Genomic DNA, 56,260 nt, shown 5'->3' with positions numbered 1-56,260 from the left:
CCTGGCGGCTGCCCAGGGACGCGCCCATGGAGGCGCCCCGGGCGGAACAGGGGCGTCTGGGCGATCTCCTGAGTCCGCTCGATGACCAGAACTACCGCCGTTATCTCAGATACCGCAGTGACCCCGGCACGCTTCTGGAGGCGCTGCCGGGGGCTGCCTCAACCGGAGAGACCCGCTGACCATGCCGACACCGATAGCCAACGCAACGCAGATCCCACTGATGGAATCCGCAGTCCGTTTCTTCCAGCAAGGGGGGCTGTTCATGGTTCCCATTGCCCTGATCTTGCTCATTGGCCTCGCGATTGCGCTGGAACGGATGATCTACCTGCAGGTGGCACGACGCCGCAACCGCAGGGTCTTCGAGTCCGGCCTCTGGCCGCTGCTGCAGAAGGGGGAATTCCAGAAAGCCTCGAAAGCCGCGCGTGAGTCCGGTGTGGAAGTGGGTGAGATGGTGGCCGCCGGTCTGGCCCGGTTCCGCAACAGCCAGTCGCGCACGGATGTGGAATACGCCATGGAGGAAGGGCTGATGGAGGTGCTGCCACGCTTCGAGAAGCGTACCCCCTATCTCGCTACTCTGGCCAACGTGGCCACACTGCTGGGGTTGCTGGGCACCATCATGGGCCTGATCTCCGCGTTCACCGCCGTGGCGGATGCGGACCCGGCCAACAAGGCCAGCATGCTCTCGGACAGCATCTCCGTGGCCATGAACACCACCGCCTTCGGCCTGATGTCCGCGATTCCGCTGCTGCTGGCCCATGCCTATCTCCAGACCCGGACCAACGAAATGATCGACAGCCTGGAAATGGCCGGGGTCAAGCTCCTGAACCTGATCTCGGAAACCCAGGCGGGTAGTACCGCGCGCAGCGAAGGGTGAGGCCGGCCCATGAGACGACGCCGACATCGCCGGCAGACGGCGGAAGCGGACCTGAACATCACGCCCTTCCTGAACCTGATGATCGTGCTGGTGCCCGTGCTGCTGCTGAGCATGGTCTTCACCCAGACCCGCATCCTGGAGCTGAGTTTCCCGGAAGCCGGGGAGCGTCTGGACGAGATGGTGGACAACGGGGAGGACCTCGCGCTCTACGTAATCGTGCGTGACGGACGCCTGGAGGTGGGCGACCGCAACGGGGGCGTGCTTCGGCGGTTCGAGCCGGCCGAGGAAGGCGGCCCGGATTTTGCGGGGCTGCGCGAACTCCTCAAGGGCGTGAAGGAGCGTTTCCCGGACACTCGTGATATCCGGCTGCTCGCTGGGCCGGACACCGATTACCAGACGCTGGTGACCGCCATGGACACCGTCCGTGGCTACCCCGCGGTTGTGGCGGCGGATGCGGTCACCGCGGAACTCTTCCCGGACATTGCCCTGGGCGATGCGCCGGAACCGGCTGACACGGAGGCGGACTCATGAAGGAATCCCGCCGCGCCCGCCGTATCCAGCGCCACTACAGGCGCATGAACCGCCCGGGGGGGCTCAACCTGACCGCCCTGATGGATATCTTCACCATCCTGGTTTTCTTCCTGATGGTGAACTCCTCGGATGTGCGGGTCCTGCAGCAGGACAGCGATATCCAGCTGCCGAGTTCCGAGGCGGAGCAGGTCCCAGAGAGCATCCTGCGGGTGGTAGTGGCCGGTGACAGCATCCTGGTGGGTGGACGTGAGGTGGCGCGGCTCGACGGCGTGACCGAGGGTGATGGCGGCGAGGTCATCGCTGGGCTCGAGTCGCACCTGGCCGGGCGCCCGGAGGCCGGGAAGGATGCTGGCGCCATGATCGTGGCTGATCGCAGCCTGGATTACGCGCGCCTGCGCCCGGTCATGCGGAGTGCTGTGAACGCGGGCTATACCCGGCTTCATCTCGCCGTTGAAAGCACGCCGGAAAGTGAAGGAGGCACGCCTTGAGCCGCTCTCCGGCCCTGCCGTGGCGCAGTACCCGGGGCGAGGACCGCCTGCTCGGGGTGATACTGGCGGTGCTGCTGGTAGTGTTCCTGCCACTGGCCGTGTTGATCCCCGGTGTGGAGCTGCCGGAGCGGGCGCCGGATCCGAAGGAGGAGCCGGATCCCCAGGTGGCGCGCATGCTCGAGGATCCGGAGGAACCTGAGCCCGAGCCCGAGCCCGAGCCCGAGCTGGAACCCGAACCCGAGCCAGAGACCAGCGAACCGGAACCCGAAACGCAGCAGGCGCCCACGCCGGCCGAACCCGAGGAGACGGTGGAAGAGGCCCGGGAAGTGGCACGCGAATCCGGACTGGTGGGAATGCGGGACCAACTGGCGGAACTGAGGTCACTGGCCCCCGCTGCGGAAGCGGAACTCCGGGATCCTACGGGACGCAGTGAGGAGGGAAGCCGCGAGCTGCCGGAAGGCCCGGATGAAGAGCAGCTCATGGCGGATTCCGGAGGCCCTGGTGAGCCGGGCGGGGCGTCCGTGGAAGAGGGTGATATGGCCCGGCGGGACACCCGGGATATTGCTGGTTCCGGGGAAAGCGCCGACGCGCAGCCCTCGGAACCGGAGAAGCGCCCCATGGCCAACATCCGGGAGACCTTCGAGCGCAACAAGTCCGCGCTATTTTCCATCTACAACCGCGCCCGCCGTCAGAATCCGCTGCTTGAAGGCGAGGTGGTCCTGGCGTTGAAGATCGCGCCTGGTGGCAATGTGCTGGATGTGGAAGTGGCCGAGTCCACGCTGGGCAATGAGGAGGTGGCCCGGAAGATTGCCCAGCGGGTCGCGCTGTTCAATTTCGGCGCCATGGAGGTACCGGAGCGCTCGGTGCGGTTCCCGGTGGATTTCGCGCCACCGGGCTAGTAATCAGGCCGCCTGCCGGGGAGACTCTTCCCGGGGGCCAGGAGACTCGCCGTTGAGCTCCGTCAGGTTCTGGGTCATCAGGGAGCGGCGCCGTCGAGGCAGGTCAGCAGCATGGCCCAGAATTCGGAAAAGTCGTTCACGACCACATCCGGGCGGTAGGGGTGGTTGCTGTCGCCGGGGAACAGGCGGTTGAGTGCCGGCAGGTCCCACTGGGCGCTATTGAAGAAGACGGCGGTCTGGCCGGCACGCTGGGCCGCGGCCACGTCCGTGGTGCTGTCGCCCACGTACCAGATGTCCGGGTTTGGGGTTTCGCCCAGGCGTTCCGCCGCCAGAAGGAGCTGGTCCGGGTGAGGCTTGCGGTGGGGGACGTCGTCGCCGCAGATGTTGATGGTGAACAGTTCTGTCCAGCCACCGTCATCCACCAGTCGCAGCTCCTCCTCGAAGAATTCACGGTCGCGGTTGGTGATCACGCCGATGCGCAGGGGCAGTGTGTTCAGTGTCGAGAGCAGCTCCCGCACCCCCGGCTCCAGTGGCAGCACTGAGCCGTAGTGGCGGCGGTAATGATGCCGGAACACCTGATGGGCAAGGCTCTTGCTGGCGTCGTCCTCACCGAAGAGCACCTCGAAGATATCGGTCCTGGAGATCTTGCGGTCGGCGCGGACCTGGGGGTGCAGGCGGGAGTGGTCGCGTGCGTAGTCCACCAGGCGCTGTTCCTCGGGGGAGCGGGCATTGGAGGTGGTGGCGATGTTGTCCAGAAGACCCCGTTCACGGAGTTCCGGCAGCATGTCGTCGACCGCGTGGTACATGGCGTCCAGGGTATCCACGAGGGTGGCGTGCCAGTCGAACAGGATGACTCTGGGGCGTGCCAGGTTGACCACCGAGGGGTGCCAGTCCGGCTCAATCCGCGGTTCCGGTGGCCGGGGCGCCGGGTAGGGAGAGGGGCGCCCGGCGTCAAGCGTGGCCCGGGCACCGCCCTCCAGGTTTTCCGCGATGCGGTCGGTCAGTGCCTCGAAGGAGTGGGCGATGGCGGCCGGGTGGTGGTCGGGATCGCCGGCAAAACGGCGTTCGATGTATTCCGGTTCCCACTGGCCACCATTGAAGAACACCGGCGTGACGCTCGCATTGCCGGCGGTGATCATGTCCGTGGTGCTGTCGCCGACATACCATACCCGTCCGTCCGCGGGGCAGTTTGCGGCCTCCGCGGCTTTCAGGATGATCTCGGGGTCCGGCTTGTAGGCGGTGACATCCCCGGCACAGACGATAACGTCGATCAGGGGTGCCCAGCGTCCGCCATCCACCAGGGTGAGTTCATGCTCCAGGAATTCCCGGTTGCGGTTGGTGGCCACCCCCAGGCGGATGCCGGCGGCACGCCAGGCGCTGAGGTACTCGAAGATGCCTTCCTGAAAGGGCCTGACCTCGCCGTAGTGGCTGCGGTAACAGGCATTATAGGCCTCGTGGGCAATCTGCTTGGCCGTGGTGTTATCGCCAAATATGGCGTTGAAGATGTCGGTGCGGGAGACCCGGCGTTCCGAGAGGATGCGTGGGTGGAGCCGGCGGAAGAGTCGGATGTAGCGCACCAGCCGGGCGTCGTCAGCCGTCTTGCACTGGCCCTCCGGCAGCAGTTCCTCCACCAGACCCAGATCCTCAAGCTGGGGCAGCATCTCTTCCATGGCCGAGAACATCGCGTCGTGGGTGTCCACGAGGGTTCCGTGCCAGTCAAAGAGGATGAGTTCAGGTATCACTGAGGCGGGCCAGTTCACGGTGCAGCTCCGCTTCGTCGCCAAGGTTCAGTTCCACCAGGCGCCGGAGGTGGGTAGCGCTTTCCAGGTCCATGGACCGGCACTCGAACCCCAGGCAGTCATCTTCCTGGTGCCGCAGCGTGGCGCCCATGGTGATGTGGGTGGTGTTGTCCGAAAGCCAGATGGTGATGGTGTAGCCCTCACCGGGCTGGCCCGTGAAGTCCTCCGGCGCTTTCAGCAGGGCGCCGTGGAGCGAGATGTCCTGTACCTGGCTGGGCCATATGCGGTCTCCCAGGTGGATCTCACAGGCGGCATCGAAAAGGATGCGGCTGAAAAAGCGGCGTTCCCGGCTGGCCATGGGCAAACCTCATCAGGGTGTTTCCTTCACTACTATAGTGAAAGATGCCCTGATGGGGAAAACCAATCAGGCAAGTTTCTTGTGCTTGACCCGCTTGGGCACCCAGGCGTCCTCGCCCTTGCGGGCGCGCAGGTCGCGGTCGTAGTCCGAGAAGTTGCCCTCGTGGAAGACCACCTCGCCGTCGCTCTCGTAGGCCAGGATGTGGGTGGCGACCCGGTCCAGGAACCAGCGGTCGTGGGAGATGATCATGGCGCAGCCCGGGAAGACCAGCAGGGCTTCCTCCAGGGCGCGCAGCGTTTCCACGTCGAGGTCGTTGGTGGGCTCGTCCAGCAGCAGGACGTTGCCGCCTTCCTGCAGCAGCTTGGCCAGGTGCACCCGGTTGCGTTCACCGCCGGAGAGCTCCTTGATGCGCTTCTGCTGCTCGGCGCCCTTGAAGTTGAACCGGCCCACGTAGGCGCGGGACTGGGTCTGGTACTGGCCGACCTGGATGATGTCCTGGCCGTCGCTGATCTCCTCCCAGACGCTTTTCTCCTCGTTGAGTTCGCGCATCTGGTCCACGTAGGCCAGCTCCACGGTTTCGCCCAGCACGATTTGACCCTCGTCGGGCTCCTCGGTGCCGGCAATCATCCGGAACAGCGTGGACTTGCCGGCGCCGTTGCCGCCGATGATGCCAACGATGCTGGCCGGTGGAACGCTGAAGGTCAGATTCTCGAACAGGACCTCGTCGCCGTAGCGCTTGGTCACGCCCTCGACCTCGATCACCTTGTTACCCAGGCGCGGACCCGGTGGGATGTAGAGTTCGTTGGTCTCATTGCGCTTCTGGAATTCCTGGGAGTTGAGTTCCTCAAAGCGCTTGAGGCGGGCCTTGTTCTTGGACTGCTGGCCCTTGGCCTGGCTTTTCACCCATTCCAGCTCCTGCTGGACGGCCTTGCGCTGGGAGGCTTCCTGCTTGGCTTCCTGTTCCAGCCGCTTCTGCTTCTGTTCCAGCCACTGGCTGTAGTTGCCCTGGAAGGGGATGCCCTGTCCACGGTCCAGCTCCAGGATCCAGCCGGCGACGTTGTCCAGGAAGTAGCGGTCGTGGGTGATGGCCACGACGGTGCCGGGGAAGTCGTGCAGGAAGCGTTCGAGCCAGGCCACGCTCTCGGCGTCCAGATGGTTGGTGGGCTCGTCCAGCAGCAGCATGTCGGGGCTGGACAGCAGCAGCCGGCACAGGGCCACGCGGCGGCGCTCACCGCCGGACAGGTGATTGACGCTGGCCTCCCAGGGCGGCAGGCGCAGGGCGTCCGCCGCCACTTCCATGCGGCGCTCGATGTCATGGCCCTCGGAGGCCTGGATGAAGGCTTCCAGCTCGCCCTGTTCCTTGGCCAGGGCGTCGAAGTCGGCGTCCGGCTCGGCGTAGGCGGCGTAGATCTCATCCAGCCGTGCCAGCGCCTTGTGGACGCCCTCGACGGACTCCTCAATGATCTCCCGGACGGTCTTGTTCTCGTCCAGCTGCGGCTCCTGGGGCAGGTAGCCGATGTTCAGGCCCGGCAGCGGGCGCGCCTCGCCCACATAGTCCGTCTCAACGCCGGCCATGATCCTCAGCAGGGTCGACTTGCCCGCGCCGTTGAGGCCAAGAACGCCGATCTTGGCGCCGGGGAAGAAACTCAGGTTGATGTCCTTGAGGATCTCTTTCTTCGGGGGAACGACCTTGCCGAGGCCGCTCATGCTGAATACATACTGAGCCATGGGAATCGGTGTCCTGCTGGGAAGTCGGAAATTGGAAGCTTGAGTCTGGACGTACGTTAACCAATAGCGGCTTTCGAGGCAATAAAGACCGCCAGTGGCGGGCATTCTGGCGCGTCTTCGGGCAGCGGATGTTATTGCGTCCCCTTTTCGGTAGAATAGGCTCGCCTTCAGAGAGACCCCGAGAGTTCATCATCGACCATTTTCTGGCAAGCAAAGGCGTTCCTCGGGGCGCGTCAATTGCCAGCACATGAGAGGCTGACAATGTTTAAGCGAGATATGACCATTGCCGGTTACGACGAGGAAGTCTGGAATGCCATGGAGGCGGAAGTCCGCCGACAGGAAGAGCATATCGAACTGATCGCGTCCGAAAACTACACCAGTCCGCGCGTTATGGAAGCGCAGGGCTCGGCACTCACCAACAAGTACGCCGAGGGCTACCCCGGCAAGCGTTACTACGGTGGCTGCGAGCATGTGGACGTGGTTGAGGAGATCGCCATTGAGCGTGCCAAGAAGCTGTTCGGGGCGGATTACGCCAACGTCCAGCCGCACTCCGGCTCCTCCGCCAACAACGCGGTCTACCTGGCGCTGATGAAGCCGGGCGACACGGTGCTGGGCATGAGTCTGGACGCCGGTGGCCACCTGACCCACGGCGCCAGCGTGAACTTCTCCGGCAAGACCTACAATGCCGTACAGTATGGCCTGGACCTGGAAACCGGCATGATCGACTACGACGAAGTCGAGCGCCTGGCAGTCGAGCACCAGCCGCAAGTCGTGCTGGCCGGTTTCTCCGCCTATTCCCAGGAACTGGACTTCAAGCGCTTCCGCGAGATCGCGGACAAGGTCGGTGCTTACCTGTTCGTCGACATGGCGCACGTCGCCGGCCTGGTGGCCGCGGGTGTCTACCCGAACCCGGTGCCCTACGCGGACGTGGTGACCACCACCACCCACAAGACCCTGCGGGGCCCGCGCAGTGGCCTGATCCTGGCCAAGTCCAACCCGGACCTGGAGAAGAAGTTCAACTCCGCCGTATTCCCGGGCAGCCAGGGCGGCCCGCTGATGCACGCGATCGCCGGCAAGGCGGTGTGCTTCAAGGAGGCCATGCAGGATGATTTCAAGGAGTACCAGCAGCGCGTGGTGAAGAACGCCCAGGCCATGGCCGGGGTTTTCCAGGAGCGTGGTTTTGACGTTATTTCCGGCGGTACGAAGAATCACCTCTTCCTGCTCAGCCTGATCAAGCAGGACATCACCGGTAAGGACGCGGACGCCGCGCTCAGCAAGGCCAACATCACGGTCAATAAGAACGCTGTACCCAATGACCCGCGCTCGCCGTTCGTGACTTCCGGCCTGCGCATCGGCACGCCGGCGATGACCACGCGTGGCTTCGGCGAGACCGAGGCACGGGACCTGGCCGGCTGGATGTGTGATATCCTTGATGATCTGGAAAATGAAGAGACCATCGAGCGGGTCCGTAAGCAGGTTCTGGAGCTGTGCCGGCGTTTCCCGGTCTACGCTGACTGACCCCTGTCGACCCGCTTGCCGTCCGGGAGTGTAACGGATGCATTGCCCTTTCTGCGGCGAGGCGGATACCAAAGTGATCGACTCGCGCCTGGTTGCCGATGGCGACCAGGTGCGCCGCCGTCGTGAATGTCTGTCCTGTCGTGAACGCTTCACCACCTTCGAAGGGGCGGAGCTGATCATGCCCCGGGTGGTCAAACAGGACGGCTCGCGGGTTCCCTTCGATGAGGACAGGATGCGCGAGGGCCTGATGAAGGCCCTCGAAAAGCGCCCTGTGGATATCGAGGCCATCGAGGCCGCCATCAACCGGATCAAGTTCCGGCTGCGCTCCACCGGTGAACGGGAAGTGAAATCCCTGATGATCGGTGAGGAGGTTATGTACGAACTGCGCCAGCTCGACAAGGTGGCGTACGTCCGTTTCGCTTCCGTCTATCGCAGTTTCCAGGACATCAATGAATTCAAGGAAGAGATCGAGCGGCTGGGCCGTTCCGGTGACGTGGGTGATGAATCCCCCGTGACCGTGGCGGCACGGGCGTTGAAGGAATCCGTGGATAAATAGTCCGGAACCGGGTGCCCGCCTTGACCAACGCTTCCGATACCCGATACATGGCCCTGGCGCTGCAGCTTGCTGAACGCGGTCTGTACAGCGCACACCCCAACCCCCGTGTTGGTTGCGTGGTGGTCAGTGAGGGCGAAATCGTGGGCCGTGGCTGGCACCGCCGGGCCGGCGAGGCGCACGCGGAGGTGAATGCGCTCACCGAGGCGGGGGAGCGCGCGCGTGGGGCGAGCGTCTACGTGACCCTGGAGCCCTGCAGCCATCACGGGCGCACACCGCCCTGTGCCCAGGCGCTGGTGGATGCCGGTGTCGCGCGGGTGGTGGTGGCCACCGTTGATCCGAATCCAGCGGTGGCCGGCCGGGGGCTGGCCCTGCTGGAAGCGGCGGGCATCGAGACCCTCAGCGGGGTGCTTGAGGAGCCGGCACGGGCGCTGAATGCGGGTTTTCTGAGGCGCATGGCCGGTGGCGCACCCTGGGTGCGGCTGAAGGTGGCCGCCAGCCTCGATGGGCGTACCGCCATGGCCTCCGGTGAAAGCCAGTGGATCACCGGGCCGGATGCCCGGACGGACGTCCAGCGGCTGCGTGCCCGCTCCGGAGCCATCATTACCGGTTCCGGCACGGTAGTGGCCGATGATCCGTCGCTGACAGTGCGTGCCGGAGAGCTGGGCGATCCTGGCGGGAAAACGCTTCCGCCACGGCAACCCCTGCGGGTGGTGCTTGACCCCCGCCTGCGCACGGCGCCCGATGCCCGCGTGGTGACGGGGGAGGGCCAGTGCCTGGTGGTGACCACTGCGGCGGCGCTGGATGAAAACCGGGCCAGGCCGCTGCGTGACGGCGGTGCCGAGGTGGTGACCGTGGAACCCGATGGCAGTGGTCGTCCGGCGCTGCCGGCGGTTCTGGGGCTGCTGGCGGCGCGTGGCCTCAATGAGGTGCTCATTGAGGCAGGTGCGACACTGGCGGGTGCAGCCCTGGAGGCGGGTGTAATTGACGAGTTCTGGCTGTACCAGGCACCGACGATGCTGGGCAGTCGGGCGAAACCCATGGCGGAGCTGCCGCTGGATCGGATGGCGCAGCAGCACCGGATGGAGGTATGGGACCGGCGGGTGGTCGGCGCGGATCAGCGACTGATCCTGAAACCCGCAGCGTCCGGCCATTAAGTGACAGCGAACAGGGTGCAGAATGGCGCTGAACAGTATTGAGGAAATCCTCCAGGACATCCGCGAGGGCCGGATGGTTATCCTGATGGATGACGAGGACCGGGAGAATGAGGGCGATGTGATTATGGCCGCCGAGTGCGTCCAGCCCGAGCACGTCACCTTTATGGCCACGGAGGCGCGCGGACTGATCTGCATGCCCATGGCCCGCGAGCGCTGTGAGCGCCTTAACCTACCGCTGATGGTACAGCGCAACAGTTCCGGCTTTGGCACCAAGTTCACGGTCTCCGTTGAGGCAGCGAAGGGGGTGACCACCGGGATCTCCGCCGCCGATCGGGCGCGTACCGTGCAGGTAGCCGCCGCCCGGGGCGCCAGGGCAGAGGACATCGTGAGCCCCGGCCATATCTTCCCGCTGATGGCACAGCCCGGGGGTGTGCTGTCACGGGCCGGTCATACCGAGGCGGCCTGCGATCTGGCCAGTATGGCTGGGTTCGAGTCTGCCGGTGTGATCTGTGAGGTAATGAACGATGACGGCACCATGGCACGCCGCCCCCAGTTGGAGGAGTTCGCCGAACGTCACGGGCTGAAGATCGGTACCATCGCGGACCTGATCCACTACCGCACCATGAATGAGCGCACCGTGGAGTGCGTTGATCACTATGAAATGAAGACGGAATACGGGGTATTCCGACTGCACACCTACCGCGATTCCATTCAGGGTGAGACCCATCTGGCACTGACCATGGGCGAGGTGGACCCTGAGAAGCCGACCCTGGTCCGAGTGCATATCACGGACACCCTGCGGGATCTGCTGCACGCCAACTACCCGGGATCGCCGCGCTGGCCGCTCCACGAAGCCATGCGTAAGGTGGCGGCGGAAGGCTCCGGTGTGATCGTTCTGCTGAACAACGGCCAGGACAGCTACGCGCTGGAAGAGCGCATCCGCGGTTTCTTCGAGGCCCACGCCCAAGGGCTGAAGGCGCCGGATTCCACCGGCAGTTCCGGGGTCTACCTGACGGTGGGCACCGGGTCGCAGATCCTGCGTGATCTGGGCGTTGGCCGGATGCGGTTGATGAGCGCCCCCATCAAGTTCTCGGGGATTTCCGGCTTTGATCTGGAGGTTGTGGAATACCTCCCCTACGATGACGGGAACGACCAACAAGGTTAGGGCCCGCGACGGAGACAGTAATGACAGACATCAAGACCATTGAGGGCGATTTCACCGACTGCCGCGGCGATTACGCGCTGGTGGTGGGTCGCTTCAACGGGTTCGTGGTCGAGAGCCTGGTGGAGGCGGCCACGGATACGCTGGTCCGCCACGGCATCAGCCGGGACAGCATCACCATCTACCGTGTTCCGGGCGCCTACGAGATTCCGGTGGCGGCCCAGAAGGTGGCCCGGAGCGGGCGCCATGATGCGGTGATCGCGCTGGGCGCGGTGATCCGTGGCGGTACGCCCCATTTTGAATACGTGGCCGGCGAGAGTTCCTCCGGTGTGGGCAGTGTGAGTCTGGATACCGGCCTGCCGGTTATCTTCGGCGTGCTGACCCTGGACACCATCGAGCAGGCCATTGAGCGTGCCGGTACCAAGGCCGGCAACAAGGGTGCCGACGCCGCCATGACGGCGCTGGAAATGGTCAGCCTTTTCCGGAGGATTGACGCGCAATGAGTGAAGGCGGTCAGCCAGAGAACAACCAGGGTAAGTCACGCCCGGCGGATCGCCGCAAGGCGCGCTCGCTGGCGCTTCAGGCCCTGTACCAGCGCCACTTCTCCGACAGCCCGATCAGCCAGATCGAGGCGGAGTTCGTGACCGACAACGACATGGAGAAGATCGACGGCGCCTACTTCCGGGAGCTGCTGCAGGGTGTGGATCGTTCCCGTAGTGATCTGGACCGTCAGTTCGAGCCCCTTCTGGACCGTCCGGTCAGCGAGCTCGATCCCATTGAGCTGGCCATACTGCGCATTGGCACCTTCGAGCTGATCAACCGCATCGATGTGCCCTACCGTGTGGTGGTCAACGAAGGCATTGAGCTGGCCAAGCGCTTCGGTGGCACCGACGGCCATAAGTACATCAACGGCATACTGGATCGCCTCAGCCCGCGTTTGCGCCCGGCGGAAACACGCTCACGGCGGGCCTGAGCCCAGCCGGTTCCACCATGGACGAATTCAGCCTGATTGACCGGTTCTGGAAGCCCCTGGGCGACGCGGTCACCCGCAGCGAGGTGATTGAGGGCATCGGTAATGACGGCGCCGTTGTACGCTGCCCGCCGGGCCAGGATCAGGTGATGACCATGGATACCCTGGTTGAGGGCGTCCACTTTCCTCCCGGCATGCCGCCCCACGCCCTTGGCTGGCGTGCTCTGGCCGTCAACCTCAGCGATCTTGCCGCCATGGGCGCTGAACCTCTCTGCTTTACCCTCTCGGTAACACTGCCGGAAGCCAGTGAATCCTGGCTGGCCGCGTTCGCGGACGGCATGAAGGCACTGGCAGTGCGCGAGAACATCCAGCTGGTGGGTGGGGATACCACGCGTGGTCCACTGAGCATCACGGTCCAGGCCCAGGGGCTGCTGCCGGCCGGATCAGCTGTGCGCCGGGGGAATGCCCGGCCCGGGGACCGGATCTGTGTCAGTGGCAGCCTGGGGGAGGCCGGTGAGGCGCTCAACTGGCTGGAAGCCACGGATACGTCGGCGCCGGCCGTGAACACCATGCTTCAGCGGTACCGGTACCCCGAACCCCGGCTGGCACTGGGGCAGTGGCTGCGTGAGGCCGGTGCCGCCGCCGTGGACGTGAGTGATGGCCTGCTGGCGGATCTCGGGCATCTTCTGGTTGACCGGGGTGCCCGCCTGGACTGGCAGGCATTGCCGGTTTCAGATGATCTGGTTTCCCTGCGCGGTCTGGATGGAGCCCGGCGGCTGGCCGCCACGGCCGGGGATGACTATGAGCTGCTGTTCGTCTGGCCGGGCGATGCGCCGGCTCCCTCGGGGCCGCGGGACACCGTGCTGCCACTCACCGTGATCGGGACCGTGACGGAAGACGCCGGCGTGACGCTTTCCGGCCCTGATGGCAGTATCCAGCTGGAAGAGCAGGGCTATACCCATTTCGGAGGTCAGCACCATGACTGAGACGGCCATCAACCCACGTGCACTGCTGCGGGACCCCGGCCACTGTCTGGCGCTGGGACTGGGCTCTGGATGCATCCGAAAGGCGCCCGGAACCTGGGGAACGCTGGCAGGTCTGCTGCTCTATTCGCTGATTGCCTGGATGCCCTGGCCGGTCTACGTGGGGGTTCTGGTGCTGACCTTCGTGGCCGGGGTCTATCTATGCGAGCGCACGGCCCGAGCGCTGGGCGTGCATGACCATCCCGCCATCGTATGGGATGAATTCGTGGGGATCTGGCTGGCACTGGCGCTGCAGCCGACCGCGCTGGTCTGGCTGCTGTTCGCCTTCGTGACCTTCCGCTTCTTCGACATCATCAAGCCCTGGCCCATTGGCTGGCTGGACCGTCGTGCCCCGGGCGGGATGGGCATCATGGTCGACGACGTGGTGGCCGGTGCCTATGCCCTGGTGCTGATGGCGCTGCTCCAGTGGGGATTCTGACGCGCCGCTTCAGTGCCGGGTCTCTGCCTGCTGTTCCGGGAGCATCTGGACGACACTCAGGAACCGGCGCAGTCCCACCTCGGCACGCTCTCGGGTGGCGTAGGGGCCGCTGTCGAAGCCTTCCCGGGTGGTGAAGTACCAGCGGTTGCCGACGCAGAAAAAACGGCTGCTGCGGAACGGGATGGGGGTGCGCTCTTCACCCGCCCTTGGTTTCGGCTCCATGGTTGCCCCCTTCAGTACCATGTGGTTTTCGTTGTTTTCGGCCGCTTCTTTCCGGGTACTCACTGATCACCCCTTTCCGCCAGTATAGACAGATTTAAACCTGATTTGACAATCCGTCACGAATTGACACCCATAGTCCGGGTGCAGGTTGCATTCTGTAACCGGGTTGTGATTGGGAGGAGCGCCTTCAGTTTACCGCGGATTTGTCCGTTCCGGCCATAACATTGGCCTCAATTGCCTCAACGGCGGTTTCGATCAGTTCTGCGAGCTGTTCACCGTCCGATACCAGGTCCGGGCAGGTGGTGAGATTGACGTGGATGGCGCCCGCGTAGCTCTGTGCCAGAATAGCCAGGCCGGCACCGTGGAAAAGGGGCGCCGAGTTGACCTGGTGCACCAAACGCGCGCCCCTGAGGTAGAGGGGAACCTGGGGCCCGGGGACATTGGTGATGGGCAGGTTGAACACTGGTTGATAGTGCTGGGCCAGATGGAATTCGCTGTAGAGCCTTGTGGAGAGGGCCACCAGCGTGGAGGGCAGACGCTCGGTCAGCCGGTCTGCGGCAATGGCTTCCCGGTAGTTCTCGGAGGTGCGGGTGTTGTCGCGGATGAGCGCGACCCGGCGGGCAGGGTCCGGTTCCCCGGTGGCGAGATTCACCAGCATGGCTGACATCTGATTGCCGGTGGGCTGGCGCAGGCTGCGCGAGCGCACCGAAACCGGGGTCAGCGCTACGAGGCTCTCATCCGGTTCTATGCCGTGGCCTGCCATGTAGCGTTTCAGCGCCTCAGCGCAGATGCCGAGCACCAGGTCATTGAGACTGATATCCGGTCCGATGGCGGCCTTGAGCGTCTTCAGCCGTGCCAGATCAATGGAGGTGCTGTGCAGCCGTCGGCGTTGCGTGAGATTACGGTTGAAGGGGGTACGTGGAGCGCCCAGAAGCGCAGTCGTGTTACGCAGGCGGCCAATGGGACGCTCCATGAAATCCCGCAGCGCGGCCATGATGGTTGACTGGGTCAGGCTCATGAACTGGAAGGGCTTGCGCAGCAGGTTCAGAGACGCGCGGGTCAGCAGCTGTTCCGGGCGTGGCGCGGGCTCCGGCCGCCATTCCGGGGGGTGAGCCCGGGTCGCGGTGTCCGGCGTGTATTCCAGCAGCATGCCCATGACTTCCTCGCCACTGAAGGCATCGACGGCGGCGTGGTGGACACGGACAACCAGCGCGAAGCCGTCTGTCGGCAGCAGGGTATCCGGACCGAAGCCCTCCACCCAGGTTACATGCCAGAGCGGGCGTGTGCGCGGCAGCGGGGTTGCGAGCCGTTCCTCGGCCAGGGCCATGAGGGTGGTGTAATCGCCACCCGCCAGGTTCACCGACTCGAGGTGACGGTTGATGTCGAATTCAGGGTCATCGATCCAGTAGGGGCGGTCCAGGTTGAAGGGCAGGTGCATCAGCTTCTGCCGGAAGAACGCGGCCAGGTGCAGTCGCTGGCTCAGGTAGTCCCGGAAGTCGTCGAACGTCAGTGCCTTTTCACGCTCCGCGGCATCGAAAACGTAGAGGCCACCGATGTGCATGGGAGTGGTCTCGGACTCAAGGAAGAGAAAGGAGGCGTCCAGTTCGTTCAGCTGATGCATCAGGGAAGTCCGCTCTGCTCCGCGATGGGTGATGTCCGTTTCAGGCCGGGTCGAGCCAGGGACCGAAGTAGTCCGGCCGGGAGAGATGCTCCCAGAACCAGTTGATGGCCTTGCCCTGGTCGCCGCGCCGGCGGGCCATGCAAAGTATCACTGGCGGCCGCTTTGTGGCTACGTCCAGAGCCACCAGCTCTCCGGACGCCAGGGCCGCTTCCACCTGCGGGCGGGGCAGCCAGCCAACGCCCATGCCGGCCTTCTGGGCCTCGATCTTGTGGGCCATGCTGGAGACCGTCAGTGTGCGTTGCCGGGCAAATATGCCTGCGGACCCCGCCGGCAGCTGGCGCGAACTGTCCGCCGCGACGACCGCCGGCCATGCGCTCAGGGTCTCTTCGGAGAGTGGGCCTGTTTCAACCGCCAGGGGGTGATGGTGGGCGACGGCATAGACAAAGGGTACCTGGCCGATATCCCGGTGCTCGAAATTCCCTGGGGGCTGGATTTCGCTGGTCGCCCCGGCAATGAGATCCGCTCGGCCGGTGTGGAGGGCATCCCAGGGGCCGTTGAAGACTTCATCGAGCAGGTGAATTTCTACTGGAACCTCGAGGTCGTTGAATGCACTGATCGCCGGGAATAGAGCTGACACCGGAAGTAGTGCATTCACTGCAATCCTCACGCTCGCCTCCCAGCCCTCGGCCACGCGCCGGGTCGTGCGCGCCAGGGTGTTGGCGGCTTCCAGCAGCTGCCGGCCCTCCTCCAGCAGGTAGTGGCCGGCATTGGTCAGCGTTGCCCGGTGGCCTGAACGGTCAAACAGCAGCACATCCAGGTCTTCCTCCAGCTTGTGCACCGTATAGCTGATGGCGGAGGGCACCCGGTGCATCTCCTCGGCGGCAGCGGCGAAGCTGCCCTTGCGGGCGATGGCGTCGAGGACGCGCAGGGCGTCAATGGTGATCGGAAATGCCATGGTCAGAAAAACTGAAAGGGTTGGCCAGATTTCATCGGTTGTTGTGAACGCCAGTCTAACGCAATCTGCAGCTCAACGTAGTCATTCCGTGAAAGTTTCTGAGAGGAGTAAGTGCTATGGGGCTGCTGATCAACGGGGAGTGGCACGACCAGTGGTACGACACCGCCAAGAGTGGGGGTGCCTTTGTGCGAGAGAGCGCCCAGTTCCGTAACTGGGTAACAGCGGACGGCAGTGCCGGGCCCACAGGTGAGGCCGGCTTTGCCGCCGAGCCGGGGCGCTATCATCTCTATGTGGCGCTGGCCTGCCCATGGGCGCACCGCACGCTGGTTTTCCGTAAGCTGAAGGGGCTGGAGGACATGATTCCGGTGTCCATCGTGCATCCGGACATGCTGGAAAACGGCTGGGAGTTCGGGCCGGATGACCCGTTCCACCGCGATCATGAGAACGGCGCGCACTTCATGCACGAGATCTACACCCGGGATACGCCGGATTACACCGGCCGGGTCACGATTCCGTGCCTGTGGGACACGCACCGGAAGCGGATCGTGAGCAACGAATCCGCCGACCTGATCCGGATGTTCAACAGTGCCTTTGACGGCCAGGGCGCCCGGGCCTTGGATTTCCATCCGGAGTCGCTGCGGGGTGACATCGAGGCCGTGAACGAGCGGGTCTACAACAGCGTCAACAACGGCGTCTACCGGGCCGGCTTCGCCACCGCCCAGGACAAGTACGAGCAGGCGTTCACGGAGGTCTTTGATGCCCTTGACTGGCTCGACGGACTGCTGGCCGAGCAGCGCTACCTGGTGGGCAACCGCCTGACGGAGGCGGACTGGCGCCTGTTCACCACCCTGGTGCGTTTTGACGCGGTCTATTACAGCCACTTCAAGTGCAACCGCCAGCAGCTGCGCGACTTCCCGAACCTGCAGGGCTACCTGAAGGATCTGTACCAGATCCCGGGTGTCTCGGAGACGGTGAACATCGACCAGATCAAGCGTCATTACTACCGCAGCCAGAGGACCATCAACCCGACACAGATCGTGCCGGCAGGGCCGACGCTGGAGCTGGAAGGGCCGCACGGGCGGAGCCATCTCGGCCCTGATTTTCCGGAGGCTTGCGCTAAAGGCTCAGTCTGAGCGCTGAACCGACAGGTCGACCAGATAGTAGAGCGCTTGGCGGTGCGGGGAATCGGGTAGGGCCGTCAGGCATTGCCGGGCTTGTTCCACTTCCTCGGCGGCGCGCCGGCGGCAGTACCCGATGGCGCCGCTGTTGTGGACGGCTTCCAGCACCGGACCCAGCTGGTCCGGCCCGCCATTGCGGATCGCCTGGCGTACCGTGGCGGCATCATCGGCACCGCCCTGGGCCATGGCATGGATGAGCGGCAGGGTGGTCTTGCCTTCGGCCAGGTCGTCGCCCACGTTCTTGCCCATGGTCTCGGCGTTGCCCTCGTAATCCAGCACATCATCGACGATCTGGAACGCCATGCCCAGGTGCTGGCCGAAATCGCGCAGGGCGGTTTCCGTGGTCGCATCGGTTTCCGCCAGGACAGCGGCGGAATGGGAGGCGGCCTGGAATAGCATGGCGGTCTTGCTGTGGATGACGTTGCGGTAGTCCGCCTCGGAAAGATCCGGGTTGCGGACATTGGTCAGCTGCAGCACCTCGCCCTCGGCGATCACACCAGTGGCCTCTGATAGCAGGTCCATCACCCGCATGTTGCCGAGGCTCACCATCATCTGGAAGGCGCGGGCGTAGAGGAAGTCACCCACCAGCACGCTGGGGGCATTGCCCCATCGGGCATTGGCGGTTTCCCGGCCGCGGCGCAGTTCGGAGGTGTCCACCACGTCATCGTGCAGCAGGGTGGCGGTGTGAAGGAACTCGATCACCGCCGCCAGGGTGGCCTGTCGCTGCCCGCCGTTACCCAGCGCGCCGGCGCTGAGCAGTACCAGCAGGGGGCGCAGGCGCTTGCCGCCGCTGTCCACAATGTAGTGGCCGATGTGCTCGACCAGCGGCACGCGGGAGTTCAGCTGTTCGTGGATCTGCGCGTTGACGCGTTCGAAGTCGTCCCGGACCGGGGCGTAGATAGCATCCAGACTCATAAGGCATTCGGCAGTTGGTCGGGCAGCGCCCCAGCGGCTGCCGGGACATGCAGGAGCCGTAGATTATGGGGCGTGCCGGGGGCTGTCAACTTGAACGGTCAGCTTCCCGCCCCGGTTACCAGCGCCAGCAGGGTGTAGCCGACCACGGCAATGCCGCCGGCCACGAAGGTCAGCGGGATCTGGGTGCGCACGTGGTCCATCAGGTCCGCGCCCGTGGCCAGTGAGGACAGTACCGTGGTATCCGATATGGGTGAGCACTGGTCGCCGAAGACGGCACCTCCGATCACGGCGCTGAAGCAGAGCGTTACAAAGAATGGCTCGGGCGCGATATGCCAGGCCAGGGGCATGGCAATGGGGATCATGACCGCGTAGGTGCCCCAGGACGTACCGGTTGCAAAGGCGATGACCAGGCATAGGCCGAACAGCAGTGCCGGCATCAGTGCAGCGGGTATGCTGTCGCCGACGGCGGAAACCAGGAAGTCGGCGGTGCCCACAGCGTCGGTCACGTCCTTGAGCGATACGGCCAGCCCCAGGATGATGGCGCCGATGGTGACGCCCTTGCAGCCATCCACAAAGCCGCTCATGACTTCGTCAAAGGGCATGCCCTTGATCAGCGCGATCACAATGGCGGTTACCACGGCAAGAATGAAGGCCTCGGCCACCAGCAGAAGCGGATCCTGGTTGCCGCCCGTCCAGCCGAGCAGGAAGTAGGTTACGAAGTAGGGAATAATGGCCACGCCCAGCAGGACCCCGATGGGCGCCAGAAAGTCGATCAGCCCGGTGCGGTAGCCTTCCGGAACACGGTTATCGGTCAGCTCCCGGGAGGTCAGCGGGCTGGCGCCGTCGCGGTCGAGCTTGCCGGTTTCCCGCGCCCGGCTCATGGCTTCGCGCATCCGTCTTCCGGGCGGGAACGGCAGCCGGTCCAGTGCGAAGAGCAGCGTGATCAGTAGGGCGGCAATGGCGTAGAAATTGTAGGGCAGGGCCTGGAAGAAGAACTGGATGCCGTCCTCGCTGCTTTCGAACAGAGGAATGGTGCCGGCCAGAAGGCCGCCCACATAGATGGGCCAGACGTTGAATGGGATCAGGGTGGCCGCGGGCGAGGCCGTTGAGTCCGTAATGTAGGACAGTTCTTCATGGGAAACGCGGTGTTTGTCCGCCAGTGGCCGCGCCGTGGTGCCGGTCAGCACGGTGGAAATGGTGCCGCCCTGGTGGAAGACGAGCCCCATGACCCAGGTGAACAGGCGGGCGCTGACCGGGCCACGGACCATCCGCTCCCCGGCCCATCCGGCGAAACGGGCGGCACCGCCGGTGCGGGTCCAGATCCCGATGAGCCCGCCCAGGGCCCAGAGATAGACCAGGAGGATCAGGGCGTAGCTCTCTGTGCCAATAGAGGGGATCAGGAAGGCGTCAATGACGTTCACCTGCCCGGCAATAAGCCCACCTGCGATGATGCCGATGGCCAGGGCGCTGATGACCTCGCGCAGCCAGAAGGCGAGCAGGATTGCGAGCGCGGGCGGCACCAGGGACCAGAATCCGAAGTGCTCCGCGTCGCCCGGGTACGACTGGCCCACGAGGTAGAGGCCGGTACCGCCCAGTGCGATTCCGGCAAGAGCGGCGATCACGCGTCGATTGGGCCCCGTGGCCGGGGTGGCGTCAGGATGCTTTCCAGTCATTATTGGCTTCTCCCTGTTTCTGGCGGCTGCCTGACAGGAGGATAACGCAGCCGGAGGATAACCACGAGTGTGGTAGTGCTTGTCTCCGGGGCCGGTTTTCTCTATAATCCGCAGCCCTGCAACTCATCCCAACACCTGCCGCTCCCTGCTATAGGGTCGCCAGAGCGCTTCCCTTAGAACCAGGTCAAAGAGCAGGGATGGGTCATCGACGGAGAAGACGCATGTACGCAGTGTTTGTCAGCGGTGGTAAGCAGCACCGCGTTCGCGAAGGCGAAAAGATCAAGCTCGAGAAGATCGAGACCGAAACCGGCGGTACGGTTGAATTCGACCGTGTTCTGCTGGCGGGCGAAGGGGACGATGTGAAGATCGGCACCCCGGACCTGGAAGGCGCGAAAGTGACCGGCGAAGTGGTCAGCCACGGTCGTCACGACAAGATCCAGATCATCAAGTTCCGCCGCCGCAAGCACTCCATGAAGCAGATGGGGCACCGGCAGTGGTACACTGAAGTCAAGATTACCGGTATCAAGGCTTAAGGGGGCAGCATGGCTCACAAAAAGGCAGCAGGTAGTACCAAGAACGGACGCGATTCCGAGTCGAAACGACTGGGTGTGAAGGCGTTCGGTGGCCAGGCAGTGCAGCCCGGCAGCATTATTGTTCGCCAGCGTGGCTCCAGCTTCCACCCCGGCGCGGGTGTGGGCATTGGCAAGGACTTCACCCTGTTCGCCCTGGACGAGGGCGTGGTGCGGTTCGATGTGAAGGGGCCCCGTAACCGCAAGTATGTGAGCGTCGAATCCGCGGGTTGAACCGCGCTTCCGGACGCTGAACAACCCCGTGCCGACGTGCTGTCCGCTGCTGGCTGAGCCAGTGGTGGTCGCCGACCCGGTACGGGGTTTTTTGATTCGAGGCATTCCATGCAGTTCGTAGACGAAGTCTCCATCGTGGTCCAGGCCGGAAAGGGCGGTAATGGTTGCCTGAGCTTCCGCCGTGAAAAGTTCGTGCCCAAGGGTGGGCCGGACGGGGGCGACGGTGGTGACGGCGGCTCCGTTCTCCTGCGGGCACACGGCGACCTCAACACCCTTGCGGATTACCGGTACCAGCGCAAGTTCCGCGCGGGTACCGGTGAGGATGGCCGTGGTAGCAACTGCTCCGGCCGCAAGGGCGAAGACCGGGTTCTGGATGTGCCGGTGGGCACGACCGTGGTGGACTGCGATACGGACGAGATCCTGGGCGATCTGACCGAGGCGGGGCAGACCCTGCTGGTGGCTCAGGGCGGCTTCCATGGCCTCGGTAATACCCGCTACAAGTCGAGCGTGAACCGCGCGCCGCGCCAGACCACTTCCGGCTCGCCCGGCGAGGCCCGGGAGATCCGCCTGGAGATGAAGGTGCTGGCGGATGTGGGGCTGGTCGGTCTGCCCAATGCCGGCAAGTCCACGCTGATCCGCGCCATGTCCGCGGCCAAGCCAAGGGTTGCGGATTACCCCTTCACCACCCTGGTGCCCAATCTGGGTGTGGTCTCCGTGGCCGCGCACCAGAGTTTTGTGGTGGCGGATATTCCGGGGCTGATCGAGGGTGCTTCCGAGGGCGCTGGCCTGGGGATCCGCTTTCTGCGTCACCTGGTGCGCACCCGGTTGCTGCTGCATGTGGTTGACCCGATGCCCTGGGATGATGCGGATCCAGTGGATTCCGTCCATACCATCACCCATGAACTGGAGCGCTTCAGTCCCGCACTGGCCGAGCGTGAGCGCTGGCTGGTCATCAACAAGTCGGATTCCCTGCCGGATGCCGAGGAGGAAGTGGAGCGCATGCGCAATGCGCTGGACTGGCAGGGGCCGGTTTTCCTGGTTTCCGCCCTCAGTGGTGACGGGATCCAGGCTCTCTCCCAGGCGATCATGCGCTGGCTTGAGGAGCGCGACGAGCGTGAACGGGATGATCCGGAGTTCGCGCGGGCCGAGGCGGAGCTGCGCGAGCGCGTGGATGAGCAAGCCAGGGAGCATATCCAGTCGCTGCGTGGACCCCGGCAGGATGACGACGACGATGATGACGACGAGGACGATGATCACGATGTCGAGGTGGTCTACGCGCGCTGAGGCTGCGCGCCATGACTGAGCGCCAGCGTCTTGTTAGCGCCCGGCGGCTGGTGGTGAAGATCGGCAGTGCCCTGCTGACCGATGACGGCCGTGGCCTTTCCCGGGAAACCCTGACCCAGTGGGTCGACCAGCTGATGGCTTGGCGGCGCGCCGGGGTGGAGATTGTCCTGGTATCTTCCGGGGCCGTGGCTGAGGGTATGAGCCGGCTGGGCTGGAAACAGCGCCCAGAGCATGTGCATGAGCTCCAGGCAGCCGCCGCCGTGGGCCAGATGGGGCTGGTGCAGGCCTGGGAGGCCCAGTTCCAGCGCCATGGAACGCACACTGCCCAGGTCCTTCTGACCCATGATGACCTATCCGACCGCAAGCGCTACCTCAACGCCCGCAGCACCCTGAGAACGCTGCTCCCCATGGGGGTGGTCCCCATCGTTAATGAGAACGATACCGTGGTCACGGATGAGATCCGCTTCGGCGATAACGACACGCTCGGTGCCCTGGTGGCCAACCTGGTGGAGGCCGATGGCCTGATCGTCCTGACCGACCAGGCAGGTCTCTACGACAGCGACCCGCGCAGCAACCCGGCGGCGGCCCTGATCCCGGAGGCTCGCGCCAGTGATAGCCGATTGGACGCGATGGTGGCCGGCGGTGGGCGTGGTGCGCTTGGCAGCGGTGGCATGGCCACCAAGGTGCGCGCCGCGCGGCTGGCCGCACGTTCTGGCGCCTTCACCCTGATCGTGGGCGGCCGGATGGAGCGCGTTCTGGAGCGCATCCGGTCCGATGAGGAGGTCGGGACGCTGCTGATTCCGGACCAGGAACGGCTGGATGCGCGCAAGCAGTGGATTGCCGGTCACCTGCGGACCCGGGGTCGGCTGGTTCTGGATGACGGTGCGGTTCGGGTGCTGCGGGAAGGCGGTCGGAGTCTGTTACCCGTGGGGGTGCGTCGTGTTGAAGGTGGCTTTCGGCGTGGTGAGATGGTGTCCTGTGTGGACGGGAGTGGCCGTGAGGTCGCCCGTGGGCTGGTCAGCTATGATGCGGCCGAGGCTCGGGAGCTGGTGGGCTGCCCCAGCGAGCAGATCGCCGAGCGCCTGGGTTACCTTCAGGAGGAGGAGCTGGTACACCGGGACAACATGGTTCTGGTGTAAATCGGCTTTCCCTCCTCCTGAAACAGACAGACCCCGCCGGAGCGGGGTCTGCTGTGGACGGCAACCCGGTGCCGATCAGGCGGACTGAAGCGCCTTGATGCGGGCGTTGAGGCGGCTCTTGTGGCGGGCCACCTTGTTCTTGGCGAAGATGCCCTTGTTCACACTGCTGTCGAGCACGGGTTCCATCTCACGGAACGCTTCCCGTGCACCTTCCGCGTTGCCCTTGTTCAGCTCGGTCTCGACCTTCTTGATGAAGGTGCGCGCGCGTGAGCGCTGGCCAGCGTTGTGCTTGCGCTGGATCTCGTTGAGGCGGGCACGCTTTCTTGCTTGCGGAGAGTTAGCCACCGTTTGACTCCTCGAATTCGGGTTACCAATGGGTCTGAAATGACGCGGAATAATGCCGCGAAGAAGGCCCTTTGTCAAGGCTAGGCCGATGCTGCTGTCGTCATCCAGTGGGCGGGGGTGGTAGTATCCGGCGTTTTCACCCGGGATCGCCAGGCATGACTCAGGAGCCGCAGACAGAGCCAGCACCGCAGAGTGATGACGCGCCGCCGGCCGGTCGCTCCCGTGGCCTGCTTGGATCTTCGGGCATCTTCGCTGTCTTCACCATGTTTTCCCGGATCCTGGGGCTGGCCCGGGATATCGTGATCGCGCGCTACTTTGGGGCCGGCCCGGATGCGGACGCCTTCTTCGTGGCGTTCAAGATTCCCAATTTCCTGCGCCGGCTTTTCGGTGAGGGGGCCTTCAACCAGGCCTTCGTGCCGGTACTCTCGGAATACCGCCAGAAGTACGACACCCGGGCCGTGCACTCGCTGGTGAACACCGTGGCAGGCTCGCTCGGGTTCGTGCTGCTGGTGCTCTCGGTGCTGGCGGTGCTCGGCTCCCCCTGGATTACGGCGGCGTTTGCCCCCGGCTTTATTGGGGATGAGGCCCGTTACCCGCTGGCCGTTGAGATGCTGCGCATCACCTTCCCCTACCTGATGCTGATCTCGCTCACGGCCTTCTGCAGCAGCACGCTGAACAGTTATGACATCTTCGGGGTCCAGGCGTTCACGCCCGTAATCCTGAACCTGAGCATGATTGCCTGCGCCATCTGGTTGACGCCCTATATGGAGGAGCCGGTGCTGGCGCTGGCCTGGGGTGTGCTGATTGCTGGTGTGCTGCAGCTGCTGTTCCAGCTGCCGTTCCTGGCCCGGCTGAACCTGCTGCCACGGCCGAGGATCGACTACCGGCACGAGGGCGTGATCCAGATCATGAAGCTGATGGCGCCGGCGCTGTTCGGGGTCTCGGTCAGTCAGATCAACCTCCTTCTGGATACCATACTGGCTTCCATGCTCGAGACCGGCAGCGTCTCCTGGCTGTACTACTCGGATCGGCTCTCGGAGCTGCCGCTGGGAATTTTCGGGGTGGCGATCGGAACGGTGATTCTTCCGAATCTCTCCCGCAAGCACGCGAACGAATCCATGGAGGCGTTTTCGCGGACGCTGGACTGGGCCCTCAGGAGTGTGCTGCTGCTGGGCATCCCGGCGGGGCTGGCGCTGTGCCTGCTGGCTGAGCCGTTGATTGCGACGCTCTTCCATTACGGCGAGACGACCGGGCGCGATGTGTTTATGTCCGCCCAGAGCCTGCGGGCCTACGCGCTGGCGCTGATCGCGTTCATGCTGGTGAAGGTGCTGGCACCGGGCTTTTTCTCCCGTCAGGACATGAGGACACCCGTGCGGATTGCGGTCATCGCGATGACGTCGAACATGGTTTTCAATCTCATCCTGATCTGGCCCCTGGCCCATGCCGGACTGGCGCTGGCAACGGCGCTTTCCGCCTGGATGAACGGCAGCCTGCTGCTTCGGGGGCTTTACCGCGAGGGCGTCTTCCGCCCCCAGCCGGGTTGGGGGCGCTTCGCGCTGCAGTTGCTGGCGGCCAATGTGGTCATGGGCGGGCTGCTGTTTGTGTTCTCGCCGGCTGCCGCCGATTGGCTGGATTTTGATCTGCTCACCCGCATGGGCATGACGGTGGCCCTGGTGGCCGGCGGTGCCCTGGCGTACTTTGCGGTACTCCTCCTGTGCGGGGTTCGGCTGCGGCACTTCCGTATGCATTGAGGTCTGTTGCAACGGCGGGCATTGGGCCCGGTCCCGCCATTGCGGTATAATTCGCGGTCCCCGAAAATCAGGAGGAGCCCCGCATGCGGCTGATCAGAGGGCTGCACAATCTCAAGCGCTGGGCGGAACGCAGTGACAACCCCCTTGCGAACGGGTGTGTCGCCACCATAGGCAACTTCGACGGCATCCATCGTGGTCATCAGGTGATCATTGACCAGGTGCGGGACCGGGCCCATCAACTGGGCGTTCCCTCGGTGGTGATGGTGTTCGAGCCCCAACCGCGGGAGTTCTTCGGCGGGGCGGATGCGCCGCCGCGGCTGATGCGCTTCCGGGAGAAAGTGGAGATGCTGCTCTCCCATGATGTGGATATTGTGGTCTGCCTGCAGTTCCGCTCCCGGCTGCGCAATCTTTCCGCCATGGACTTCATCGAGCAGGTCCTGATGGAAGGGCTGAATGTGCAGCACCTGGTGGTGGGTGATGACTTCCGCTTCGGCTGTGACCGCAAGGGGGACTTTCGGCTTTTGCAGCAGGTCGGCGCTGAGCGGGGTTTTGCAGTGGAGCACACCCAGACCATCCGGGTGGGAGGCGAGCGCATCAGTTCCACCCGCCTGCGCCAGGCCCTGGGCGAGAACCGGCTGGCGGACGCCAGCGAGCTGCTGGGCCGCCCCTACGCCATTACCGGTAGGGTGGTCTATGGCAAGGCTTTGGGGCGCGAGCTGGGCGTTCCGACCGCCAACATCCTGCTCAGCGGGCGCAAGCCGCCGCTGCGTGGCGTCTATGCGGTGGCGGTTGAGATGCCGAACGAGCACATTGAGCGCGGGTTGGCCAATATCGGCATGCGCCCCACGGTCAACGGGCAGTACCCGTCGCTGGAGGTGCACCTGCTGGATTTCTCCGCCAACCTTTACGGTCGGCGTTTGCGGGTGACCTTCCTTTACCATCTGCGGGACGAAGTCAAGTTCGATTCCGTGGAAGAGCTCGAAAAGCGCATTCACGAGGACATCAACCAGGGGCGTGACTGGCTGGCGACCAACCGCCCGGTACCGACCAATGTGGAACGCTGACCGAAACGACAGACTCCGGGAACCTTCATGAGCGATTACAAAGACACGCTGAACCTGCCGAAGACGGACTTCCCCATGCGCGGAAACCTGTCCAAGCGCGAGCCCGAGATGCTCGAGCGCTGGAACCGTCTGGACCTCTACGGCACGCTGCGCCAGCGCCGCGCGGGCGCCGAGCGCTTCGTGCTGCACGATGGCCCGCCCTACGCCAACGGCAGCATCCACATTGGTCATGCGGTCAACAAGATCCTCAAGGACATGGTGGTCAAGTCCCGTAACCTCATGGGCTACGACGCGCCCTATGTGCCGGGCTGGGACTGCCACGGCCTGCCCATCGAGCACAAGGTGGAGCAGGACATCGGCAAGGCGGGCGACAAGGTGGACTACAAGACCTTCCGCCAGGCCTGCCGCGATTACGCCGCCGAACAGCTCGACAACCAGCGTCAGGACTTCATCCGACTGGGTGTTCTGGGGGACTGGTATAACCCCTACCTGACCATGGATTCCAAGGTCGAGGCGGACATCGTCCGCTCCCTGGGCCGCATCATCGAGAACGGTCACCTGGAACGGGGCTTCAAGCCGGTCTACTGGAGCGTGGTCGGGCAGTCCGCGCTGGCGGAGGCTGAGGTGGAGTACCAGGAGAAGACATCCATCCAGATCGACGTGCGCTTCCCGGCGGTTGCGCCGGAGAAGATGACCGGCGCCTTCGGTGAGAGCGGGCCGGATGCGCCTGTGTCACTGGTGATCTGGACCACCACGCCCTGGACCATTCCGGCCAACCAGGCGGTGGCCGTCAATGAGGAACTGGAGTACAGCCTGATTCGCGCCGATGCCGGCCGGGGCACCGAATACCTGGTCGTGGCCGAGGAGCTGCGCGAGACGGTCACCGAGCGCTGGAACCTGCAGAACGCCGAGGTTGTGGCACGCTGCCGTGGCTCGGCGTTGACCGGCCTGATGCTGAATCACCCGCTTTATGAGCGCGAGGTTCCCGTACTCCTGGGGCATCACGTCTCCACGGACGCGGGTACCGGCCTGGTGCACACCGCCCCGGACCACGGGCCGGACGACTTTGAGATCGGTCGTGCCAATGGCATCGGTACGCTGAACCTGGTGAAGGCGGACGGCACTTACGCCGAAGCGGCCGGCGAGTTCGCGGGCATCCACATCTACAAGGCGGATACCCCGGTCTGCGAGGCGCTGGAACGTGAGGGCTGCCTGCTGTTCCAGGAGTCCTTCAAGCACAGCTACCCGCACTGCTGGCGGACCAAGACACCGCTCATCTACCGCGCCACGCCCCAGTGGTTCATCAGCATGGACCGCAATGGGCTTAAGAAGGGCGCTCTTGAGGCGATTCCCGGTGTTCGCTGGATTCCCTCCTGGGGGCAGCAGCGGATCGAGGGCATGATCGAGCAGTCCCCGGACTGGTGCATCTCGCGCCAGCGCACCTGGGGTGTGCCGATCACGCTCTTCGTTCATAAGGACACCTACGAGCTGCACCCGCGCACGCCGGAGCTGATCGAGGCGGCGGCCAGGGCCATCGAGAAGGACGGCATCGACGCCTGGTACGAGCTGGATGAGCGTGAGCTGCTCGGCAATGACGCGGACACCTACGAGAAGGTGACGGACACACTGGACGTCTGGTTCGACTCCGGCGTGACCCACGCGTCCGTGCTGGACCGGCGCGAGGATCTCAACCGGTATCCCGCGGATCTCTATCTGGAAGGCTCGGACCAGCATCGCGGCTGGTTCCAGTCCTCCCTGAAGACCGGTATCGCGATCAAGAAGATGGCGCCCTACAAGGAGGTGCTGACACACGGCTTCACCGTGGACGAAAAGGGCTACAAGATGTCCAAGTCCATGGGCAACGTGATCGCACCCCAGAAGGTGATGGATGAGCTGGGCGCGGATATTCTGCGCCTCTGGGTCGCAGCCACCGACTACAGCGCCGAGATGTCCGTCTCCCAGGACATCCTCAAGCGCACGGCGGACGCCTATCGCCGCATCCGCAATACCTCGCGCTTCTTGCTGGCGAACCTGGATGGGTTCGACCCGGCCACGAACAGCGTGGCCTTCGATGACATGGTGGCGCTGGACCGCTGGATGGTGGACCGGGCGCGGCGCCTGCAAGACGAGGTGATCGACGCCTACAACCGATACAGCTTCCTGCAGGTGTACCAGAAGGTGCACAACTTCTGCATCCTGGACCTGGGTGGGTTCTATCTGGACATCATTAAGGACCGCCAGTACACCACCCAGCCGGATAGCCTCGAGCGCCGATCCTGCCAGACCGCGCTCTACCACGTGGCCGAGGCGCTTTCCCGCTGGATCGCGCCCATCCTGACGTTTACGGCGGATGAGATCTGGCAGCACATTCCGGGTGAGCGGGACGAGAGCGTTCACTGGGCAACCTGGCACGAGGGCCTGGAGGCACTGCCGACAGATGCGCCCATCAAGCAGGATGAGTGGGACACGCTGATCGACGTGCGCAGCGCCGTGAACAAGCAGCTGGAGGCGGCGCGCAACGAGGGCACCATCAAGGGCTCGCTGAGTGGTGAGGTCACCCTTTACGCCGACGGCGCCCTGAAGGAACTGCTGGAACGGCTGGGCGATGAGCTGCGCTTCGTGATGATCACCTCCGAAGCGCGAGTTGCGCCGCTGGCTGAGGCAGGTCAGGCGCCGGAGACAGAGGTTGAAGGGCTGAAGGTGGCGGTGGCCACCGCGGGCCACACCAAGTGCGAACGCTGCTGGCACCATCGCCCCGATGTAGGCGAGAACAGCGACTACCCGGACCTGTGCGGTCGCTGCGTCACCAACATCAGCGGTGACGGGGAAACCCGGCGGTTTGCGTAACGGTATGCTGACACCACTGGCCCGTAACGGGCTCATCATCGCGGCCTTCATCGTGATCGCGGACCTGACCACCAAGGCGGCCGCCACGGCCATGCTGGATTACGGCGAGGCCAACGTGGTGCTGCCGTTCTTCAACCTGACGCTGCTGCACAACACCGGCGCGGCCTTCAGCTTCCTTTCGGAGGGCTCCGGTTGGCAGCGCTGGCTGTTCATCACGCTCGCGGTGGTGATCTCCGGGGTGCTGGTGGTCTGGCTGACGCGCCTCAAGCACCACGAGACCTGGCTCGGCATTGCGCTGGCCTTTGTGCTCGGCGGCGCCGTGGGCAATCTCTATGACCGGGTGGTGCATGGCTACGTGGTGGACTTCTTCCACTTCCACTGGGCCGGCTACCACTTCCCCGCCTTTAATGTGGCGGACAGTTTCATTACCGTTGGCGCCATCATGTTGCTGCTGGACCTGTTCATGGGCAGCGGGCAGGGCGACGACGTACCGGATAAGGGCAACAGGCAATGAGCGTAATCGGACCGGACAGCCGGGTGACACTCCACTTCGCGCTGCGGCTGGAGGACGGCTCGGATGTGGATTCCACCTTCGAGAAGGACCCGGCCACGCTGACCGTGGGCGACGGCAACCTGCCGGAAGCGTTCGAGCGTCTGCTGCACGGGCTTAAGGCTGGAGATCGCCAGAGCTTCTCGGTACCGCCCGAGGACGCTTTCGGCCAGCCCAACCCGAACAACGTCCAGACCTTCAAGCGCCGGGAGTTCAGCCCGGAGCTGCCGCTGGAGGAGGGCATGGTGCTCTCCTTCGCGGACGCGGCCAAGGCCGAAGTGCCGGGTGTTATCAAGTCGTTTGATGATGATACCGTTGAGGTAGACTTTAACCATCCACTTTCGGGCAAGACGCTTGAGTTCGAGGTCTCGATTGTGGATGTCCAGTAAGCAGCGGGAACCATGACCATGCAGATCAAGCTCGCCAACCCCCGTGGATTCTGTGCCGGCGTCGACCGCGCCATCGAGATCGTCAATCGCGCGCTCGATGTCTACGGCGCCCCCATCTACGTCCGGCACGAAGTGGTACACAACAAGTTCGTGGTGGACAACCTGCGCGAGCGCGGCGCCGTGTTCGTGGACGAGCTCCACCAGGTGCCCGACGACGCCTGGGTGATCTTCAGCGCCCACGGTGTTTCACAGGCGGTGCAGCAGGAGGCGAAGGACCGCGGTCTTCAGGTCTTCGACGCCACCTGCCCACTGGTCACCAAAGTGCACATGGAGGTCATGACCTACAGTCGTGAGGGTCGCGAGTGCATCCTCATCGGCCACGCCGGTCACCCCGAGGTGGAAGGCACCATGGGCCAGTACGACCGCAGCAACGGCGGGGACATCTACCTGGTGGAAAGCGAGGCGGATGTTGAGAAGCTTGAGGTGAAGAACCCGGAGAAACTGGCGTTCGTGACCCAGACGACTCTCTCCATGGACGACACCGCCCGCGTCATCGATGCCCTCCAGACCCGCTTCCCGGCCATCCAGGGCCCGCGCAAGGACGACATCTGCTACGCCACCCAGAACCGCCAGGACGCGGTGAAAATGCTCGCTGCCGAGTGTGACCTGATGCTGGTGGTGGGCTCGCCCAACAGCTCCAACTCCAACCGCCTGCGTGAGCTGGCCGAACGCATGGGCACCCCCGGCTACCTGATCGACGCCGCCGACCAGATCGACGCTTCATGGCTCGAGAACGTGAGTGCTGTGGGCGTCACCGCTGGTGCGTCCGCTCCCGAGGTGCTGGTTGAAGAAGTCGTGGCCCGCCTGCGCGAGTTCGGCGGCGAGACTCCCGACGAGCTCGATGGCGAGCAGGAGAACGTGGTCTTCAGTATGCCCAAGGCTCTGCGGATCCCCGCTAAGGAGGTGGAAGCCTGAGAGCAGCCTCCCAGAAGCTTACTGTGCACGGGTTTTCAAACTGTAACGCTCGGAGACACTGTTTCCGGGCGTTTTTTGTGGATTGTGCTAATCTCAGCACAATAGCGGCTTGTAGCTGCGTCAAACGATTTTACTGGAAAGATATGAGAGGGAATCCTATGCCTTTTTGGACGAAACGGCTCCTGGTCCTGTGTTTGTCTCTGTTATTGGTTGCGTGTGGAACCGATGAAGAGAGTGGTGAAAATGCTGGCGAGCCGGATGATAATCCGGATGGCACCGCTGAAGTGGCGAGCCTGGATCTTCTTCTGGAGGGAAACTCGCTGGATGCTGCAGGTGAAAACAGTATAACCGCGCTTGCGGTTGCAAGAGATTCGAATAACCGAGCGATATCCGGGGCGGACGTAACATTTTCGACTGAAGATGGTGGGCTTCTGATAGAAGCTTCGGACTCGGTGACGAACGAGCAGGGTAGCGCCGAGGCGACCGTCAGCAACCGCTTCGATCCGAATACTCGCCAGACTCAGATTACTGCGCTCATCGAGGGCACGGATATCTCCGACACCATCAATCTGGAGGTAGAGGGCGGTAGCATCAATGTCAGTGGACCGACCAACCTCACGCTCAATGACAGTGGAACCTATACTGTGACAGTCAGGGATTCTGAAGACTCTTCCGGTGAACCTGTTAGTGGTATTGAGGTGAACGTTAGCTCAGAGAATGATAACGGCCTTAACGTCGAGTCTGCGACTACGGATAACGAAGGGCAGGTTAATTTTGAACTATCTGCTGACGTTGCTGGCACGGATACCTTGACCATTTCCACGCTGGGAACTCAAACAGAAGAAGTGATCCAGGTCTCTTCTGACGACATTGATTTTATTTCCCCTCAGAATGACCAGCTTAATATTACGGATACGCATACTTTTACAGCGCAATGGATAAGCGGCGGCAATGCCGTTGACGGCAAAAGCTTATCCTTCACCACCAGTCGAGGGGAAATAACGACCGATAGTACGCCTACAGTGACGGGTGGCAGGGCTTCTGTTGATATTGAATCATCTAATACCGGTTCCGCCACAATAGTCGCACGGAATGATGAGGAGAGAGTTTCAGCCTCTAAAGCTATTCGTTTTGTCTCTGATCAACCGGACTCAATTTCGGTCCAAGCATCACCCAGCGCAATCGCGCCAAATCAGGACTCAACGGCCAACCGAAGTGTCATTACCGCAACGGTGCGCGATGAGAATGGCAATGTTGTTTCTGGTGAAACTGTGGACTTTACCATTGTTGAGGGACCCGGGAGTCTTGCGGATGATGGTATAGCTGATACTGATCAATCCGGGAGCGCATCGGTTGAATATATTGCTAGTGAGTTTGCAACCCAGTTTGAAGGGGTAACCATTCGGGCCCAAGTTGATGCTAACTCTACCATCAACACCAGTGTGCCCTTGACGGTAGCGGATTCAAGTTTCATTACGGTGGGCTCAGGAGGAAACATTGTCGAAGAAGGTCAGGAGCGCTATAGGGTTCCCCACACCATCCAGGTCACCAAGTCCGACGGCTCTCCTGCTGCAAATACAGATGTCAGCCTTGAGCTTCAAACCACAGAAGTAATCGTTGGGGATGATTGGTCTTTTGATAACAATGAAGAGGTTTGGGTAGCACCGGCTAATACAACCACGTGTACAATTGGAACCGACATTGATGAGTCCTTTGGCACCGCTACAGTCGTGGCGGCTGACGATACCGAAACAACAGACAACTCTGGCTCGGTTCAGGTGACTACAAATGACCAGGGGTACGCGGATATCGCTGTACTGTATCCTAGAAATCACGCTTTCTGGAGCCGTATTGAACTGGTGGGAAGTGCAGATGTTGGCAGTGAGTATAGGTCCAGGGCTTCTCTGAGTTTTCGTCTTCCTTTCCCAGCAGATGTTCTTGAAGACACGGCTGCTCCTCCTTTTGTAACGTCACCGTTTAATGATGATTACGATACGAGCTGTAATGAGCTCTGAGAAAGTGTGATAAAACGGCTGTGACAGCATTTATCTTTGTCCTGGTTCCGGGTGGAGATCGCCTCCATCCGGGGTCACAAAATATCACACTGTCATTCATCGATTCCTGGCAGTGACTCATCTCCTCCCGTCCATCCTCTATATCCTACCGCTCATCGGACAGAACCTGACACCAGCAGCCATCAAGTTATGATAGACACAAAGGGCTTATATCTACGCCTCCAATAACGGAATCATTGACCCTATGTGGAATGGTGCATCTGTATACAATCCTCCCGGAAATTTCCGATCCAATAGCGAAAGGCAAAAGGGCTTTACGTTGATCGAGCTGATGATCTCGGTGGCCCTTCTGATCATCCTGGTGACTGTCGCGGTCCCAGCGTTTCAGGGGGTGGTGGAATCCAGGCGCATCACCACCAAGACCAACCTGTTGCTGTCTTCTGTCAATACGACGCGCAGTGAAGCCATCAAGCGCGGCGAGGTAGTCACCCTCAAGGCGGTTGACGACGATTTTGCCAAGGGCTGGTGCATCTATTTGGGAGAGTCAGGGGGGGGGTGTGACAGTGAGACTCCCATCCGTACCTATGAAGGCAGCGAGGCGCTCAATATCAATGCTGATGGCGATACCCAGCTTGAGTTCAGTCCCCAAGGAAGCCTTCATTCGCCCGGAAATCAGGTGGCATTGACCGTGAGCCCGCCTGAAGGGCAAACGCAGGCTAACTACCTGTGTATCAGCTTATCCGGGAGAGCATCGATCAACGGTTCGGGGTGTTAACGATGATGGCAGCACCGAGTAAGCAGAGCGGCTTGGGGATGATTGAGGTACTTGTGGCGGTGGTGATTCTGGCTGTGGGCTTGCTAGGCCTGGCGGCAATGCAGGTTACGGCCAGCCAGACGACCACCCAGTCTGCCCAGAAAACCCAGGCACTACTGCTTGCGGAAGACATGATCGAGCGGGTAAGGGCGAATCGAAGCGCTGCCGGTTCCTACGATGATGTGAGTGTCGGCAGTGAAGACAGTTGTTCTCTGGACTACGCGCCGACTGCGGCGGACGTGGCGACTAACGACATCAACGGTTGGCGCAATTCGGTCCGTTGCCTGCTGGCGGATGGCTCTGGTCAGGTCGAGGTCGATACCGGTGCGAGCACGGTTGAAGTGACCCTGAGCTGGGAGAGTCGGAAAGACAGTGACGATGCCGACGCCATTGCAGGTGAAGATACTGTGACTCTCGCCACCAGCTACTGAATAAGGATTGTGAAATCGTGAAGCCTAATATCGAAACTGGTTTTTCGCTGATAGAGCTGATGATTGCCATGGTTCTGGGGGTGCTGCTCACCCTTGGCGTTGTTGAACTCTATCTCGAGAGTAGTGAGACGTACCGGTTGACTGAAGGAGTGGCCAACATTCAGGAGAACAGCCGCTTCGTAACGGACAGGATAGGGCGTGATCTTAGACAGGCCGGGCCTGGGGGCTGCATCTTCCGCGAATCGCTGAATCCCGATAATTATTTTGCCGAGGAGAGTAGTCGTGGCGAGGACAGCAGCATTACGGATCTGCGCGACGTACCAGCAGGGTGGTCACTGCCAGAAGAAGCCGGCGTGATTGGCTGGGAGTACCGTGACACAGCGCCCGGTGATTCAATGGCACTTTCTGCCGAACTGTCGACGGGCGGAGAACAGTCAGAACAAGACTGGGAAAATAACAAAGACGGAAGTGACAACGTAAGCTTACCGACAGGTATAAGCTCCGATAATTTTGTAAATGGCTCGGATGTGCTGATCGTACAGGGGTCAATGGGACAAGAGATCGATATAGCCGCCGGTGGCGGTAATAATATTCCTTTGAATGCAGCCAGCGGCATTCCGCAGGGAACCACTATTGAATTGATTGGCCCGGATTGCAGTAACGGTTTTCGGTTCATCAAGGGGAACAACGAGAACGCGAGCGCCATCTCGGTCGCTGGGGCAGGGCTGGGGAACCAGGGGGGCGCCAATATCAACAACAATTCGGTCAATAATCAGAGTTCGTCCGTCCATGTCTTTCGCAGCACCCTCTATTACGTGGGCGAGAACCCCAATGGCGAGCCCAGCCTCTACCGACAGACCCTGAACAATCCGGGCAATGGGATACCATCGCCCCAGGAACTGGTTGCCGGTGTTGAGAATATGCAGGTCCTCTATGGCATCGGAAATGAGGGTGGCGCAACTGAGTATATAACAGCCAATGATGTAGCCCCGGATGAATGGAGCGATATTGTCAGTGTCCGCCTCGGTTTTGTCATGGCAAGCGCCCCAAGAACTCGCAAAACCAAGGAGACACGCACTTTCAACCTGTTGGGTATGAAAACGCAATCGCCCGAAGACAAGCGGGTGCGTGTCATTGCGACCAAAACTGTGGCTTTCCGGAACCGGCTTGAGTAAAAGAGGTAACGAACGGTGATGCACATGTTAACGATACGAGGCTGGCGCAGTGAGCAGGGTAGTGTCCTCATTGTAGCTCTGATCATGCTGCTGCTGATTTCGCTGATCGCCATCGCCGGGATGGAGGACTCGATCCTTCAAGAGCGTATGACCAGGAATATGGAAGACCGTGGCATGGCGTTTGAGAATGCGGAACGAGCGCTCAGGGCTGGCGAACAATTCCTGGCCGCGCCCTCGAGCAGTACTTTCTCCGGGAATGCTCTGCTGAATCCAGCGCCACCGGATGATTGGGGTACTGGCACCGGCGGGAACGCCGTTGCCGTGAGCCTTCCTTCTGACAGCCGTGCGGCGGGCAACCCCGAGTATTATGTTGGACCGGTACAGTGCGCTGACATGGCAATGGGCGGCTGCCCTGTTGAAATCTTCCGTGTGACGGCAAGAGGCCTGGGGGGCGAACAGAGCACCGAGGTGGTATTGAGGTCCAATTTTGCACGGCTTCAGGAATAGTTTTGTATCGGATTGGCTGGAATCGCGGGTCACTGGATCGAACAAGAGAGAATCGGCGGGGAGTAGAGACATGAGCCTTTCGAGGGTTTTTAGGAACAGGTTTACCAGCCGCATGATGAGTATGTCTGTGTCGGCTGTTTTCACGTTGCTCGCGCTGCATTCAGCGACCAGTTACGGCGCAATTGCCAACGAGCCACTAGCAACCAGCACCGGTGCGCCACCCAACATCTTTTTCATACTTGACGACTCGGGCTCCATGAATCGGGAGCAGATGCCGGATAGTCTCTTTAACAAAGGATACGATGATATCGATAGTAATGGATATTATCAGGATGGAAGTGATGTGCAGCACAAGTGGTATTGGTCCAGTGAGGTTAATACGATTTATTTTGATCCTAAAAAGCGTTATGAACCACCAATGAAAGCGGATGGTTCGGGCCAGTTTCCGGATCAGGATTATACCAATGCCCGAAAAAATGGGTATGACCCAGGTACTGCGGATAATCTGAGTAATGACTACGCACACAGTAGCTGGAACAGCATTGAAGGTGGCGCCTTTTACTATGAATTTGATGACAGTGTGGAGGGGTGTGATTCTGACGAAGAAATAGGCTTGAGGGATAATAAGTGTTACGACTACGTATCCGTAAACAATGCGGAAGCTCCGGTTAAGCAAAAGTTTGCGAACTGGTATAGCTATTACAGAACACGTCTTTTTGTAGCCAGGGCCGGGATTTCCAATGCGTTTGAGGGAGAGAAAGGGATCAATGACTCTACCCGCTTGGGGTGGGGGAAGCTTCCTAATGCCCGTTACGGGCCTGATTACACCAAAGTGAAAGGTGTAAGGCCCTATGGCGACTATCGAAGTGACTTCCTCGAGTGGCTTTATAACAAGGGAGCGAGTAACGGCACCCCCCTCAGACAAGCGCTGCACGACATGGGCTCCTATTACGAAACTGATGAACCGTGGCGGGATGACCCGGTGAGTGGCAGTGGGGAGATGGCCTCATGCCGCCAGAGCTTTACCATTCTTATGACCGATGGTGTGCGCAATGGTGGTTTGAATGATGGTGGCGAGGTTGGCAACGCCGATGGCTCCCCTGGGTCCCTCATCACGGGCGCTGGCGGTAACAGCCAGAGTTATCAGTACGAGCCACGGGCGCCCTTTGAAGATGAGTTTGGGGATGGTCCGGAATGGGATGGCGAGGGGCCGACGCTTGCTGACGTGGCTATGCATTTCTGGAAGCGTGACCTAAGGACTGATATTGACAATGAAGTGCCGCTTCCCAGGGTGGCGAAAGGACGTGACAAGCCTTTCAATCCGGCGTTCTGGCAACATATGGTTACCATGACCATTGGATTTGGCGTGGATGGGAGTGTCAGCCGTGACGAGGCTAGGGAGGCCGTTTATAACGAGACGGACGTGGCATTCAAGCATCCCAGAACTGCTGGTGGGAAAATCGATGACTTGCTGCATGCTGCCATCAATAGCCGGGGGGATTACGTCAGTGCTCAGGATACGAGTCAATTTGAAGACGGCCTTGGCAGATTGCTTTCACAAGCACAGGCAGGCACTGGCTCGTCAAGCGCAGCGGCAGTAAGCTCGGCGGTTAGGGGGCCTGACTCCAAGTCCTTTACCGCCAGCTACGACGGCAGTAACTGGACGGGGAGTCTGGTTGCCAAGGAAGTCGACTCGGCCTCGGATGGGGTTGTATGGCGAGCCAAGAACAAACTGCGGGACGCCATTGGCAGTCGGAATCTCTATACCTCCCAAGGGAACGGCAATGGTGTGAAGCTGGCATTCGACAAGCTGCACGAAGACCAGAAGGGCGCATTGAATACCAATCTGGACGGTAGCTCCGGCCGTCCGGGTCTGGGTAGTGATCGGATCACCTGGCTGACGGGCGATCAGACTGTCAGTGAGCAGTTCCGGAACTATACCGACGATTCGGATTCCGATGACTACAAGCCCTATGTTCTGGGCGACATTGTCAATTCCGACCCTCAAATCGAGCGTAAGGTTAACTTCGGCCATTCGGCCTTTGATGCCAGCTACGTGACCTATCGTGGCAAAAGCACCTATATGGACCGCCCTGATGTGATCTACGTGGGCGCCAATGACGGCTTCCTGCACGCGTTTGATGCGGAGACCGGGAAGGAGCTGTTTGGTTACATGCCCAGCTCGTTGCTGGAACCGGTTGCCAACGATGGGTATGCGCCGATCAATCAGCTCATGGATCCGGAATACGAACACCGTTTTTTCGTGGATGGAACACCCACTGTGATGGACGCCAAGTTGGAGAAGGATGGTTCCGATCAATGGCGTACCGTGGTGGTTGGCACCATGGGCGTGGGCGGTGACCAGGTGTTTGCCCTGGATGTTACCGATCCTGAATCCTTCAACATCAGCGAGGATCTGTTGTGGGAGTTCAGTGACTCGGATCTTGAACGCGGTGTTCAGAAAGCCCAGGTTGGGCGTCTTGCCAACGGCGAGTGGGCCGCGATTTTTGGAAGTGGTCACGGAGCCAGTAGCGGCCACCTTTTTGTGGTCAACCTCGAAACCGGGGACCTGATCAAGAAGCTCGATGCGGGCAACGCGGGCTTATCGACGCCGGTCTTCACGGTGGACGATGGCATTGTGGAGTATGTCTATGCGGGCAACATGGACGGTGGACTCTGGCGCTTCGACCTGACGGCGGATAAGAAGAAGCAGTGGGGAGCCACCAAATTGTTCCAGACCGAAGGACCGGAAGAGGACCCGCAGCCGATCACGTCAGCACCCGTAATTGCCGATATGCCGAGAACAAAAGGGGAACGGGTGATCAGCTTTGGTACCGGCAGTTTCTTTAGGGCTGGTGACGATGCTGATACCAGTGTTCAGTCGCTGTACGGGATCATCGACAAGCAGGGTAGCTCCAGCAATATTCAGCGTAAGGATCTATTGGTTCAGGAAATCATCCAGGATTCGGATGTTGAAGATGTTGACGTGGAGCAGGGTAACGGTAGTACTGAGGAGAAAGACTTCACCGTTCGTCAGGTTACCCAGAAGAAACTCAGCGATTCGGACGACGGTTGGGTTATGGATCTGGATACCGCCTCTGGAGAGCGTGTTGTGAGCCAGCCAGGGTTTCCTTCAGGCCTTGATCGCAGCCGAGTTCGGTTCAGTACTCTGATTCCGGATACTGATATCTGCAGTTCCGGGACGGATGGTTTCCTGATGGAGATCAGCTTGATTACCGGAGGGCGGGTCAATGAGCCCGTGCTTGATCTGGACCGGGATGGTAAGGGAGATCATGCGGATCAGAGCGGTATTAAAGGTGTACTGGGCGGTGAAGGCATTACCAGAATGCGCGATGAGGATGGCGATACCATCATTGATGAAGACGGTGGGCCCGGCGCCCGGTTCACGGTACCGGAGGGCGCACTCGGAAGAAGGAACTGGGAACAACTTAAGTGACACTCGGACAGACGAACAGCGACTCGGGGGGCCCTATGAAAAAAGCGCTTTTGTACGGTGTGGTGATATTGTCCTTCGCGATGAGTGCGGCTGCCCAGGAGGCAGAGGACCGGTTGGCTGAGGAAGAGCGTCAGGATGCGGCCAGTATGGAGGTGGAAGGTGTCTTCGCCAACGCGATCAATCGTTACAATCAGATCGTAGTTGGTGATGGGATTTATGCACTGGCTAAGACATTGACGATCGACGGTCAACAACGGCTCGCCGAGCAGGTGATGCGTCGCCTTGAAGATGGCGAACGGGTTCGGATTGAACTTTCTGGTGAGACACGGGATGGCTATCCTGTGGTCACTGGCATAAAAACCAGTCCGTGACGGGCCTATATCGGTGGAGTAGGAGCATGACCGGAAAAACGCAGTCCAAGGGAGGCTTTACGCTTATCGAAATGATGATTGTGGTTGCAATCATCGGGGTCATTGCAGCGATTGCACTTCCAACCTATCAGAATCATGTGGAACAGACACGCCGCAAAACTGCGCAGGGCGATTTGATAAAACTGGCGCAGTGGCTGGAGCGCCACTACAGTGAAAACTTTACCTATCTTAATGGTAGTGGCAACGCGCCGGGGCTTCCGTTCGATCATTCACCAGAGAATCATCAGCCCGGTGAGGCGTTTTATGACATTGGTTTTGACGGTGATATCAGTCAGAGTTCCTTTACTTTACATGCCGAGCCCAAGAATGCTCAGAGTGGTGACGGCTGCGGCACCCTGACCCTGGATAACCAGGGCAATCGTGGGTCCGATGGCAGTGACTGCTGGTGAATGGGATCAGGGGCAGTGCACGGGCTTCCCGTTGCTGCCCTGAACGACCCCATCCCCCGAGTGATCCCGGGCGTAGCGCAAGCGACCGCCCATATTAATGATGAGCTGGCCGGCGTTTTTCTCGTCGGCGCTTTCCGGGCACCAGGTCAGGTTGCCGAGTGTTCCGCGGATCATGCCATTGGGCCGATACTGGAAATAACCCCGATTACCCACGCTCACTGTCCAGGATCCCGAGTCAGGTGGCTCCTGAACCCGCAGCACTGCTTGGCCACTGGAAAGCGCGCGCTGGTTTTCGGGGTCCACAAAAACATGCACTGGCTTCTGCCAGTCCCCGGTGCACCTATCGCTGCCATCCAGGGGGCAGATGGTAACGATGGTGCCCTGGCTGACGGCCTCGGTTCGGGCAAGATGAAAAAGCCCCACCATATTCTGCATCTGGGTCCGGCGGGCGGTGTTCTCGAAGAGCTTCTGCAGGCCGGGAACCATGGTGGTGGTCACAATGGCCAGTACCGCAATGACGATGATCAGTTCAAGCAGCGTCACGCCGCGCTCCGTGCGTCTCATCCCTGAGTCCTCTTCTGTTGAATCCGTTCAATCCTTGTTCGGATAAGCGGATTCTAGGCAAAGAGAACCCTGCAGGGCAACGAACGGATTCGCGGAAGCGCTATTCCATACCCAGCTTCTTGAGTTTGTAGCGCAGCGCCCGGAAGCTGATCCCAAGCCGGCGCGCGGCGGCGGTCTTGTTGCCTTCGGTCTGTGCCAGCGCCTTCTCGATGGTGGTGCGCTCTATGGACTCCAGGTAGGTCTCCAGGTCCATGCCGCTCTCTTCGGGGTCCGGAAGGCCCGCCTTCTCGTCCAGGGTTTGCCCTGATGAAGGGGCACCGTTGAGCTGAAGGTCGTCGCCCCGGATTACATCATCGTCGCTAAGGGTGAAAGCTCTCTCCAGACAGTTCTCCAGTTCACGTACGTTGCCCGGGAACGGGTGGGCCTGCAGGGCGGTCAGTGCATCGTTACTGAGCTGGGCCGGTGGCAGTTCGTAGTCCTGTGCCAGGCGCTCCAGGATGTGCTTGGCCAGTATGGGGATATCCGCAGCGCGTTCGCGCAGGGAAGGTACCCTGAGCTCAATCACATTGATCCGGTAGAACAGGTCCTGGCGGAACAGGCCTTCCTCCACGAGTGCGGCCAGGTTGCGGTGGGTGGCGCTCAGGATGCGCACATCCACGGGGACCTCCTCCCTGGCACCGACCGGGCGTATGCGCTTCTCCTGGATGGCCCGCAGCAGCTTCACCTGCATTGGCAGGGGCAGGTCCGCGACCTCGTCCAGGAAGAGGGTGCCCTGGTGGGCGGCCTGGAAGAGGCCGTCCTTGTTTTCGGTGGCGCCGGTGAAGCTGCCCTTGCGGTGCCCGAAGAACTCACTTTCCATGAGTTCCTGGGGGATGGCGCCGCAGTTGACGGGAACAAAGGAGTGGTCACGCCTTGGGCCATGTTCGTGGATCAGTCGGGCGACCAGTTCCTTGCCGCTGCCGGATTCACCGCTGATGTAGACTGGGGCCTGGCTACGGGCCACCTTGCGGGCCTGGCGCCGGAGCGTGTCGATCTCCGCTGACTCGCCCAGAAGCTGTTCGTCGTCGCCGTTATCGTTCGGCACCTGTCCATTGCCCCCATTTTTCGGAGGCAGGCGCAGGGCGCTTTCCACCAGCTCCCGCAGGCGGGGCAGTTCCACGGGCTTGGAGACAAAGTCGAATGCACCGGTCTTGAGCGCCGTGATTGCCGAATCCATGCTGCCATAGGCGGTGATCACCGCCACTGGAATGTCCGGGCACTGGCTCTGCATCCAGTCCACCAGGTCGATGCCGTTGCCGTCCGGCAGGCTCATGTCGGTCAGGCACAGATGGAAGACCTGACTGGTGAGCAGGTCACGCGCCTCACCCAGGGTAGCGGCGGTGGTGCACTCAACCGCCATCCGGCTGAGGGTGATATCAAGCAGTTCCCGGATGTCCGGCTCGTCGTCGACGATCAGGGCCCTGTAGTCGCTCATGGTTCATTCCCTGTCAGGTTGGCGCCCGAGGCACTGAAATCCAGGGCGCGGCGCCCCGGGTGGGCAAAGGTGATGCGGAAACAGCATCCGGCCCCGTCGCTCTCAAGAAGGAAGAGCCTCGCCTGGTTGGCCTCGCACAGTTCCCGTGCCAGATAGAGCCCCAGGCCCGTGCCCTCCTGTTCGGTCGTATGGAAGGGCTCGAACAGCGAGGCCTGCTGGGTCTCGTTCAACCCCGGGCCGTAATCCCGAACATCAATATAGGCCCTCTGACCGTCCTCGGTCACGCCGGTGCGCACCGTGAGCTGGGGGCGGCCGGTCCTCTGGCGGCTGTAGCGCAGGCCGTTGTCGATCAGGTTGGTCAGTGCCTGCTGTAGCTGTGAGGGGTCAAAGCGGGCTGATCCGGGAACGCCGGAGAGCTTGAGGTCGATCAGCACCGGCTCCTGGACCGTCTCCACGTAGTCGTTGACCACCCCGGCCAGCCACTCGCCCAGGTCCATAAGGCGGACGCTGGTCGAGCGCCGGCGTGAGAGCTCCAGCACATTCTCGATGATGGCGTTCACCCGCTCGCTGTGGCGTTGGATGATGCCCGCCATCCGGCGGTCGCCGTCATCCGCGGTCTCGGACTCGCCCAGGAGCTGGGCTGCATGGCTGATCGCGCCCAGGGGGTTGCGGATCTCGTGGGCAATGCCGGCGGTGAGCCGTCCCAGGGAGGCCAGTTTCATCTGCTGGGCCTGCTGGACGATCTTGCCCGTGTCCTCCAGAAAAATCAGGATCAGGTGCTCCAGTGGGTTGTCCAGGCGCATGAAGTTGGCCTGTACGCTGGGCGTGTCGTTGCGGGCCTGGAATGGCGGTGTGCGTTCACCGGGCTGTTCAAGCCATTGATCAAGGCGCTGCTTGAGTGCCTGGGGCAGGGTGGTCAGTCTCGGGGCTGCGGTACGCTCTCCCAGCAGCAGCTCGCCGGAAGCGGCGTTGGCCATCCGGAGGGCCCCATTGGGCTCCGCGACCAGGATGCCGGTGTGCATGCGATGGATGATCTGGTGGTTGAGCTGCTCCAGTTCCTCAATGCTGCGGGCCCGTTCCGAGGCCAGCTGCTCGCTGGAGGCAAGACGCCGGGTGATGTTCTGGAGCAGGAAGGCGGCGGCGAAGTAGACGAGCCCCATGACCCCCGCCCGCACGATGTCATCCACACCGGAAAGGCCCTGCAGCAGGAGCAGGGCGGCCGTGACCAGTGAGGCCAGGGTAGCCAGAGCGGCGTAGAAGATACCGACCCGGCCGGGAATCAGGATGTTGCCTGCGGCCACGCTGATGATGCCCAGGTTCACGATGCCGCTGCTGATGCCACCGCTGAAGAAGGCGAGCAGGTGGATCGCCACTATGTCCGCCAGGATGGATACGGTGATGTGCCAGGGGCGGAGCGCATAGCCGGCCAGCAGCAGCATGCCCGTGACGATGTTCATCGCCAGATAGGTGAGTGCCGTGGCCTGGAACAGCCATTCGTTGTGCAGTCGGGTGCCGACCAGGTCCGTCTCAAGCAGCAGCAGCGCCACCAGCAGCAGGCTGATGACGATCCGGTAGTAGTTGTAGATGCGGAAAAGACGGGCCCGCTGGTCCTTCCTTGCTGCCGGTGGCGACGTCTCCATGGAGACTCCGTGTGGGTGGAACGTCAAAATGGATTCAGGTGGTTATAATAGCGTCCCAGCGCCCATGGTGACAGGAGACAGCGGAATGACAGCGGGTTTGCGGGTCGTGATGGCCCAGTTCAATGCCACGGTCGGAGATATCCCCGGTAATACCGATGGCATTCTCTCGATGGCCCATGAGGCGGTTCAGTCTTACGGGGCGGATATTGTGGTTTTCCCGGAACTGGCACTGACGGGCTATCCACCGGAAGACCTGCTGCTTCGGCCGAGCCTGGGACCCAGGGTGGAGCGTGCGGTGGAGCGCATTGCGGAGAACATGCCGGAGGTCATCCTGATCTTCGGGGCTCCCCTGGTCACGGAGGAAGGCCTGGTCAACGCAGCGATGGTGCTGGACTCCGGCCGGGTGTTCGGGCATGCCGAGAAGCAGTACCTGCCCAACCAGGATGTTTTCGACGAGAAGCGGTGGTTTGTTCCCGGAACGGCTACCAGCGTGTTTGAACTCCGTGGCCTGCCCGTGGCCGTCACCATCTGCGAGGACATCTGGCACGACCGACCGGCGGCCACGGCGGCTGATAACGGCGCCCGTCTGCTGATCAACCTGAATGCCTCTCCCTACCACCTGGAGCGCCAGCCGGAGCGGCGGGAGCGGCTGGCCACGCTGGCCCGTGCGCACAATCTGGGCATCATCTACGTGAACCTTGTGGGCGGTCAGGATGAACTGGTCTTTGATGGCGGCTCACTGGCCTTTGACGGCCAGGGGCGTGAGTGCGCCTGGGCGCCGCGCTTTGATGAGGCGCTGCATCTCGTCCAGCTGGGGGCTGATGGTTGCCTCTCGGAGACGGAGCTGGCAGCTGAGCCTGACGAGGATACCCTGGCTTACAGGGCCTTGTGCGTGGGCCTGCGCGATTACATCGACAAAAACGGTTTCCCTTCGGTCGTTCTGGGCCTTTCCGGCGGGATTGATTCAGCCCTGACGCTGGCGGTGGCGGTGGATGCACTGGGCGCGGACCGGGTTTCGGCAGTGATGATGCCGTTCCGCTACACCTCCGGTATGAGTCTGGAGGATGCCGAGCGCATGGCGGATGGTCTGGGTGTTGACTACCGGGTGTTGTCCATTGAATCCATCTACGACGCTTTCATGGAGACACTGGCTGAACCTTTTGGCGATCGCGCCGTGGATACCACCGAGGAGAACCTTCAGGCCCGGATCCGTGGCACCCTGTTGATGAGTCTTTCCAACAAGTTCGGCAGCCTTGTTCTGACCACCGGCAACAAAAGCGAGCTTGCCGTGGGCTACTCCACCCTCTACGGCGATATGGCTGGAGGCTTCAGCGTTCTGAAGGACGTTTCCAAGACGCTGGTTTATCGGCTTTCGCGCTGGCGTAATCGGGAAGAGGAGGCCATCCCGCGGCGGATCATTGAGCGCCCACCGTCGGCGGAGCTGGCGCCGGGCCAGAAGGATGAGGACAGTCTGCCGCCGTACGAGGTTCTGGACCGCATACTGGAACGCTATGTGGAGCAGGATGTCAGTGCCGAGGGCATCATTGCCGAGGGGTATGACCGGGTGGATGTGATGCGCGCGGTGCGGCTGGTGGACATCAATGAGTACAAGCGCCGCCAGGCTCCCATCGGTACCCGCATTACCCGGCGCGGCTTCGGTCGGGATCGGCGCTACCCGATCACCAACCGCTGGAGGGCGGGCGACTGAGGCCCGTCACTCCTCCTCCGGGCCACCCATGAGCCCGAAGGTCAGCACGCTGGCCAGGGAGCGGTCCCGGATGCCGAACGTCTGGCGGGTGAAGTTCCCGTCCTCGTCCAGTGCCGGGTTGTCCGGGAAGTTGCTGGCGAGCACCCGCGCGGTGTCCTCCCGTTCCTGATTCAGCCCCAGGCGGGCGTACATCTCGGCCATGATCACCAGGGCCTCTTCCACCGCCGGGGTGCGGCTGTACTCCTCGACCACGGTCCGTGTCCGGTTCAGGGCCGCAATATAGGCTTCCCGCTTGATGTAGTATTCCGCGGCCGCCAGCTCCTGCCCGGCCATCCGGTTGCGGATGGCGATCATGCGCTGGCGGGCGTCGGCGGTATACTGGCTTTCAGGGTAGCGACTGACCAACTGGGAGAAGTCCTCGAAGGCCTGGAGCTGCTGGCCGGGATCGCGGGCGTCCACCTCAATGGGGAAGTAGCGCGCGGCCAGTCCCAGGTCTATGTAATAGGAGGCAATGCCCCGCATATAGAGCGCGTAATCCGCATTCTCGCTCTGGGGATTCAGCCGCAGGAAACGGTCTGCTGCACTCCGTGCGCCTTGCAGGTCCAGGTTCTGGTAGCGGGCATAGATCAGGTCCAGCTGGGCCTGTTCCGCATAGCGGCCGAAGGGATAGTAGGTCTCCAGTGCCTCAAGGTTCTGCTGGGCGGACTCGAAGTTGCCGGCGTTCATGGAACTGCGGGCCTGTTCGTAGTACTCCTCCTCGGGTTGTGTCTCCTCCCCAGTGCTGGCACAGCCGGCCAGCAGGAGGGCCGTGAGCACGGGCGCGAGAACCCGGCCTGCGGTGCGCTGGATGGAACCTTCGGATTTGGGCAGTGACCGGCGCGTCATGCGATTACCTGTATACTGTGATGTAAAAGGGTGTGAGTTGACGGCCATTGTAACGGCCGGGATCATGATTCGGAACCAGCAGAGGGCAGGACAGCGCAATCCATGACAAGCGGCACAGAACGCATCGAGGCAAGCTTCAGTGTACCGCCGGAACTCAGCGACCAGCGGCTGGACCAGGCCGTGGCACGACTGATGCCGGAACATTCACGCTCGCGCATCCAGGGCTGGGTGCGTTCCGGTGAACTGACGGTCAACGGCGAGAAGCGCCGGCCGCGGGACCGGGTACTGGTGGATGACCGGGTGGAGGTGGCTGCTGAAACCGAGGCGGAGGTCACCTGGGAGGCGGAGCCCATCGACCTGGACATCATCCATGAGGATGAGCACCTGATCGTTCTGAACAAGCCGGCGGGTCTGGTGGTACACCCGGCCGCCGGCCATGAGGCGGGGACACTGGTCAACGCGCTCCTACACCATGCCCCGGAGCTGGAGCGTATTCCCCGGGCGGGGATTGTGCACCGGCTGGACAAGGACACCAGCGGCATCATGGTGGTGGCCCGCAGCCTTGAGGCGCATACATCCCTGGTGGCCCAGCTTCAGGAGCGGCGTATGGGGCGTGAGTACCAGGCGGTCTGCCTCGGGGAGCTGACCGGAGGTGGGCGCATTGAGCAGCCCATCGGGCGGCATCCCAGGCAGCGCAAGAAAATGGCAGTGGTGCCTGATGGCCGCCCGGCGGTTACGCATTACCGGCTGGTCAGCCGCATGGCTGGTTTCAGTCACATCCGCTGTCAGCTGGAAAGTGGGCGTACCCACCAGATCCGGGTGCACATGGCGCACATCCGGCATCCGCTGCTTGGTGATCCGGTCTATGGCAGTCGTATGCGCTATCCCAGAGGAACCGATGAGCAACTGCGGTCCGTGCTGGATGGATTCCGTCGCCAGGCCCTACATGCGGCCCGCCTTGAGCTGGCGCATCCGGCCACCGACGAATTCTGTGAGTGGGAAGCGCCGCTGCCCGCGGACTTCCGGGAACTTCTGGACGCCCTGTCCGCCTTTGTGGAGAGGCGTTCCGCCTCATGATCATGGTGTCTGACGAAAGCGCCTTCGTACCGGACTGGCCCGCGCCCGCCGGGGTTCGATCCCTGGTGACCACGCGCCGTGGCGGTTTCAGTACTGGCCCCTGGCACAGCTTTAATCTCGGTTTCCATGTGAAGGATGATCTGTCGGCCGTGCGTGCCAACCGCGCGAAGCTGGCCCGGATCAGCGGGCTGGTTCCCGCAGCCTTCCACTGGCTCGAGCAGGTTCATGGTAACCGCGTGGTGCCGGTGCCGGCCGTAGAGCAGACGCCAGTGGCGGACGCGGCCTGGACGGATCAGTGGGGCCAGGCCTGTGTGGTCATGACGGCGGACTGCCTCCCGGTGTTGTTCTGTGATGACCGCGCCACCCGGGTTGCAGTGGCCCACGCCGGTTGGCGCGGACTTGCGGCGGGCGTGCTGGAATCCGCGCTGGGTGTTTTCCCGGACCCCTCGCGTGTTCTGGCGTACCTGGGGCCTGCTATCGGGCCCTCAGCCTTTGAGGTGGGTGATGAGGTACGGGCCACCTTCACCGCGGAGGATCCGGAAGCAGAAGGGCACTTCCGCCCGGCTTCCCCGCTGGGTGAAACCTGGTATGCGGACCTCTACGGCCTTGCCCGCCAGCGCCTGGAGACCGCGGGGGTCAACCATGTTTTTGGTGGCAGTGCCTGTACCTTCTGGGATGAGGCGGATTTCTTCTCCTATCGTCGCGACGGCACCACCGGGCGCATGGCATCCCTGATCTGGCTTGACAACGCTTGAAGAGCCGGTAAACGCCCCAATATCTCCTCACAAAGCCAAAATGAGTAACCGCTGGTGATGGCACCATACGGTTGCTGGAACAGTGGGAGAACGAATCGATGCGAATCGACAAGATGACAAGCCGGCTCCAGAACGCGCTGGCGGATGCCCAGTCACTGGCGGTCGGGAATGACAACAACACCATCGAGCCCCTGCACCTGATGCAGGCGCTGCTTGACCAGAAGGACGGCGGCACCCGCGGGCTGTTGCAGCAGCTGGAGGTGGACCCCAACCGCTTCCGGCAGTCGGTGGCCGATGGGATCGACAACCTGGCGCGTGTGAAGGACAACCAGGGCGATGTCCAGATGGGCCAGGAGCTGGGCCGTCTGCTCAATATGACGGACAAGCTCGCCCAGCAGCGTGGTGATGGCTACATCTCGAGTGAGCTCTTTTTGCTTGCTGCAACCGAGGACAAGGGCCCCCTGGGTAAGGTCTTCCGGGAATTCGGTGTAACAAAGGACTCAATGGCCCAGGCCATCGACAGCATGCGTGGAGGTGAGACCGTGGACGATCCCTCGGCAGAGGAAAACCGTGAGGCACTGGATAAGTATACCTCGGATCTTACCGCCCGGGCCCGGGACGGCAAGCTGGATCCGGTGATCGGCCGGGATGATGAGATCCGCCGTACCATCCAGGTACTGCAGCGCCGCCAGAAGAACAACCCGGTTCTCATTGGTGAGCCCGGTGTGGGCAAGACCGCGATCATCGAGGGCTTGGCCCAGCGTATTGTGGATGGTGAGGTTCCCGATGGCCTGAAGGATAAGCGCGTTCTCGCACTGGATCTGGGCGCGCTCCTCGCCGGCGCCAAGTATCGCGGCGACTTTGAGGAACGCCTTAAGGCGGTACTGAACGAGCTTGGCAAGGAAGAAGGGCAGGTGATCCTGTTCATCGACGAACTCCACACCATGGTCGGCGCGGGCAAGACCGAAGGCTCCATGGATGCGGGTAATATGCTCAAGCCGGCGCTGGCAAGGGGCGAGCTCCACTGCGTGGGGGCGACCACCCTGGATGAGTACCGTGAAAACATCGAGAAGGATGCCGCCCTGGAGCGCCGTTTCCAGAAGGTGATGGTCAACGAGCCCACCGAGGAGGACACCATTGCCATCCTTCGCGGGCTCAAGGAGCGCTATGAGGTCCATCACGGCGTGGAGGTAACCGACGGTGCCATCATCGCCGCAGCCAAGCTTTCCAATCGCTATATCACGGACCGCAAGCTGCCGGACAAGGCCATCGACCTGGTGGACGAGGCGGCCAGTCAGATCCGGATCGAGATGGATTCCAAGCCGGAATCCCTGGACCGGCTTGAACGGCGCCTGATCCAGCTCAAGATCGAGCGCGAAGCGCTCAAGAAGGAGAAGGATGAGGCCTCGAAGAAACGCCTGGATGAGCTTTCGGAACAGATCGCGGATCTCGAGAAGGAATACGCGGATCTCGAGGAGGTCTGGAACACCGAAAAGGCCTCGCTCCACGGCGCCCAGAGGGTGAAAGAGCAGCTGGAAGAGGCGCGCATCGAGCTGGACAACGCTCGGCGTACCGGGGATCTCCAGCGCATGTCCGAGATCCAGTACGGCCAGATTCCGGAACTGGAGCGCCAGCTGGACCGGGCCAGCCAGGCGGAGATGATGGAGATGTCGCTGCTGCGCAACCGGGTGACGGACGAGGAGATCGCCGAGGTTGTCGGCAAGTGGACCGGTATCCCGGTTTCCAAGATGCTCGAGGGCGAGAAGGACAAGCTCCTGCGCATGGAGCAGAGCCTGCATGAGCGGGTGATCGGCCAGGAGGAGGCCATCAGTGCCGTGGCCAACGCGGTACGCCGCTCGCGGGCTGGCCTGTCGGATCCGCACCGGCCCAATGGCTCCTTCCTGTTCCTCGGCCCGACCGGGGTGGGCAAGACCGAGCTCTGCAAGGCACTGGCGAACTTCCTCTTCGATACCGAGGAGGCCATGGTGCGCATCGATATGTCCGAGTTCATGGAGAAGCACTCCGTGGCCCGGCTGATTGGTGCGCCACCCGGCTATGTCGGCTATGAGCAGGGCGGTTACCTGACCGAGGCGGTGCGGCGCCGGCCCTATTCAGTGCTGTTGCTGGATGAGGTCGAAAAGGCGCACGGCGATGTCTTCAACATCCTGCTCCAGGTTCTGGACGATGGCCGCCTGACCGATGGCCAGGGGCGCACGGTGGATTTCCGCAACACCGTGATCGTCATGACCTCCAACCTGGGCTCGGACATCATCCAGACCATGGCCGGGGAAGGCCAGTACGAGCAGATGAAGAGCTCCGTCATGGACGTGGTGAGCACCCACTTCCGGCCCGAGTTCATCAACCGCGTGGACGATGTGGTGGTCTTCCATCCGCTTGACGAGGAGCAGATCGAGGGCATTGCCCAGATCCAGGTCGACCAGCTCAACGAGCGTCTGGCCGAACAGGAGCTGAGTCTGACCCTGTCCGAAGAGGCGATGAAGAAGATTGCTGGAGTGGGGTACGACCCGGTGTATGGTGCACGGCCGCTCAAGCGGGCCATCCAGCGCTACATCGAAAACCCGCTTTCCCAGCAACTGCTGGAGGGTGAATTCCAGCCGGGCAGCACCATCCGGGCGGACGTGGAAGGCGACGCCTTCCGTTTCACTGCGGCCTGAGGCTTTATGCCTCAGTCGCAGTTCTCGTCCCGGATCTTTTCGTAACGTTCGCGTTCCGCTTCCTTTTCCTCCGGGGAAAGGTAGCGGCGCTCACCATCCTCCATAACCTGAACCCGGGCATTCTGCTTCAGGGTCTCCAGTGCCTGGCGGGCCGCTTCACAGTTCTGCTCGCGGATCGTCTCTCTGTCCTGCTGACCGCCCCCTTCCTGCGTTTCGCCATCAGCTTCCGCTTCCTGTGACTGCTCGTTGTCAGTACTGGCACTCCTGTCTTCCTCGTCGGCCTGCTTTGAACCGGTTTCAATGGTGTTGGTGCTGCCCGTGGAAACCGGTTCAGCGTCGACCCCGGCGGGCGGGTTCGAGCCGAAACTGGTTTCTCCGGCTTCGTTGGTCCAGCGGTAGATTTCAGCGCCCGCCGGCAGGGCAATGGTAAGGGCGGCGAGCAGGGAGAGCTGGCGGAAAATGCGCATGACGGAGCTCCGTGGTATGGATCAATCTTACTCCCGAATCTAGCCCATTACAGGCTGATCGCAAAATGTGCCGTCACGCAGGGTCTTACGGTTGACACTCCGGCACACCCTGTCAGAATTGACGGTGCCTGTAGGCGGTTGAATTGCATGGCGGCAATCCCGGTAGTGTAATTCCTCGGCATCCATACCACTCAACCCGCTGTACGCCTTTACCCTCAGGGTGCAGTTGTCCCGGAGCCAACCTCCTCACGGGGCGGTGTGGAACAGAGCCCGATTCAGCTTTCACAAGAAGCGGTTTCTTCAGGGCACAGGCAGTGGAAGAGACATTGAACATTGATTGCTGTGTAAGAGGGTGATCCAACGTGGAATTACTGTCTGGTGCCGAAATGCTCATCCGGTCCCTCAAGGACCAGGGTGTTGAATACATATACGGATACCCGGGCGGGGCTGCGCTGCATATCTACGATGCGCTGTTCCGTCAGGACGATGTCAAACACATCCTTGTGCGCCATGAGCAGGCCGCCACGCATATGGCGGATGGCTATGCGCGCGCCACCGGTGAACCCGGCGTGGTCCTCGTGACCTCCGGTCCGGGTGCCACCAACACCATCACCGGTATCGCAACCGCCTCCATGGATTCCATTCCCATGGTCGTGCTCTGCGGTCAGGTTGCCTCCCATCTCATTGGTGAGGATGCCTTCCAGGAGACCGACATGATCGGTGTCTCCCGGCCGATCGTGAAGCACAACATGACGGTCCGGCATCCCTCCGAGATTCCCCAGCTCGTTAAAAAGGCGTTCTATCTCGCCCAGAGTGGTCGGCCGGGGCCGGTGGTGATTGATATTCCCAAGGACATGACCGCACCGAACGGGCGCTTTGAGTATGAGTACCCGGAAAAGGTGAGCATGCGTTCCTACAACCCGGCGGTGCGTGGCCATGCCGGCCAGATCCGCCGTGCCGTGGACATGATGATGAATGCCCGCCGGCCGGTCATCTATGCCGGTGGTGGCGTGGTCCTTGGCAAGGCCTCACAGCAGCTGACGGACCTGGCCCATGAGCTCGGGTTCCCGGTGACCAATACCATCATGGGGCTGGGTGGCTTTCCGGCCACCGACGAGCAGTCGCTGGGGTGGCTGGGAATGCATGGCAGCTACGAATCCAACATGGCCATGCACCATTCGGACCTGATACTGGCGATCGGGGCCCGCTTTGATGACCGGGTGACCAACGCTACGGACAAATTCTGTCCCGGTGCCCGCATCGTCCATGTGGACATTGATCCCGCCTCCATCTCCAAGACGGTCCAGGCGGACGTTCCCATTGTGGGCCCCGTCGACTCGGTACTTGAGGAGATGCTCTCGCTGGTGCGTGAAAGCGAGGAGCAGCCCGACCAGGAGGCGCTTGAGGCGTGGTGGAAGCAGATCCGGGAATGGGGTCAGTACCGTTCGCGCTACCATTACGAGCAGAACGGCGACAACATCATGCCGCAGGAGGCGATCCAGGCCCTCTATCGCGTCACGAAAGGGGATGCCTACGTCACTTCGGATGTTGGCCAGCACCAGATGTTCGCCGCCCAGTTCTATCCGTTCGACAAACCCAACCGCTGGATCAACTCCGGCGGGCTGGGGACCATGGGTTTCGGCTTCCCGGCGGCCATGGGCATCAAGCTGCACATGCCCGAGCAGGAGGTGGTGTGCGTGACCGGTGAGGGCAGTATCCAGATGAACATTCAGGAGCTGTCCACCTGCAAGCAGTACCACCTGCCGGTGAAGATCATCAACCTGAACAACCAGGCCCTGGGCATGGTCAAGCAGTGGCAGGACATGAATTACGAGTCGCGTTACGCGCACTCGTACATGGAATCGCTGCCCAACTTCGAGAAGCTGTTTGAGGCCTATGGTCATGTCGCGTTCACGGTGACGCGGCGCGAGGATCTTGAGCCCGTGCTCGAGAAGGCCTTCGCCATGAAGGATCAGCTCGTCTTCGTCGACATCTACGTGGACCCGTACGAGCACGTCTACCCGATGCAGGTGGCCGGGGGCTCGATGAAGGACATGTGGCTCAGCAAGACGGAGAGGGTCTGATACCATGCGGCGAATCATATCGATCCTGATGGAGAACGAGCCCGGCGCCCTCTCGCGTGTGGTGGGGCTGTTCTCCCAGCGCAACTACAACATCGAGAGCCTGGCGGTGGCGCCGACGGAAGACCCGACACTGTCGCGGCTGACGCTGACCACCGAGGGTTCGGACAAGGTGATCGAGCAGATCACCAAGCAGCTCAACAAGCTGATCGAGGTGGTCAAGCTGGTCGACCTCACCGAGGGCAGTCACGTGGAGCGTGAGCTGATGCTGATCAAGCTGCGCGCCACCGGTGCCCAGCGGGCCGAGATCAAGCGTACCGTGGACATCTTCCGCGGGCAGATCGTGGACGTGACCAGCACGGTCTACACAGTACAGCTGACCGGTGATGGCGAGAAACTCGACGCCTTCATCCAGGCGGTCGGCACCATGGGGGTTCTGGAAGTGGTGCGCTCCGGCGTCTCCGGCATCGCCCGCGGTGAGAAAGTGCTGTCGCTCTGAACCACCCGTTTCAATCTAAAAAACACTCAGAACAGGGGAATGCAATGCAGGTCTACTACGATAAAGACTGTGATCTTTCCATTATCAAGGGCATGAAAGTGGCCATCATCGGCTACGGCTCACAGGGGCACGCCCACGCCAACAACCTGAAGGAATCCGGCGTCAGCAACGTGGTTGTTGGTCTGCGCAAGGGCTCCTCTTCCTGGAAGAAGGCCGAGGACGCGGGCCTGCAGGTTCAGACCATTGAAGACGCCGTTAACGGAGCGGACGTGGTCATGGTTCTGACCCCGGATGAGCACCAGAAAGCTCTGTACGAACAGCAGATCGAACCGAACATCCGCAAGGGTGCCGCCCTGGCGTTCGCCCACGGTTTCAATATCCATTACAACCAGATCGAGCCGCGTGCGGATCTGGACGTGATCATGATCGCGCCCAAGGGCCCGGGCCACACCGTTCGCAGCCAGTATGTTGAAGGCAGTGGCGTACCCTCACTGATCGCGGTCAAACAGGATGCCACAGGCAAAGCCAAGGACACCGCGCTGTCCTATGCGTCCGCCAATGGCGGCGGTCGTGCCGGCATCATCGAGACCAGCTTCCAGGAAGAGACCGAGACCGACCTCTTCGGTGAGCAGATGGTGCTGTGCGGCGGTACCAGCGCACTGATCCAGGCCGGCTTTGAGACTCTGGTGGAAGCGGGCTATGCGCCGGAAATGGCGTACTTCGAGTGCCTGCACGAGCTCAAGCTGATCGTGGATCTGCTCTATCAGGGCGGCATCGCGGACATGCGCTATTCCATCTCTAACACCGCCGAGTATGGCGATGTGACCCGCGGTCCGCGCATCATCAACGATGACACCAAGAAGGAAATGCGCAAGTGCCTGGATGAGATCCAGAGCGGTGAGTTTGCGCGTGAATTCATACTTGAGAACCAGGCAGGTCAGCCCACGCTGAAAGCCAAGCGCCGTATTGCGGAGCAGCATCAGATCACCGAAGTCGGTGACCGCCTGCGCGGCATGATGCCGTGGCTGCAGAAGAGCCGTCTGGTCGGCAACGAGTGAGACTGTGTTGCAGCGCCCGGTAGTAATGATGGGAGAGGTGGCCTGATGGCGGAACCTGAACAGGAGGTATCGTCCGCGGTTGAGTCCGGAGAGGAGGAGATCGAAGGCGCTGAAGTGGTGGAAGAGGAGGTTGTGGGTGGCTCCCGGGTGCGTAAGCGCGGGATCTACCTTCTTCCCAACATGTTCACCACGGCGTCGCTGTTCTCCGGGTTCTATGCCATTGTGGCCGCTTCCAACAGTGACTTCGCGATGGCCTCCATTGCCATTTTCGTCTCCATGGTCCTGGATGGTCTGGATGGCCGCGTTGCGCGACTGACCAACACCCAGAGCCGTTTCGGCGAAGAATACGACAGTCTTGCGGATATGGTCGCTTTCGGCGTTGCGCCTGGGTTGGTCGCCTTCTTCTGGGCGCTCAACGATCTGGACAAGCTTGGCTGGGTCGTGACCTTCATCTATGTGGCGGGGTCAGCTCTCAGGCTGGCCCGCTTCAACACCCAGATTGGGTCCGTGGACAAACGCTATTTCGTCGGTCTTCCGAGTCCTTCGGCCGCGGCCGTGGTCGCGGGCATGGTCTGGTGTCTCCATGGACTGGCGCAGTCATGGTGGCTGGATGTCCTGGCGGTGGTCCTGGTCGCCGGGGCGGGCACGCTCATGGTCAGCAACGTGCTGTACTACTCCGGCAAAGATCTGGACCTCAAGGGGCGGGTGCCCTTTGCGGCCATACTGCTGGTGGTACTGGCGTTCGCCGTGATCGCCATTGAACCGCCTGTCATCCTGTTTCTCGCGTTCCTGGTGTATACCCTCTCGGGTCCGATGTTCTGGCTGTGGCGCCGGCTGCGGCGCAGGAAGGGCGCGCGCCAGGCCTGATGCGCGCCTGGAACACCGGCTGCGTCTGCTGGTGTTCCAGATCATTCAAAAAACGTGTTGACGCCAACCTGTGCGGGTGTAGAATACGCATCTCTTTCGGGGCAACGGCCCACAGCGGCGGCGCTTTCGAGCGTTAGATGAG

General features: G+C 62.0%; 54 protein-coding genes (1 of these 54 cut by a window edge). 40 read left to right on the top strand and 14 right to left on the bottom strand.

The window, feature by feature from the left end:
• The 5 genes in view from H4I92_RS02800 to H4I92_RS02780 are tightly spaced (at most 9 nt apart) and all read left to right on the top strand, a layout consistent with a single transcriptional unit that may run on beyond the window.
• Positions 1-179: the 3' portion of a hypothetical protein gene (locus H4I92_RS02800; RefSeq protein ID WP_077529140.1), read on the top strand. The gene continues 124 nt to the left of window position 1, outside the view; 179 of the gene's 303 nt are visible here — the last part of the coding sequence; its start codon lies off the left edge, out of view; it ends in the stop codon at positions 177-179.
• A 2-nt stretch (positions 180-181) separates the two neighbouring features.
• A complete protein-coding gene (locus tag H4I92_RS02795; protein ID WP_245800840.1) occupies positions 182-874 on the top strand; it encodes a MotA/TolQ/ExbB proton channel family protein in 693 nt (230 codons plus the stop codon).
• Positions 875-883: 9 nt separating this feature from the next.
• Positions 884-1,405, top strand: a complete 522-nt coding sequence (locus H4I92_RS02790) for an ExbD/TolR family protein (protein ID WP_077529139.1) — start codon at positions 884-886, stop codon at positions 1,403-1,405.
• Positions 1,402-1,893 carry an ExbD/TolR family protein gene (locus H4I92_RS02785; RefSeq protein WP_077529138.1) on the top strand — a complete coding sequence of 164 codons (492 nt, stop codon included), beginning with the start codon at positions 1,402-1,404 and terminating at the stop codon, positions 1,891-1,893. Before H4I92_RS02790 ends, H4I92_RS02785 begins: the two co-directional genes overlap by 4 nt.
• Positions 1,890-2,792, top strand: coding sequence for an AgmX/PglI C-terminal domain-containing protein (locus H4I92_RS02780; protein ID WP_077529137.1), 903 nt, complete (start codon positions 1,890-1,892; stop codon positions 2,790-2,792). Before H4I92_RS02785 ends, H4I92_RS02780 begins: the two co-directional genes overlap by 4 nt.
• Positions 2,793-2,869: 77 nt before the next feature.
• Here H4I92_RS02780 and H4I92_RS02775 read toward each other — a convergent pair whose 3' ends face one another.
• The 3 genes from H4I92_RS02775 to ettA form a co-directional block, all read right to left on the bottom strand.
• Positions 2,870-4,552, bottom strand: a complete 1,683-nt coding sequence (locus tag H4I92_RS02775) for an HAD family hydrolase (protein WP_245800839.1) — start codon at positions 4,550-4,552, stop codon at positions 2,870-2,872.
• Positions 4,524-4,889: a PilZ domain-containing protein gene (locus H4I92_RS02770; RefSeq protein WP_077529136.1), complete on the bottom strand. Its 366-nt coding sequence runs from the start codon at positions 4,887-4,889 to the stop codon at positions 4,524-4,526. Before H4I92_RS02770 ends, H4I92_RS02775 begins: the two co-directional genes overlap by 29 nt.
• 66 nt (positions 4,890-4,955) lie before the next feature.
• Positions 4,956-6,617: an energy-dependent translational throttle protein EttA gene (ettA, locus tag H4I92_RS02765; RefSeq protein ID WP_077529135.1), complete on the bottom strand. Its 1,662-nt coding sequence runs from the start codon at positions 6,615-6,617 to the stop codon at positions 4,956-4,958.
• Between the two features lie 261 nt (positions 6,618-6,878).
• On the opposite strand from ettA, the gene glyA reads away from it, so the two are divergent.
• Genes glyA through H4I92_RS02725 form a run of 8 tightly spaced genes read left to right on the top strand, consistent with a single transcriptional unit; the run spans position 6,879 to position 13,438 of the window.
• Complete coding sequence (gene glyA, locus H4I92_RS02760) at positions 6,879-8,135, top strand: serine hydroxymethyltransferase (RefSeq protein ID WP_077529134.1); 1,257 nt, start codon at positions 6,879-6,881, stop codon at positions 8,133-8,135.
• Positions 8,136-8,172: 37 nt separating this feature from the next.
• Positions 8,173-8,691, top strand: a complete 519-nt coding sequence (gene nrdR, locus H4I92_RS02755; RefSeq protein WP_077529133.1) for a transcriptional regulator NrdR — start codon at positions 8,173-8,175, stop codon at positions 8,689-8,691.
• A gap of 11 nt (positions 8,692-8,702) precedes the next feature.
• Positions 8,703-9,845 (top strand): bifunctional diaminohydroxyphosphoribosylaminopyrimidine deaminase/5-amino-6-(5-phosphoribosylamino)uracil reductase RibD, encoded by a 1,143-nt coding sequence (gene ribD / locus H4I92_RS02750; protein WP_338072761.1) that lies wholly within the window; start codon positions 8,703-8,705, stop codon positions 9,843-9,845.
• A 22-nt stretch (positions 9,846-9,867) separates the two neighbouring features.
• Positions 9,868-11,010 carry a bifunctional 3,4-dihydroxy-2-butanone-4-phosphate synthase/GTP cyclohydrolase II gene (gene ribBA, locus H4I92_RS02745; RefSeq protein ID WP_077529132.1) on the top strand — a complete coding sequence of 381 codons (1,143 nt, stop codon included), beginning with the start codon at positions 9,868-9,870 and terminating at the stop codon, positions 11,008-11,010.
• Between the two features lie 20 nt (positions 11,011-11,030).
• Positions 11,031-11,510: a 6,7-dimethyl-8-ribityllumazine synthase gene (gene ribH / locus H4I92_RS02740; protein WP_077529131.1), complete on the top strand. Its 480-nt coding sequence runs from the start codon at positions 11,031-11,033 to the stop codon at positions 11,508-11,510.
• The gene (gene nusB / locus H4I92_RS02735; protein WP_077529130.1) at positions 11,507-11,980 is read left to right on the top strand and encodes a transcription antitermination factor NusB; all 474 of its coding nucleotides are present in this window, start codon (positions 11,507-11,509) and stop codon (positions 11,978-11,980) included. Before ribH ends, nusB begins: the two co-directional genes overlap by 4 nt.
• Positions 11,981-11,997: 17 nt before the next feature.
• Positions 11,998-12,963 (top strand): thiamine-phosphate kinase, encoded by a 966-nt coding sequence (gene thiL, locus H4I92_RS02730; RefSeq protein WP_077529129.1) that lies wholly within the window; start codon positions 11,998-12,000, stop codon positions 12,961-12,963.
• A complete protein-coding gene (locus H4I92_RS02725) occupies positions 12,956-13,438 on the top strand; it encodes a phosphatidylglycerophosphatase A family protein (RefSeq protein WP_077529128.1) in 483 nt (160 codons plus the stop codon). The genes thiL and H4I92_RS02725 overlap by 8 nt, the downstream gene beginning before the upstream one ends.
• Positions 13,439-13,447: 9 nt before the next feature.
• On the opposite strand, the gene H4I92_RS02720 is transcribed toward H4I92_RS02725, so the two are convergent.
• The 3 genes from H4I92_RS02720 to H4I92_RS02710 all read right to left on the bottom strand — a co-directional run bounded on the left by H4I92_RS02720 (position 13,448) and on the right by H4I92_RS02710 (position 16,236).
• Positions 13,448-13,723, bottom strand: a complete 276-nt coding sequence (locus H4I92_RS02720) for a DUF6316 family protein (protein WP_245800837.1) — start codon at positions 13,721-13,723, stop codon at positions 13,448-13,450.
• Between the two features lie 124 nt (positions 13,724-13,847).
• A complete protein-coding gene (locus H4I92_RS02715) occupies positions 13,848-15,281 on the bottom strand; it encodes a wax ester/triacylglycerol synthase family O-acyltransferase (RefSeq protein WP_077529127.1) in 1,434 nt (477 codons plus the stop codon).
• A gap of 40 nt (positions 15,282-15,321) precedes the next feature.
• Complete coding sequence (locus H4I92_RS02710; RefSeq protein WP_077529126.1) at positions 15,322-16,236, bottom strand: LysR substrate-binding domain-containing protein; 915 nt, start codon at positions 16,234-16,236, stop codon at positions 15,322-15,324.
• A gap of 116 nt (positions 16,237-16,352) precedes the next feature.
• Between H4I92_RS02710 and H4I92_RS02705 the strand changes: the two genes are divergently transcribed.
• Positions 16,353-17,369, top strand: coding sequence for a glutathione S-transferase family protein (locus H4I92_RS02705; protein ID WP_077529125.1), 1,017 nt, complete (start codon positions 16,353-16,355; stop codon positions 17,367-17,369).
• On the opposite strand, the gene H4I92_RS02700 is transcribed toward H4I92_RS02705, so the two are convergent.
• A complete protein-coding gene (locus H4I92_RS02700; RefSeq protein WP_077529124.1) occupies positions 17,361-18,329 on the bottom strand; it encodes a polyprenyl synthetase family protein in 969 nt (322 codons plus the stop codon). The genes H4I92_RS02705 and H4I92_RS02700 overlap by 9 nt on opposite strands.
• A 98-nt stretch (positions 18,330-18,427) precedes the next feature.
• Positions 18,428-20,002: a Na+/H+ antiporter NhaC family protein gene (locus H4I92_RS02695; protein WP_077529123.1), complete on the bottom strand. Its 1,575-nt coding sequence runs from the start codon at positions 20,000-20,002 to the stop codon at positions 18,428-18,430.
• Between the two features lie 221 nt (positions 20,003-20,223).
• On the opposite strand from H4I92_RS02695, the gene rplU reads away from it, so the two are divergent.
• From rplU to proB, 4 genes are all read left to right on the top strand, one after another.
• Entirely contained in the window at positions 20,224-20,535 is a 312-nt protein-coding gene (gene rplU / locus H4I92_RS02690; RefSeq protein ID WP_077529122.1) for a 50S ribosomal protein L21, read from the top strand.
• Positions 20,536-20,544: 9 nt separating this feature from the next.
• Entirely contained in the window at positions 20,545-20,805 is a 261-nt protein-coding gene (gene rpmA, locus H4I92_RS02685) for a 50S ribosomal protein L27 (protein WP_077529121.1), read from the top strand.
• Positions 20,806-20,913: 108 nt separating this feature from the next.
• Positions 20,914-22,089: a GTPase ObgE gene (gene obgE, locus H4I92_RS02680; protein WP_077529120.1), complete on the top strand. Its 1,176-nt coding sequence runs from the start codon at positions 20,914-20,916 to the stop codon at positions 22,087-22,089.
• A gap of 11 nt (positions 22,090-22,100) precedes the next feature.
• Complete coding sequence (gene proB / locus H4I92_RS02675) at positions 22,101-23,228, top strand: glutamate 5-kinase (RefSeq protein ID WP_077529119.1); 1,128 nt, start codon at positions 22,101-22,103, stop codon at positions 23,226-23,228.
• Positions 23,229-23,303: 75 nt separating this feature from the next.
• Here proB and rpsT read toward each other — a convergent pair whose 3' ends face one another.
• Positions 23,304-23,573, bottom strand: a complete 270-nt coding sequence (rpsT, locus tag H4I92_RS02670) for a 30S ribosomal protein S20 (protein WP_077529118.1) — start codon at positions 23,571-23,573, stop codon at positions 23,304-23,306.
• Between the two features lie 155 nt (positions 23,574-23,728).
• Here rpsT and murJ point away from each other — a divergent pair, with 155 nt between their 5' ends.
• The 14 genes from murJ (at position 23,729) to H4I92_RS02600 (ending at position 40,368) form a co-directional block, all read left to right on the top strand.
• The gene (murJ, locus tag H4I92_RS02665; RefSeq protein WP_077529117.1) at positions 23,729-25,324 is read left to right on the top strand and encodes a murein biosynthesis integral membrane protein MurJ; all 1,596 of its coding nucleotides are present in this window, start codon (positions 23,729-23,731) and stop codon (positions 25,322-25,324) included.
• 83 nt (positions 25,325-25,407) lie between these two features.
• A complete protein-coding gene (ribF, locus tag H4I92_RS02660) occupies positions 25,408-26,388 on the top strand; it encodes a bifunctional riboflavin kinase/FAD synthetase (RefSeq protein WP_077529116.1) in 981 nt (326 codons plus the stop codon).
• Between the two features lie 27 nt (positions 26,389-26,415).
• Positions 26,416-29,235 (top strand): isoleucine--tRNA ligase, encoded by a 2,820-nt coding sequence (gene ileS / locus H4I92_RS02655; RefSeq protein WP_077529115.1) that lies wholly within the window; start codon positions 26,416-26,418, stop codon positions 29,233-29,235.
• A complete protein-coding gene (gene lspA / locus H4I92_RS02650) occupies positions 29,228-29,749 on the top strand; it encodes a signal peptidase II (protein ID WP_338072760.1) in 522 nt (173 codons plus the stop codon). Before ileS ends, lspA begins: the two co-directional genes overlap by 8 nt.
• Complete coding sequence (gene fkpB, locus H4I92_RS02645) at positions 29,746-30,174, top strand: FKBP-type peptidyl-prolyl cis-trans isomerase (RefSeq protein ID WP_077529113.1); 429 nt, start codon at positions 29,746-29,748, stop codon at positions 30,172-30,174. Before lspA ends, fkpB begins: the two co-directional genes overlap by 4 nt.
• Positions 30,175-30,192: 18 nt before the next feature.
• Positions 30,193-31,149 (top strand): 4-hydroxy-3-methylbut-2-enyl diphosphate reductase, encoded by a 957-nt coding sequence (gene ispH / locus H4I92_RS02640; RefSeq protein ID WP_077529398.1) that lies wholly within the window; start codon positions 30,193-30,195, stop codon positions 31,147-31,149.
• A 158-nt stretch (positions 31,150-31,307) separates the two neighbouring features.
• Positions 31,308-33,164, top strand: coding sequence for an Ig-like domain-containing protein (locus tag H4I92_RS02635; protein WP_179105606.1), 1,857 nt, complete (start codon positions 31,308-31,310; stop codon positions 33,162-33,164).
• A 244-nt stretch (positions 33,165-33,408) separates the two neighbouring features.
• Positions 33,409-33,939: a GspH/FimT family pseudopilin gene (locus tag H4I92_RS02630; protein ID WP_077529111.1), complete on the top strand. Its 531-nt coding sequence runs from the start codon at positions 33,409-33,411 to the stop codon at positions 33,937-33,939.
• A 2-nt stretch (positions 33,940-33,941) separates the two neighbouring features.
• The gene (gene pilV, locus H4I92_RS02625) at positions 33,942-34,409 is read left to right on the top strand and encodes a type IV pilus modification protein PilV (RefSeq protein ID WP_077529110.1); all 468 of its coding nucleotides are present in this window, start codon (positions 33,942-33,944) and stop codon (positions 34,407-34,409) included.
• Positions 34,410-34,426: 17 nt separating this feature from the next.
• Positions 34,427-35,584 (top strand): PilW family protein, encoded by a 1,158-nt coding sequence (locus H4I92_RS17045; protein ID WP_077529109.1) that lies wholly within the window; start codon positions 34,427-34,429, stop codon positions 35,582-35,584.
• A gap of 24 nt (positions 35,585-35,608) precedes the next feature.
• Entirely contained in the window at positions 35,609-36,091 is a 483-nt protein-coding gene (locus H4I92_RS02615) for a pilus assembly PilX family protein (RefSeq protein WP_179105603.1), read from the top strand.
• Positions 36,092-36,161: 70 nt separating this feature from the next.
• Positions 36,162-39,548 carry a pilus assembly protein gene (locus H4I92_RS02610; protein ID WP_077529107.1) on the top strand — a complete coding sequence of 1,129 codons (3,387 nt, stop codon included), beginning with the start codon at positions 36,162-36,164 and terminating at the stop codon, positions 39,546-39,548.
• 35 nt (positions 39,549-39,583) lie between these two features.
• The gene (locus H4I92_RS02605; RefSeq protein WP_143512586.1) at positions 39,584-39,919 is read left to right on the top strand and encodes a hypothetical protein; all 336 of its coding nucleotides are present in this window, start codon (positions 39,584-39,586) and stop codon (positions 39,917-39,919) included.
• 26 nt (positions 39,920-39,945) lie between these two features.
• Positions 39,946-40,368, top strand: coding sequence for a type IV pilin protein (locus H4I92_RS02600; RefSeq protein WP_077529105.1), 423 nt, complete (start codon positions 39,946-39,948; stop codon positions 40,366-40,368).
• Between the two features lie 6 nt (positions 40,369-40,374).
• On the opposite strand, the gene H4I92_RS02595 is transcribed toward H4I92_RS02600, so the two are convergent.
• The 3 genes from H4I92_RS02595 to H4I92_RS02585 form a co-directional block, all read right to left on the bottom strand.
• Positions 40,375-40,932 carry a GspH/FimT family pseudopilin gene (locus H4I92_RS02595; protein WP_077529397.1) on the bottom strand — a complete coding sequence of 186 codons (558 nt, stop codon included), beginning with the start codon at positions 40,930-40,932 and terminating at the stop codon, positions 40,375-40,377.
• A gap of 100 nt (positions 40,933-41,032) precedes the next feature.
• Positions 41,033-42,406, bottom strand: coding sequence for a sigma-54-dependent transcriptional regulator (locus tag H4I92_RS02590; protein WP_077529104.1), 1,374 nt, complete (start codon positions 42,404-42,406; stop codon positions 41,033-41,035).
• Positions 42,403-44,046 carry an ATP-binding protein gene (locus H4I92_RS02585; protein ID WP_077529103.1) on the bottom strand — a complete coding sequence of 548 codons (1,644 nt, stop codon included), beginning with the start codon at positions 44,044-44,046 and terminating at the stop codon, positions 42,403-42,405. Before H4I92_RS02585 ends, H4I92_RS02590 begins: the two co-directional genes overlap by 4 nt.
• 85 nt (positions 44,047-44,131) lie before the next feature.
• Here H4I92_RS02585 and H4I92_RS02580 point away from each other — a divergent pair, with 85 nt between their 5' ends.
• Positions 44,132-45,754, top strand: coding sequence for an NAD+ synthase (locus tag H4I92_RS02580; RefSeq protein ID WP_218668123.1), 1,623 nt, complete (start codon positions 44,132-44,134; stop codon positions 45,752-45,754).
• Positions 45,755-45,760: 6 nt separating this feature from the next.
• Here H4I92_RS02580 and H4I92_RS02575 read toward each other — a convergent pair whose 3' ends face one another.
• Positions 45,761-46,639 (bottom strand): outer membrane protein assembly factor BamD, encoded by an 879-nt coding sequence (locus H4I92_RS02575; protein ID WP_077529101.1) that lies wholly within the window; start codon positions 46,637-46,639, stop codon positions 45,761-45,763.
• A gap of 102 nt (positions 46,640-46,741) precedes the next feature.
• On the opposite strand from H4I92_RS02575, the gene rluD reads away from it, so the two are divergent.
• The 3 genes from rluD (at position 46,742) to clpB (ending at position 51,146) form a co-directional block, all read left to right on the top strand.
• Complete coding sequence (gene rluD, locus H4I92_RS02570) at positions 46,742-47,716, top strand: 23S rRNA pseudouridine(1911/1915/1917) synthase RluD (protein ID WP_077529100.1); 975 nt, start codon at positions 46,742-46,744, stop codon at positions 47,714-47,716.
• Positions 47,713-48,471: a peptidoglycan editing factor PgeF gene (gene pgeF, locus H4I92_RS02565; protein WP_077529099.1), complete on the top strand. Its 759-nt coding sequence runs from the start codon at positions 47,713-47,715 to the stop codon at positions 48,469-48,471. Before rluD ends, pgeF begins: the two co-directional genes overlap by 4 nt.
• A gap of 98 nt (positions 48,472-48,569) precedes the next feature.
• Entirely contained in the window at positions 48,570-51,146 is a 2,577-nt protein-coding gene (gene clpB, locus H4I92_RS02560) for an ATP-dependent chaperone ClpB (RefSeq protein WP_077529396.1), read from the top strand.
• 11 nt (positions 51,147-51,157) lie between these two features.
• Here clpB and H4I92_RS02555 read toward each other — a convergent pair whose 3' ends face one another.
• The gene (locus tag H4I92_RS02555; protein WP_077529098.1) at positions 51,158-51,613 is read right to left on the bottom strand and encodes a DUF4124 domain-containing protein; all 456 of its coding nucleotides are present in this window, start codon (positions 51,611-51,613) and stop codon (positions 51,158-51,160) included.
• Positions 51,614-51,975: 362 nt separating this feature from the next.
• Here H4I92_RS02555 and H4I92_RS02550 point away from each other — a divergent pair, with 362 nt between their 5' ends.
• Genes H4I92_RS02550 through pssA form a run of 4 tightly spaced genes read left to right on the top strand, consistent with a single transcriptional unit; the run spans position 51,976 to position 56,118 of the window.
• On the top strand, positions 51,976-53,697 hold the full coding sequence (locus H4I92_RS02550; protein ID WP_077529097.1) for an acetolactate synthase 3 large subunit: 1,722 nt from the start codon (positions 51,976-51,978) through the stop codon (positions 53,695-53,697).
• Positions 53,698-53,701: 4 nt separating this feature from the next.
• On the top strand, positions 53,702-54,193 hold the full coding sequence (ilvN, locus tag H4I92_RS02545; protein ID WP_077529096.1) for an acetolactate synthase small subunit: 492 nt from the start codon (positions 53,702-53,704) through the stop codon (positions 54,191-54,193).
• A gap of 44 nt (positions 54,194-54,237) precedes the next feature.
• On the top strand, positions 54,238-55,251 hold the full coding sequence (gene ilvC, locus H4I92_RS02540) for a ketol-acid reductoisomerase (RefSeq protein WP_077529095.1): 1,014 nt from the start codon (positions 54,238-54,240) through the stop codon (positions 55,249-55,251).
• A 45-nt stretch (positions 55,252-55,296) separates the two neighbouring features.
• Complete coding sequence (gene pssA / locus H4I92_RS02535; protein WP_077529094.1) at positions 55,297-56,118, top strand: CDP-diacylglycerol--serine O-phosphatidyltransferase; 822 nt, start codon at positions 55,297-55,299, stop codon at positions 56,116-56,118.
• Positions 56,119-56,260 lie beyond the last annotated feature (142 nt).

This window comes from Vreelandella halophila (assembly GCF_019903425.1).
GTDB classification, from domain to species: Bacteria; Pseudomonadota; Gammaproteobacteria; order Pseudomonadales; family Oleiphilaceae; genus Halospina; species Halospina halophila.
This window is presented reverse-complemented; position numbering and strand designations above follow the sequence as displayed.

What these genes read in the sequence shown, in the direction of transcription:
- H4I92_RS02575 (WP_077529101.1), bottom strand. Translation starts at nt 46,639, where the DNA reads ATGACGCGCCGGTCACTGCCCAAATCCGAAGGTTCCATCCAGCGCACC.
- pilV (WP_077529110.1), top strand. Translation starts at nt 33,942, where the DNA reads ATGATGGCAGCACCGAGTAAGCAGAGCGGCTTGGGGATGATTGAGGTA.
- rpmA (WP_077529121.1), top strand. Translation starts at nt 20,545, where the DNA reads ATGGCTCACAAAAAGGCAGCAGGTAGTACCAAGAACGGACGCGATTCC.
- ribF (WP_077529116.1), top strand. Translation starts at nt 25,408, where the DNA reads ATGCGGCTGATCAGAGGGCTGCACAATCTCAAGCGCTGGGCGGAACGC.
- H4I92_RS02605 (WP_143512586.1), top strand. Translation starts at nt 39,584, where the DNA reads ATGAAAAAAGCGCTTTTGTACGGTGTGGTGATATTGTCCTTCGCGATG.
- clpB (WP_077529396.1), top strand. Translation starts at nt 48,570, where the DNA reads ATGCGAATCGACAAGATGACAAGCCGGCTCCAGAACGCGCTGGCGGAT.
- H4I92_RS02595 (WP_077529397.1), bottom strand. Translation starts at nt 40,932, where the DNA reads ATGAGACGCACGGAGCGCGGCGTGACGCTGCTTGAACTGATCATCGTC.
- pssA (WP_077529094.1), top strand. Translation starts at nt 55,297, where the DNA reads ATGGCGGAACCTGAACAGGAGGTATCGTCCGCGGTTGAGTCCGGAGAG.
- ileS (WP_077529115.1), top strand. Translation starts at nt 26,416, where the DNA reads ATGAGCGATTACAAAGACACGCTGAACCTGCCGAAGACGGACTTCCCC.
- H4I92_RS02630 (WP_077529111.1), top strand. Translation starts at nt 33,409, where the DNA reads ATGTGGAATGGTGCATCTGTATACAATCCTCCCGGAAATTTCCGATCC.
- ispH (WP_077529398.1), top strand. Translation starts at nt 30,193, where the DNA reads ATGCAGATCAAGCTCGCCAACCCCCGTGGATTCTGTGCCGGCGTCGAC.
- H4I92_RS02790 (WP_077529139.1), top strand. Translation starts at nt 884, where the DNA reads ATGAGACGACGCCGACATCGCCGGCAGACGGCGGAAGCGGACCTGAAC.
- ilvN (WP_077529096.1), top strand. Translation starts at nt 53,702, where the DNA reads ATGCGGCGAATCATATCGATCCTGATGGAGAACGAGCCCGGCGCCCTC.
- H4I92_RS02705 (WP_077529125.1), top strand. Translation starts at nt 16,353, where the DNA reads ATGGGGCTGCTGATCAACGGGGAGTGGCACGACCAGTGGTACGACACC.
- H4I92_RS02635 (WP_179105606.1), top strand. Translation starts at nt 31,308, where the DNA reads ATGCCTTTTTGGACGAAACGGCTCCTGGTCCTGTGTTTGTCTCTGTTA.
- thiL (WP_077529129.1), top strand. Translation starts at nt 11,998, where the DNA reads ATGGACGAATTCAGCCTGATTGACCGGTTCTGGAAGCCCCTGGGCGAC.
- H4I92_RS02615 (WP_179105603.1), top strand. Translation starts at nt 35,609, where the DNA reads ATGTTAACGATACGAGGCTGGCGCAGTGAGCAGGGTAGTGTCCTCATT.
- ribBA (WP_077529132.1), top strand. Translation starts at nt 9,868, where the DNA reads ATGGCGCTGAACAGTATTGAGGAAATCCTCCAGGACATCCGCGAGGGC.
- H4I92_RS02795 (WP_245800840.1), top strand. Translation starts at nt 182, where the DNA reads ATGCCGACACCGATAGCCAACGCAACGCAGATCCCACTGATGGAATCC.
- H4I92_RS02695 (WP_077529123.1), bottom strand. Translation starts at nt 20,002, where the DNA reads ATGACTGGAAAGCATCCTGACGCCACCCCGGCCACGGGGCCCAATCGA.
- proB (WP_077529119.1), top strand. Translation starts at nt 22,101, where the DNA reads ATGACTGAGCGCCAGCGTCTTGTTAGCGCCCGGCGGCTGGTGGTGAAG.
- ilvC (WP_077529095.1), top strand. Translation starts at nt 54,238, where the DNA reads ATGCAGGTCTACTACGATAAAGACTGTGATCTTTCCATTATCAAGGGC.
- nrdR (WP_077529133.1), top strand. Translation starts at nt 8,173, where the DNA reads ATGCATTGCCCTTTCTGCGGCGAGGCGGATACCAAAGTGATCGACTCG.
- rplU (WP_077529122.1), top strand. Translation starts at nt 20,224, where the DNA reads ATGTACGCAGTGTTTGTCAGCGGTGGTAAGCAGCACCGCGTTCGCGAA.
- H4I92_RS02710 (WP_077529126.1), bottom strand. Translation starts at nt 16,236, where the DNA reads ATGGCATTTCCGATCACCATTGACGCCCTGCGCGTCCTCGACGCCATC.
- H4I92_RS02555 (WP_077529098.1), bottom strand. Translation starts at nt 51,613, where the DNA reads ATGCGCATTTTCCGCCAGCTCTCCCTGCTCGCCGCCCTTACCATTGCC.
- rluD (WP_077529100.1), top strand. Translation starts at nt 46,742, where the DNA reads ATGACAAGCGGCACAGAACGCATCGAGGCAAGCTTCAGTGTACCGCCG.
- pgeF (WP_077529099.1), top strand. Translation starts at nt 47,713, where the DNA reads ATGATCATGGTGTCTGACGAAAGCGCCTTCGTACCGGACTGGCCCGCG.
- H4I92_RS02590 (WP_077529104.1), bottom strand. Translation starts at nt 42,406, where the DNA reads ATGAGCGACTACAGGGCCCTGATCGTCGACGACGAGCCGGACATCCGG.
- glyA (WP_077529134.1), top strand. Translation starts at nt 6,879, where the DNA reads ATGTTTAAGCGAGATATGACCATTGCCGGTTACGACGAGGAAGTCTGG.
- H4I92_RS02580 (WP_218668123.1), top strand. Translation starts at nt 44,132, where the DNA reads ATGACAGCGGGTTTGCGGGTCGTGATGGCCCAGTTCAATGCCACGGTC.
- ettA (WP_077529135.1), bottom strand. Translation starts at nt 6,617, where the DNA reads ATGGCTCAGTATGTATTCAGCATGAGCGGCCTCGGCAAGGTCGTTCCC.
- H4I92_RS02715 (WP_077529127.1), bottom strand. Translation starts at nt 15,281, where the DNA reads ATGCATCAGCTGAACGAACTGGACGCCTCCTTTCTCTTCCTTGAGTCC.
- H4I92_RS02610 (WP_077529107.1), top strand. Translation starts at nt 36,162, where the DNA reads ATGAGCCTTTCGAGGGTTTTTAGGAACAGGTTTACCAGCCGCATGATG.
- H4I92_RS02785 (WP_077529138.1), top strand. Translation starts at nt 1,402, where the DNA reads ATGAAGGAATCCCGCCGCGCCCGCCGTATCCAGCGCCACTACAGGCGC.
- H4I92_RS02600 (WP_077529105.1), top strand. Translation starts at nt 39,946, where the DNA reads ATGACCGGAAAAACGCAGTCCAAGGGAGGCTTTACGCTTATCGAAATG.
- obgE (WP_077529120.1), top strand. Translation starts at nt 20,914, where the DNA reads ATGCAGTTCGTAGACGAAGTCTCCATCGTGGTCCAGGCCGGAAAGGGC.
- H4I92_RS02700 (WP_077529124.1), bottom strand. Translation starts at nt 18,329, where the DNA reads ATGAGTCTGGATGCTATCTACGCCCCGGTCCGGGACGACTTCGAACGC.
- ribH (WP_077529131.1), top strand. Translation starts at nt 11,031, where the DNA reads ATGACAGACATCAAGACCATTGAGGGCGATTTCACCGACTGCCGCGGC.
- H4I92_RS02585 (WP_077529103.1), bottom strand. Translation starts at nt 44,046, where the DNA reads ATGGAGACGTCGCCACCGGCAGCAAGGAAGGACCAGCGGGCCCGTCTT.
- H4I92_RS02725 (WP_077529128.1), top strand. Translation starts at nt 12,956, where the DNA reads ATGACTGAGACGGCCATCAACCCACGTGCACTGCTGCGGGACCCCGGC.
- murJ (WP_077529117.1), top strand. Translation starts at nt 23,729, where the DNA reads ATGACTCAGGAGCCGCAGACAGAGCCAGCACCGCAGAGTGATGACGCG.
- nusB (WP_077529130.1), top strand. Translation starts at nt 11,507, where the DNA reads ATGAGTGAAGGCGGTCAGCCAGAGAACAACCAGGGTAAGTCACGCCCG.
- fkpB (WP_077529113.1), top strand. Translation starts at nt 29,746, where the DNA reads ATGAGCGTAATCGGACCGGACAGCCGGGTGACACTCCACTTCGCGCTG.
- H4I92_RS02770 (WP_077529136.1), bottom strand. Translation starts at nt 4,889, where the DNA reads ATGGCCAGCCGGGAACGCCGCTTTTTCAGCCGCATCCTTTTCGATGCC.